General features: G+C 70.5%; 55 protein-coding genes (1 of these 55 cut by a window edge). 11 read left to right on the plus strand and 44 right to left on the minus strand.

The genetic code is table 11. The annotated features are described in order from the left end of the window. Positions 1–1,560, minus strand: partial view of a primosomal protein N' gene (locus ABD235_RS12485; RefSeq protein WP_344173338.1) — the 5' portion only. The gene continues 474 nt to the left of window position 1, outside the view; 1,560 of the gene's 2,034 nt are visible here — the first part of the coding sequence; it begins with the start codon at positions 1,558–1,560; its stop codon lies off the left edge, out of view. Between the two features lie 138 nt (positions 1,561–1,698). On the opposite strand from ABD235_RS12485, the gene ABD235_RS12490 reads away from it, so the two are divergent. Beyond that, positions 1,699–2,265 (plus strand): dihydrofolate reductase family protein, encoded by a 567-nt coding sequence (locus ABD235_RS12490; protein WP_344173341.1) that lies wholly within the window; start codon positions 1,699–1,701, stop codon positions 2,263–2,265. Here ABD235_RS12490 and ABD235_RS12495 read toward each other — a convergent pair. The 3 genes from ABD235_RS12495 to ABD235_RS12505 form a co-directional block, all read right to left on the minus strand. Continuing rightward, positions 2,248–3,174, minus strand: coding sequence for an RNA polymerase subunit sigma-70 (locus ABD235_RS12495; protein ID WP_344173343.1), 927 nt, complete (start codon positions 3,172–3,174; stop codon positions 2,248–2,250). The two genes, ABD235_RS12490 and ABD235_RS12495, sit on opposite strands and share 18 nt — an antisense overlap. A gap of 77 nt (positions 3,175–3,251) precedes the next feature. Beyond that, a complete protein-coding gene (gene metK, locus ABD235_RS12500) occupies positions 3,252–4,445 on the minus strand; it encodes a methionine adenosyltransferase (protein WP_344173345.1) in 1,194 nt (397 codons plus the stop codon). Positions 4,446–4,648: 203 nt separating this feature from the next. Then, a complete protein-coding gene (locus ABD235_RS12505; protein ID WP_344173347.1) occupies positions 4,649–4,987 on the minus strand; it encodes a winged helix-turn-helix transcriptional regulator in 339 nt (112 codons plus the stop codon). 91 nt (positions 4,988–5,078) lie between these two features. Here ABD235_RS12505 and ABD235_RS12510 point away from each other — a divergent pair, with 91 nt between their 5' ends. Continuing rightward, entirely contained in the window at positions 5,079–5,639 is a 561-nt protein-coding gene (locus tag ABD235_RS12510; RefSeq protein WP_344173349.1) for a carboxymuconolactone decarboxylase family protein, read from the plus strand. On the opposite strand, the gene ABD235_RS12515 is transcribed toward ABD235_RS12510, so the two are convergent. From ABD235_RS12515 to ABD235_RS12525, 3 genes are read right to left on the minus strand one after another with little or no spacing between them, the layout of a single operon-like run. Beyond that, on the minus strand, positions 5,617–6,879 hold the full coding sequence (locus tag ABD235_RS12515) for a winged helix DNA-binding domain-containing protein (RefSeq protein WP_344173351.1): 1,263 nt from the start codon (positions 6,877–6,879) through the stop codon (positions 5,617–5,619). The genes ABD235_RS12510 and ABD235_RS12515 overlap by 23 nt on opposite strands. 37 nt (positions 6,880–6,916) lie before the next feature. Further along, on the minus strand, positions 6,917–7,924 hold the full coding sequence (locus tag ABD235_RS12520) for a 1-aminocyclopropane-1-carboxylate deaminase (protein ID WP_344173353.1): 1,008 nt from the start codon (positions 7,922–7,924) through the stop codon (positions 6,917–6,919). A 42-nt stretch (positions 7,925–7,966) separates the two neighbouring features. Next, on the minus strand, positions 7,967–8,887 hold the full coding sequence (locus tag ABD235_RS12525) for a helix-turn-helix transcriptional regulator (RefSeq protein WP_344173355.1): 921 nt from the start codon (positions 8,885–8,887) through the stop codon (positions 7,967–7,969). 63 nt (positions 8,888–8,950) lie between these two features. Here ABD235_RS12525 and ABD235_RS12530 point away from each other — a divergent pair, with 63 nt between their 5' ends. Genes ABD235_RS12530 through ABD235_RS12540 form a run of 3 tightly spaced genes read left to right on the plus strand, consistent with a single transcriptional unit; the run spans position 8,951 to position 11,465 of the window. Beyond that, entirely contained in the window at positions 8,951–9,931 is a 981-nt protein-coding gene (locus ABD235_RS12530; RefSeq protein ID WP_344173357.1) for an ABC transporter ATP-binding protein, read from the plus strand. Further along, a complete protein-coding gene (locus ABD235_RS12535; RefSeq protein ID WP_344173359.1) occupies positions 9,928–10,692 on the plus strand; it encodes an ABC transporter permease in 765 nt (254 codons plus the stop codon). Before ABD235_RS12530 ends, ABD235_RS12535 begins: the two co-directional genes overlap by 4 nt. Beyond that, entirely contained in the window at positions 10,689–11,465 is a 777-nt protein-coding gene (locus tag ABD235_RS12540; RefSeq protein WP_344173361.1) for an ABC transporter permease, read from the plus strand. Before ABD235_RS12535 ends, ABD235_RS12540 begins: the two co-directional genes overlap by 4 nt. Here ABD235_RS12540 and ABD235_RS12545 read toward each other — a convergent pair. Together ABD235_RS12545 and ABD235_RS12550 are read right to left on the minus strand one after the other, a co-directional pair. Further along, a complete protein-coding gene (locus ABD235_RS12545) occupies positions 11,462–12,409 on the minus strand; it encodes a hypothetical protein (RefSeq protein ID WP_344173363.1) in 948 nt (315 codons plus the stop codon). The two genes, ABD235_RS12540 and ABD235_RS12545, sit on opposite strands and share 4 nt — an antisense overlap. Positions 12,410–12,533: 124 nt before the next feature. Then, entirely contained in the window at positions 12,534–13,538 is a 1,005-nt protein-coding gene (locus ABD235_RS12550; RefSeq protein WP_344173365.1) for a helix-turn-helix transcriptional regulator, read from the minus strand. 84 nt (positions 13,539–13,622) lie between these two features. Here ABD235_RS12550 and ABD235_RS12555 point away from each other — a divergent pair, with 84 nt between their 5' ends. Further along, the gene (locus tag ABD235_RS12555; RefSeq protein WP_344173366.1) at positions 13,623–14,036 is read left to right on the plus strand and encodes a VOC family protein; all 414 of its coding nucleotides are present in this window, start codon (positions 13,623–13,625) and stop codon (positions 14,034–14,036) included. 247 nt (positions 14,037–14,283) lie between these two features. Here the strand turns inward: ABD235_RS12555 and coaBC are convergent, their stop codons facing one another. The 15 genes from coaBC to pyrR all read right to left on the minus strand — a co-directional run bounded on the left by coaBC (position 14,284) and on the right by pyrR (position 28,336). After that, entirely contained in the window at positions 14,284–15,501 is a 1,218-nt protein-coding gene (gene coaBC, locus ABD235_RS12560; RefSeq protein ID WP_344173368.1) for a bifunctional phosphopantothenoylcysteine decarboxylase/phosphopantothenate--cysteine ligase CoaBC, read from the minus strand. Between the two features lie 184 nt (positions 15,502–15,685). Then, on the minus strand, positions 15,686–16,000 hold the full coding sequence (gene rpoZ / locus ABD235_RS12565; RefSeq protein ID WP_344173371.1) for a DNA-directed RNA polymerase subunit omega: 315 nt from the start codon (positions 15,998–16,000) through the stop codon (positions 15,686–15,688). Positions 16,001–16,002: 2 nt separating this feature from the next. After that, a complete protein-coding gene (gmk, locus tag ABD235_RS12570; RefSeq protein ID WP_184806067.1) occupies positions 16,003–16,563 on the minus strand; it encodes a guanylate kinase in 561 nt (186 codons plus the stop codon). Positions 16,564–16,808: 245 nt separating this feature from the next. Then, positions 16,809–17,123, minus strand: a complete 315-nt coding sequence (gene mihF / locus ABD235_RS12575; RefSeq protein WP_184795637.1) for an integration host factor, actinobacterial type — start codon at positions 17,121–17,123, stop codon at positions 16,809–16,811. 59 nt (positions 17,124–17,182) lie between these two features. Then, positions 17,183–17,554, minus strand: coding sequence for a hypothetical protein (locus tag ABD235_RS12580; protein WP_344173375.1), 372 nt, complete (start codon positions 17,552–17,554; stop codon positions 17,183–17,185). 130 nt (positions 17,555–17,684) lie between these two features. After that, complete coding sequence (locus tag ABD235_RS12585; RefSeq protein ID WP_344173377.1) at positions 17,685–18,053, minus strand: hypothetical protein; 369 nt, start codon at positions 18,051–18,053, stop codon at positions 17,685–17,687. A gap of 140 nt (positions 18,054–18,193) precedes the next feature. Next, positions 18,194–18,613, minus strand: a complete 420-nt coding sequence (locus ABD235_RS12590; RefSeq protein WP_344173379.1) for a hypothetical protein — start codon at positions 18,611–18,613, stop codon at positions 18,194–18,196. Further along, on the minus strand, positions 18,613–19,449 hold the full coding sequence (gene pyrF, locus ABD235_RS12595; protein WP_344173382.1) for an orotidine-5'-phosphate decarboxylase: 837 nt from the start codon (positions 19,447–19,449) through the stop codon (positions 18,613–18,615). The genes ABD235_RS12590 and pyrF overlap by 1 nt, the downstream gene beginning before the upstream one ends. A 17-nt stretch (positions 19,450–19,466) precedes the next feature. Beyond that, entirely contained in the window at positions 19,467–20,543 is a 1,077-nt protein-coding gene (locus ABD235_RS12600; RefSeq protein ID WP_344173384.1) for a quinone-dependent dihydroorotate dehydrogenase, read from the minus strand. Positions 20,544–20,547: 4 nt separating this feature from the next. Further along, a complete protein-coding gene (carB, locus tag ABD235_RS12605; RefSeq protein WP_344173387.1) occupies positions 20,548–23,871 on the minus strand; it encodes a carbamoyl-phosphate synthase large subunit in 3,324 nt (1,107 codons plus the stop codon). Continuing rightward, positions 23,871–24,992 carry a glutamine-hydrolyzing carbamoyl-phosphate synthase small subunit gene (carA, locus tag ABD235_RS12610; RefSeq protein WP_344173389.1) on the minus strand — a complete coding sequence of 374 codons (1,122 nt, stop codon included), beginning with the start codon at positions 24,990–24,992 and terminating at the stop codon, positions 23,871–23,873. The genes carB and carA overlap by 1 nt, the downstream gene beginning before the upstream one ends. After that, positions 24,989–25,480, minus strand: coding sequence for a PH-like domain-containing protein (locus tag ABD235_RS12615; RefSeq protein ID WP_344173391.1), 492 nt, complete (start codon positions 25,478–25,480; stop codon positions 24,989–24,991). Before ABD235_RS12615 ends, carA begins: the two co-directional genes overlap by 4 nt. Continuing rightward, a complete protein-coding gene (locus tag ABD235_RS12620; RefSeq protein WP_344173393.1) occupies positions 25,477–26,769 on the minus strand; it encodes a dihydroorotase in 1,293 nt (430 codons plus the stop codon). The genes ABD235_RS12615 and ABD235_RS12620 overlap by 4 nt, the downstream gene beginning before the upstream one ends. Then, positions 26,766–27,707 carry an aspartate carbamoyltransferase catalytic subunit gene (locus tag ABD235_RS12625; protein WP_344173395.1) on the minus strand — a complete coding sequence of 314 codons (942 nt, stop codon included), beginning with the start codon at positions 27,705–27,707 and terminating at the stop codon, positions 26,766–26,768. Before ABD235_RS12625 ends, ABD235_RS12620 begins: the two co-directional genes overlap by 4 nt. Beyond that, positions 27,707–28,336, minus strand: coding sequence for a bifunctional pyr operon transcriptional regulator/uracil phosphoribosyltransferase PyrR (pyrR, locus tag ABD235_RS12630; protein WP_344173397.1), 630 nt, complete (start codon positions 28,334–28,336; stop codon positions 27,707–27,709). Before pyrR ends, ABD235_RS12625 begins: the two co-directional genes overlap by 1 nt. A 215-nt stretch (positions 28,337–28,551) precedes the next feature. Between pyrR and bldD the strand changes: the two genes are divergently transcribed. Next, positions 28,552–29,067 carry a transcriptional regulator BldD gene (gene bldD / locus ABD235_RS12635; protein WP_344173399.1) on the plus strand — a complete coding sequence of 172 codons (516 nt, stop codon included), beginning with the start codon at positions 28,552–28,554 and terminating at the stop codon, positions 29,065–29,067. A 493-nt stretch (positions 29,068–29,560) separates the two neighbouring features. On the opposite strand, the gene nusB is transcribed toward bldD, so the two are convergent. Beyond that, on the minus strand, positions 29,561–29,971 hold the full coding sequence (gene nusB / locus ABD235_RS12640) for a transcription antitermination factor NusB (RefSeq protein WP_344173401.1): 411 nt from the start codon (positions 29,969–29,971) through the stop codon (positions 29,561–29,563). Positions 29,972–30,004: 33 nt separating this feature from the next. Further along, positions 30,005–30,568 (minus strand): elongation factor P, encoded by a 564-nt coding sequence (efp, locus tag ABD235_RS12645; protein WP_344173404.1) that lies wholly within the window; start codon positions 30,566–30,568, stop codon positions 30,005–30,007. A 146-nt stretch (positions 30,569–30,714) separates the two neighbouring features. Between efp and ABD235_RS12650 the strand changes: the two genes are divergently transcribed. After that, a complete protein-coding gene (locus tag ABD235_RS12650) occupies positions 30,715–31,548 on the plus strand; it encodes a hypothetical protein (RefSeq protein ID WP_344173406.1) in 834 nt (277 codons plus the stop codon). 108 nt (positions 31,549–31,656) lie between these two features. On the opposite strand, the gene ABD235_RS12655 is transcribed toward ABD235_RS12650, so the two are convergent. After that, positions 31,657–32,091 carry a VOC family protein gene (locus ABD235_RS12655; RefSeq protein WP_344173409.1) on the minus strand — a complete coding sequence of 145 codons (435 nt, stop codon included), beginning with the start codon at positions 32,089–32,091 and terminating at the stop codon, positions 31,657–31,659. Between the two features lie 9 nt (positions 32,092–32,100). Continuing rightward, entirely contained in the window at positions 32,101–33,303 is a 1,203-nt protein-coding gene (gene fxlM / locus ABD235_RS12660) for a methyltransferase, FxLD system (RefSeq protein ID WP_344173411.1), read from the minus strand. A 339-nt stretch (positions 33,304–33,642) separates the two neighbouring features. Here fxlM and ABD235_RS12665 point away from each other — a divergent pair, with 339 nt between their 5' ends. Beyond that, entirely contained in the window at positions 33,643–36,588 is a 2,946-nt protein-coding gene (locus ABD235_RS12665) for an ATP-binding protein (protein WP_344173413.1), read from the plus strand. Between the two features lie 425 nt (positions 36,589–37,013). Here ABD235_RS12665 and ABD235_RS12670 read toward each other — a convergent pair whose 3' ends face one another. The 5 genes from ABD235_RS12670 to aroC all read right to left on the minus strand — a co-directional run bounded on the left by ABD235_RS12670 (position 37,014) and on the right by aroC (position 43,405). Next, complete coding sequence (locus tag ABD235_RS12670; protein WP_344173415.1) at positions 37,014–37,682, minus strand: LuxR C-terminal-related transcriptional regulator; 669 nt, start codon at positions 37,680–37,682, stop codon at positions 37,014–37,016. A 1,229-nt stretch (positions 37,683–38,911) separates the two neighbouring features. After that, entirely contained in the window at positions 38,912–39,352 is a 441-nt protein-coding gene (gene aroQ / locus ABD235_RS12675; RefSeq protein ID WP_344173417.1) for a type II 3-dehydroquinate dehydratase, read from the minus strand. Positions 39,353–40,332: 980 nt separating this feature from the next. Beyond that, on the minus strand, positions 40,333–41,466 hold the full coding sequence (gene aroB / locus ABD235_RS12680; RefSeq protein ID WP_344173420.1) for a 3-dehydroquinate synthase: 1,134 nt from the start codon (positions 41,464–41,466) through the stop codon (positions 40,333–40,335). After that, positions 41,463–42,203, minus strand: a complete 741-nt coding sequence (locus tag ABD235_RS12685; protein WP_344173421.1) for a shikimate kinase — start codon at positions 42,201–42,203, stop codon at positions 41,463–41,465. Before ABD235_RS12685 ends, aroB begins: the two co-directional genes overlap by 4 nt. Further along, positions 42,200–43,405: a chorismate synthase gene (gene aroC, locus ABD235_RS12690; protein ID WP_344173423.1), complete on the minus strand. Its 1,206-nt coding sequence runs from the start codon at positions 43,403–43,405 to the stop codon at positions 42,200–42,202. The genes ABD235_RS12685 and aroC overlap by 4 nt, the downstream gene beginning before the upstream one ends. Before the next feature lie 108 nt (positions 43,406–43,513). On the opposite strand from aroC, the gene ABD235_RS12695 reads away from it, so the two are divergent. Further along, complete coding sequence (locus ABD235_RS12695) at positions 43,514–44,620, plus strand: ADP-ribosylglycohydrolase family protein (RefSeq protein WP_344173425.1); 1,107 nt, start codon at positions 43,514–43,516, stop codon at positions 44,618–44,620. Between the two features lie 189 nt (positions 44,621–44,809). Here the strand turns inward: ABD235_RS12695 and ABD235_RS12700 are convergent, their stop codons facing one another. The 10 genes from ABD235_RS12700 to ABD235_RS12745 all read right to left on the minus strand — a co-directional run bounded on the left by ABD235_RS12700 (position 44,810) and on the right by ABD235_RS12745 (position 54,586). Then, positions 44,810–45,508, minus strand: a complete 699-nt coding sequence (locus tag ABD235_RS12700; protein WP_344173428.1) for a prepilin peptidase — start codon at positions 45,506–45,508, stop codon at positions 44,810–44,812. Between the two features lie 55 nt (positions 45,509–45,563). Continuing rightward, a complete protein-coding gene (locus ABD235_RS12705; protein ID WP_344173431.1) occupies positions 45,564–46,586 on the minus strand; it encodes a DUF2330 domain-containing protein in 1,023 nt (340 codons plus the stop codon). Positions 46,587–46,600: 14 nt separating this feature from the next. Continuing rightward, positions 46,601–48,064 carry an FAD-binding oxidoreductase gene (locus ABD235_RS12710; RefSeq protein WP_344173433.1) on the minus strand — a complete coding sequence of 488 codons (1,464 nt, stop codon included), beginning with the start codon at positions 48,062–48,064 and terminating at the stop codon, positions 46,601–46,603. Then, complete coding sequence (locus tag ABD235_RS12715) at positions 48,051–48,878, minus strand: shikimate dehydrogenase (RefSeq protein WP_344173435.1); 828 nt, start codon at positions 48,876–48,878, stop codon at positions 48,051–48,053. Before ABD235_RS12715 ends, ABD235_RS12710 begins: the two co-directional genes overlap by 14 nt. Beyond that, on the minus strand, positions 48,878–50,068 hold the full coding sequence (gene mltG / locus ABD235_RS12720; RefSeq protein WP_344173438.1) for an endolytic transglycosylase MltG: 1,191 nt from the start codon (positions 50,066–50,068) through the stop codon (positions 48,878–48,880). The genes ABD235_RS12715 and mltG overlap by 1 nt, the downstream gene beginning before the upstream one ends. A gap of 22 nt (positions 50,069–50,090) precedes the next feature. Then, positions 50,091–50,585: a Holliday junction resolvase RuvX gene (gene ruvX / locus ABD235_RS12725; RefSeq protein ID WP_344173440.1), complete on the minus strand. Its 495-nt coding sequence runs from the start codon at positions 50,583–50,585 to the stop codon at positions 50,091–50,093. Between the two features lie 169 nt (positions 50,586–50,754). After that, the gene (alaS, locus tag ABD235_RS12730) at positions 50,755–53,424 is read right to left on the minus strand and encodes an alanine--tRNA ligase (protein WP_344173442.1); all 2,670 of its coding nucleotides are present in this window, start codon (positions 53,422–53,424) and stop codon (positions 50,755–50,757) included. Positions 53,425–53,429: 5 nt separating this feature from the next. Further along, positions 53,430–53,672, minus strand: coding sequence for a DUF6167 family protein (locus ABD235_RS12735; RefSeq protein WP_344173444.1), 243 nt, complete (start codon positions 53,670–53,672; stop codon positions 53,430–53,432). Continuing rightward, positions 53,669–54,088 carry a DUF948 domain-containing protein gene (locus ABD235_RS12740; RefSeq protein WP_344173446.1) on the minus strand — a complete coding sequence of 140 codons (420 nt, stop codon included), beginning with the start codon at positions 54,086–54,088 and terminating at the stop codon, positions 53,669–53,671. The genes ABD235_RS12735 and ABD235_RS12740 overlap by 4 nt, the downstream gene beginning before the upstream one ends. A gap of 168 nt (positions 54,089–54,256) precedes the next feature. Then, positions 54,257–54,586: a nuclear transport factor 2 family protein gene (locus ABD235_RS12745; RefSeq protein ID WP_344173448.1), complete on the minus strand. Its 330-nt coding sequence runs from the start codon at positions 54,584–54,586 to the stop codon at positions 54,257–54,259. Positions 54,587–54,639: 53 nt separating this feature from the next. Between ABD235_RS12745 and ABD235_RS12750 the strand changes: the two genes are divergently transcribed. Continuing rightward, entirely contained in the window at positions 54,640–55,077 is a 438-nt protein-coding gene (locus ABD235_RS12750; protein ID WP_344173450.1) for a SitI3 family protein, read from the plus strand. On the opposite strand, the gene ABD235_RS12755 is transcribed toward ABD235_RS12750, so the two are convergent. Continuing rightward, positions 55,074–56,474, minus strand: coding sequence for a replication-associated recombination protein A (locus ABD235_RS12755; RefSeq protein WP_344173452.1), 1,401 nt, complete (start codon positions 56,472–56,474; stop codon positions 55,074–55,076). The two genes, ABD235_RS12750 and ABD235_RS12755, sit on opposite strands and share 4 nt — an antisense overlap. Positions 56,475–56,651: the final 177 nt, after the last annotated feature.

The following is a 56,651-nucleotide window of genomic DNA, read 5'->3' on the forward strand; positions in this document are numbered from 1 at the left end:
CCAGGTGTCGAGGAGAAGCGCGGCGGCGTACCCGTTCTCCGCGATCGGTTCGGCGCCTGGGGTCGTGACGATCAGGGCGGGTTCGTCCGGGATCTCGTCAAGCATGTGGTCGCCGCCCGACGTCCGGACGACGACTCCCGGGAACGCCCGGCCCAACTCTTCCGCCGTACGCCGTGCGCCGACGACGGCCGCGCGCATCCTCGTGTCGCCGCACTCGGGACACCGGTGGTCGGTCGCCGGCCGGCCGCAGACGGTGCAACTCGCCGGCCCGGACGAGCCCGTGCGCCGAAGCGAGCCGCCGCACGTCGTACAGCGCGACGGCGTCCGGCAGGTCTGGCACACCAAGCTCGGCAGATACCCGGCGCGCGGCACCTGCACGAGGACGGGCCCAGTCTTGAGCCCTTCGCGCGCGACCTCGAACGCCTGATGCGGCAAGCGCGCGGCGCGAGCGCCAGGATCCCGGGCGAGGTCGCGGTCCGACTCCCCTGCGATGTGGACCGCGGGCGCGGCGGCGCGAGTCACCGCGCGGTCGGCGATCAGCTCGTTCGCCCAGCCGGTCTCGAGCAGCGCGGCGGTCTCGGCGGAGCGCGCGAATCCGCCGAGCAGCGCGGCGCACTGCTGCCGGTAGGCCCGCAGCAGCAGGACCTCGCGGGCGTGCGGGTACGGCGCGCGGGGCTCGGCGTACGAGTCGTCGCCGTCGTCCCACAACGCGACGAGGCCGAGGTCGGTGACCGGCGCGAACGCGGCGGCGCGGGTGCCGATCACGACGCGCGTGCAGCCGCGGAGCGCGGAGATGAAGGCGCGGTAGCGCGCGGTCGGGCCGAGGTCGGCCGAGAGCGTGACGAAGCCGTCGGCGCCGAGCACCGTCGTACAGGCCTTGGCCAGGCGTTCCAGGTCGCGCGCGTCGGGGGCGAGCAGGAGCGCGCCGCGGCCGGTCGACGCGCAGACCGCGGCGGCCTGGGCGAAGGCGAGCGCCCAGTCGGCGCCGGGCACGGCGGTCCAGATCGCGCGCGGAGCCTCGGTACGGCGTACGGCGTCGAGGAAGCCTTCGGCGTGCGGGTACGGCGCCCACTCGGAGATCGAGGTGGACTCGACCGGACGCGTCGGCTGGTTGCAGCGGAGTACTTCGGCCTCCACCTTCGCCAGTCGCGGCGGCACGGCGAGGCGCGTGACGTCGGCGAGGACACCGGCGTACCGGTCGGCGACCGCGCGGCAGAGGTCCGCGACCTCGGGGGTGAGGACCTGCTCGGGCGACACCACCTTGCGCAGGCGCGCGAGCTTGCCGTCGTGCTCCGAGGTTTCGAGCCGCTCGAGCACGAACCCGTCGAGGTCCTTCCCCGCGAACCGCACCTTCACCCGCGCCCCCGGCTGCGCCGCCGCGGCGAGGTCGTCGGGAACGAGGTAGTCGAACGGGCGATCCAGGTGCGGCAGCGACACGTCGACCGCGACCCGGGCGACCGGCAGGGTCGAGGTGATGTCGGCCGGCGCCTTCGTGCGCGAGCGCCGGACGGTCTCACGCAGCAGCGTCAGCTGCTCAGGAGATTCCCCGTTCGGTGCCACTCGGGAACTCTAGTCCGATCCCCCGACAACCCGCCGGAGGCCTGTGGACAACACGAAAGTTCGTGACCGACCGATGAATCGGCGCTCCGTCGCCAGTAGGTACCGGTGACCGTTCGTTCACACCTCAGGGAGCACGCCATGGGCCACGTCATCGTCAACCAGTTCGTCAGCCTCGACGGCATCGTCACCGACCCCGACGGTTCGGCCGGTACGCCGGGCGGGGGCTGGGCGTTCCGGCACGGGCCGGCGCCGGTCTCCGGCGACAAGTTCCGGCTCGGGCAGATCCTGCGGAACGGAGTCATGTTGTACGGGCGGACCACTTGGGAGCTGCTCGGCGGCCTGCTGTCCCGGCGTTCCGACGACTTCTCCGTCGCGATGACCCAGATGGACAAGGTCGTCCTGTCGACCACGCTCACCGACGTGTCCGGCTGGGCGAACTCACGTCTGGCCGACCGAACGGTCGCCGAGCTGGTCGAGGCAGAGCGCCGCGACGTCGTGGTGGTCGGAAGCCTGAGCGTCGTCCGGGCGTTGCAGGCGGCGGACCTCGTCGACGAGTACCGGCTGATGGTCTTCCCGACGGTCGTCGGCTCCGGCGAGCGCCTGTTCCCCGCCGACGGGCCCACGGTCGAGTTCGGCCTGACTTCGGTGGATCAGGTCGGGCCTGCCGTGCTTTCGACGTACCGGCGGTCAGAGGCTGCGGGCTAAGCCGAACGCCGCGAACACCTGGTCGTCCTGGAAGACCCGGTTGTGGCTGATCCCGGCCGTGGTGACGGTGAAGGCGTGCAGCGTGTGCAGCTGGTACGCGCCGGCACCGTCGCCGCGGTAGACCGCGGCCCCCGGCTGCCCGTTGGCGCAGATCGGGACCACGCGCCAGTCGCTGCCCCGGCGCTCGAACACCCCGGCCACGAACCGCAGGTGGTTCTCACGCCCGGAGAACCAGTTGGCGAACGGCGGCATCTCCAGTACGACGTCCGCCGTCAGCAACTCGGCGAACGCCGCGGCGTCGGCCTTCTCGAACGCGGCGACGAACTTCGCCACCGTCTCCCGGCAGCGCGGATCGTCCGGCTCGAGCACGTCGTCCTCCGCGAGCCCGACCTCGGCCAGCTTCGCCCGGGCGCGCTGCAGTGCGCTGTTGACCGCGGCCGGGCTGAGCTCCAGCGCGGCCGCGATCTCGGCCGACGACCAGTCCAGCACGTCCTTCAGGATCAGCGCCGCCCGCTGCCTGGCCGGCAGGAACTGCAGCGCGGCGATCAGCGCGAGCCGCAGGCTGCCGCGCTGCCCGACCACCGCAGCCGGGTCGGCGGGGAAAGGCTGCAACCACAGGACCTCGTCGGCCCGAATCAGCGGGCCGGACGGGTCGCCTTCCGCGACCAGCCCGGACGGCAACGGCCGGCGACCGCGGCCTTCCAGCTCGGTCAGGCAGGTGGTGGTGGCGATCCGGTACAGCCAGGTCCGCAGCGACGCGCGGCTCTCGTCGTACCGGTCGAACGCCCGCCAGGCCCGCACCAGCGTCTCCTGCAGGAGGTCTTCGGCGTCGTGCACCGAACCGGCCATCCGGTAGCAGTGCTGCAGCAGTTCGTGCCGGTACGGCGCGGTCCTCACCTCGAACGTCACCCCGGCAGTGTGCCCCAGCCGGGACGACGAACGCCCGCACCCCCGGTCAGGGGTGCGGGCGTTCGTACGGCGTACTGCTACTTCGCGGCGGCGGCCTTGAGGGCGTCGACGCGGTCGAGCTTCTCCCAGGTGAAGTCGTCGCCGCTGCGGCCGAAGTGGCCGTTGGCGGCGGTCTGGGTGTAGATCGGGCGGAGCAGGTCCAGGTCGCGGATGATCGCGGCCGGGCGCAGGTCGAAGACCTCGAGGACGGCGTCGGTGATCTTGTCGACCGGCACGGTCTCGGTGCCGAAGGTGTCGACGTAGAAGCCGACCGGGGCGGCCTTGCCGATCGCGTACGCGACCTGGCACTCGGCGCGCGCGGCCAGGCCGGCGGCGACGATGTGCTTGGCGACCCAGCGCATCGCGTACGCCGCGGAGCGGTCGACCTTCGACGGGTCCTTGCCGGAGAACGCGCCGCCACCGTGACGGGCCATGCCGCCGTAGGTGTCGATGATGATCTTGCGGCCGGTCAGGCCGGCGTCGCCCATCGGGCCGCCGATCTCGAAGCGGCCGGTCGGGTTGACCAGCAGCTTGTAGTCCGACGAGTCGATCTCGAACTGCTCGAGGATCGGGTCGACGACGTGCTTCTTCACGTCCGGGGTCAGCATCTCGTCGAGGCTGATGTCGGCCGCGTGCTGGCTGGAGACCACGACGGTGTCGATCCGGACCGCCTTGTCACCGTCGTACTCGACCGTGACCTGGGTCTTGCCGTCGGGACGCAGGTAGGCCATCGTGCCGTCCTTGCGGACCTCGGACAGCCGCTCGGACAGCCGGTGCGCGATGGTGATCGGCAGTGGCATCAGCTCGGGCGTCTCGTTCGACGCGTAGCCGAACATCAGGCCCTGGTCGCCGGCGCCCTGCAGGTCGAGCGCGTCCTGCGAGGAGTCCGCGCGGGTCTCGTACGCCGTGTTGACGCCCTGCGCGATGTCGGGCGACTGGCTGCCGATCGCGACCTGCACGCCGCAGGACGCGCCGTCGAAGCCCTTCAGCGACGAGTCGTAGCCGATCTCGAGGATCCGGTTCCGGACGATGCCCGGGATGTCCACGTACGCCGACGTGGTGACCTCGCCGGCCACGACGACGAGGCCGGTCGTGATCAGGGTCTCCACCGCGACGCGGCTCTTCGGGTCCTCGGCCAGAAGGGCGTCGAGGATGGAGTCGCTGATCTGGTCAGCGATCTTGTCCGGGTGACCTTCCGTCACCGACTCGGACGTGAAAAGGCGCCGTGCCACGGTTCTCCCTCAGGGTTGCTTGGTGTCCACACGACGAGGCCTGGGCCCCGCCCCCACACGCACCGCCTCCGGCGATGCTTCTCGGCAGTATGCCAGCAGTTCGGGCCCGGGGAGGAGCCGGACGCCGGTTTCGCCCACTTTGTGGGACACGCATCTCACATCGCGGGCAGGCCCGCCTGCGTGAGCGTGCCGGAGCGAACGTTTCACCGAGGCGTCTCGGCCGCCCAGCGCTCGGACCAGGCCAGCAACGGCTTGAGTGAACGGGACAGATCGCGGCCGGTCGCGGTTAGCTGGTGGGCCTTCGACTCGTCCTGCCAGAGCAGTCCGGCTTCCCTCAGCTCGGCCAGTCGTGCGCTCAGCACCGTCGGCGAGACGTCGTCGCACCGTTCCTGCAGGGCGCGGAACCCGACCGGACCGTCCCGCAACTCCCAGAGCACGCGCAACGCCCAGCGTCGCCCGAGCAGGTCGAACGCAGCCATGATCGGCCGGCCGCTCTGCGAACCGCGAACCGGTCGCCCTGGAACCGGCGTACCAGCGGCCATCGTCGACCTCCTTGACCTGCAGGGATCTTGCGCTATCGAATCAGTAGCAGGATAGTGCTACGTATTCTGTAGCACCAGCCAGGGAGGTCGCGTGTCAGCACGTCTGCAACCGGTGGAACCGCCGTACCCGGAACGGATCGAGACGCTGCTCGGCAAGCTGATGCCGCCTGATTCGCCGTACGAGCCTCTGTTGTTGTTTCGGATGCTCGCGCTGCATCCCGAGCTGGCAGACCGGGCTCGACCGCTGGCTTCAGGCCTGCTGAACAAGGGGTTGCTGCCGGCTCGCGACCGGGAGCTCGTGATCTCGCGGAGCACGGCGCGCGCCGGCGCGGAGTACGAGTGGGGTGTGCACGTGGTCATCTTCGGTCCCGTGGTCGGACTGGATCGGGAGGTCTTCGATGCCGTGGCTTCAGGTGCGGTGTGGCCTGATCCGGTGCTCATGCGCGCGGTCGACGAGCTGCACGACCAGGCGACGTGGAGTACGGCGACATGGTCGGCGGTGCGCGAGCGGTACGACGACGCGCAGGTGGTCGAGCTGCTGCTTCTGGCCGGGTGGTACCGGACGTTGTCGACGGTGATCAACGCGTTGGAGATCCCGTTGGAGAACTGGGGAGCGCGCTCTCCCGCGTTCAGGCGTGCGGACCCACGGTGATCTTGTCCAGGGCGAGGGTCGCGCGAGCGCCGACGATCTCGGCCAGGCGGTCGACTTCGTTGTCCAGGGCACGCAGTTGGGCGGGCTTCAGGGTCCGCAGGGGTTCGACGGTGACGTGGAACTTGCGGCCGGACAGGCGTTGGTGCCACACCCCCGCGACGACACCGTCGACCAGGAGGACGGGATAGTTGCCGGCCTGACCGCCGGCGAGTGCGCGGGTCGAGGCCTCGCCGGGGAAGACGAGGTCGCGCGGATGGCTTCCGACGGCGTACGCGTCGAAGTACGGGAGCAGTCGGACGCCGCGGATCCGGTCGTCGGGGAAGTCGGTGTCGCCCTCGATCAGCCAGGCGGGTTGGCCGTCGAGCTCGACCTGCTGCAGGTTGTCCTGCTGCTCGAAGAGTTTGGTGATGAAGGCGGGCGACGTACTGAGCCATTTCGCGAAGTGCTGCGGGGTCGCCGGGCCGTAGGCGTGGAGGTAGCGGCGGAGAAGTTCGGGGAGCGCTTTCTCGCCGTTCTCGGGCTGGAACGGCGGGGCGAAGCGGTGCGGGTTCGTGTACGTCGTCTTGCGGCCGCGGTTCGGGCCGTAGCAGAGCACGCCCGCGGTCGCGGCCGCTGGAATCACCTGACGCCAGCGCGGCCAGTACTCCTGGAACGCCGGCATCACGAGTTCCCCCGCCCAAGGACCGGTCCGCGCGACAACCTCGTCGGTCAGCTCGTCGACGGTGAGATCATCCTCGGAGAGCGCTCCCCCGACGGCCTCGATCACCTCGGCGATCTGCTCCGGGGTCATCCGCATCTCCGGCGTCGCGGCGCTGCCCGATCGCGGCAGCGCGGACAGTGCTCCGGTCCACAGCGGCAGGTCGTCGGTCGGCAGGAGGTGGACGGTTCCGCGCGGGCCGAAGGTCTTGACCAGGGAGCGCTCTACCCAGAGCGCCCGCTGGACGTCGGCGCGGGTCGCCTTCTCGAGGCGAAGCGCGACGGAGATCTCGGCGGCGGACAGGACCTGCGCGTGAGCGCCTGACATCGCCCGTACGACGTCCGCCGGGCCTGGCGCCGACCAGCCAGCGCCGCCGCCCCCGCCGCCCGCCGGGCCCGCGCCGCCGCCCCCGGGGCCAGCGCCGCCGCCCCCGCCGCCCGCCGGGCCCGGGCTGACCGCCGGGTCCGGGCTGACCGCCGTACCGGCGTGCAGGTGGTGCCGTCGCATCCGTCGCGCGACCACGGCGGGCCAGGAGAGCTTCATGCCGTCAGGCTATGAGTCGTAGCGGTCAGGTTCTGACCTACTGGAACAGCCCGCTGTACGCGTTGAGCGCCGGCTGCCCGCCGAGGTGGGCGTACAGAACGTTCGAGTCCTTCGGGATCTCGCCCGAGCGGACCAGATCGATCAGGCCGGCCATCGACTTCCCCTCGTACACCGGATCGATGATCATGGCCTCCAGCCGCCCGCTCAGCCGGATCGCGTCCATCGTCGACTCGACCGGGATCCCGTACTTCTCCCCCGCCCAGCCCTCCAGCACCGTGATCTCGTCGTCCCGCAACTCGCGCCCGAGCCCGATCAGCTCGGCGGTCGCGTGCGCGATCTTCGCCACCTGCGCCCGCGTCTCGTCGAGCTTGGCCGAGGCGTCGATCCCGAGCACCCGCCGCGGCCGGTCCTGCCCGGCGAATCCGGCGATCATCCCCGCGTGCGTGCTGCCGGTCACGCTGCACACGACGATCGTGTCGAAGAAGACGCCGAGCTCACGCTCCTGCGCCGCGACCTCGTCGGCCCAGTTCGCGAACCCGAGCCCACCGAGCCGGTGATCCGAAGCACCGGCCGGAATCGCGTACGGCGTACCGCCGGCCGCGCGAACGTCGTCCAGCGCCTGCTGCCAGCTCTCCTTGAACCCGATCCCGAACCCGGCCCGAACCAGCCGCACGTCGGCACCCATGATCCGCGACAGCAGGATGTTGCCCACCTTGTCGTTGACCGGGTCCGGCCAGTCCACCCAGCTCTCCTGCACCAGCACCGCCTTCAGCCCCGCCTTCGCAGCCGCCGCCGCGACCTGGCGCGTGTGGTTGGACTGGATGCCACCGATACTCACCAACGTGTCGGCGCCTTGAGAGAGAGCTTCCGGCAGCAGGTACTCGAGCTTGCGCGTCTTGTTCCCGCCGTACGCCAGCCCGCTGTTGACGTCCTCGCGCTTGGCCCAGATCCGCGCTCCCCCGAGGTGCGCGGTGAGCCGGTCGAGCGGGTGCACCGGACTCGGACCGAAGAGCAACGGGTACCGCTCGAAGTCGCTGATTGGCATGCAATATATTGCACACTGCAAACCCCGTGCTGTCCAGTCCTGTCAGGTGTGAGCTGCAGCAACCCGATCCGCAGCCTGGCGTACGTCGGCCGCCAGCTCCGCCGGCGCGAGCACCACCGCATCGCCGCCCTGGGCAAGCACGGCCGCACACGCTTCCGCGGCGTTCTCCAGGTCGAGCTCGACCACACTCCACCCGTCCACCAGAGGACCCGTCGCCCCGAACCGCCGCACAGCGTTCCCCCGCACCCGCAGCACAATCGGATACGACGGCCGGCTGGCCCGGAACTGCACCTGCGCCTCGGCCCAGTACGCCGTCAACTCGAACCCGCCCGGCCGCGGGAACGCGTGGCCGGTTATCGCCGCCGAGCTGATCCGACTCAGCCGGTACGTCCGAACAGAGCCGTCCGCCCGGGCGGCCACCAAGTACCAGGTCCTGCTCTTCGCCACCAACCCGAGCGGCGCGACCGCAAAAGCCTCCCCCGGGTTCCGGTAGGTGATCTCGAGCAGCCGTTCCTCCCAGATCGCCTGCCGGCAGACATCGAGCCACCGCGGCGTCTCGCGCCGGTCGTCCCACCCGGCATGGTCGATCAGCAGCCGCTGCCGAGCGAACTCGGCGTCCTTGCGCGCCGGCTCCGGCAACGCCGCGATCAGCTTCGCGATCGCCTGGTCGCTCGACGCATCGACGCCCAGATCCGCCAGCACATGCGCCGTCGCCCCCACGAACACCGACATGACCTCGGACGGCGTGAGCCCGGTCAGCCGCGTCCGGTAGTCCGGCAGCAAAGCCCATCCGCCGCCGCGCCCCCGTACCGAGTACACCGGAACTCCCGCGAGGCTGAGCGCATCGAGATCCCGCTGAACAGTCCGCGGCGACACCTCCAGGTGCTGCGCGAGTTGCGCCACGGTCGACTGACCGCGCGTCTGCAGGCGCAGCAGGAGTCGCAGCAACCGTTCCGCACGCATGCCCAGCACTATTCCAGCAAAACAAGCCAACCGGTGGCGTCTTTTCTTCCTACGGTCCTCCCCATGACAGCTGTCGTGGTGGAAGACCTCTGCATGACCTACCGGGCGCCGGTCCGCGGATCCGGCTGGCGAGCGACCCTCGGCTCGGTGTTCAACCGCCAGTTTAAGGAGGTCTCCGCCGTCCAGAACATCTCCTTCGAGCTGAGCCCCGGCGAGGTGGTCGGTTTCATCGGCCCGAACGGCGCCGGGAAGACGACGACGATGAAGATCCTCTCCGGCCTGCTGCACGCGACGTCCGGCCAGGTCCGCGTGCTCGGCCACTCCCCCTGGCAACGCCGGACCGACTTCCTTCGCCGGATCGCGTTCATCCGCGGCAGCCAACCGGTCGGCGGGCCGCAGGAACTCACCGTCCTCGACACCCTCCAGTACCAACGTCTGCTCTACGAGGTGCCTCTGGTGCAGTACGAGCGGAACCTCGTCGAACTCACCACGACGCTCGAGCTCGGCAATCTCCTCGAGCGCCAGCTCAGAGCGCTGAGCCTCGGCGAGAAGATGCGCGCCGGCCTCGCGCTCTCCCTGCTCTACCGCCCGGAGCTGATGTTCCTCGACGAGCCGACCCTCGGCCTGGACGTCACCGGCGCGACCACGATGCGCCGCTTCGTCGCCCAGTACGCCGAACAGACCGGCGCGACGGTCCTGCTGACCAGCCACTACATGGCCGACGTCGCCACACTGTGCCCGCGCCTCGTCCTGATCGACCAGGGCACGATCCGGTACGACGGCAAGCTCGACGAGCTCGCCGCCAAGCTCTCGCCGTACAAGCTGCTCCGGATCACCGCGGCCGGCGCCGACGAGCAACGCCTGCGCGAGGCCGGCGAACTGGTCGAGCACTCGGACGGCACGTGGGTGATCCGCGTCCCGCGCGCGGACGTCGCCCGGACGACCGCTTCCTTGCTCACCGACCTCGAGGTCGCGGACTTGTCGGTCGAAGAGGCACCGCTCGAGGTCGTCATCGACCAGGCCTACCGGGAGGGTGTCGAGTGAAGCGGCTGCTGTTCCTGATCGCCCTCCGGATCCGCCGCGAGGTGCTCGAGTGGTCGGGCACGTGGTGGTTCCTGCTCACGCTGGTGATCCAGGCCGCGGTCGGCCCGCTGATCGGCATGTTCGTCTGGTCGGCGGTCTACCCGGCCGATCCGTACGTCGCGACGTACTACGTGGCGCTGCTGCTGGTCACGGTGATGACCGAGTCGTTCGAGCAGCACACGTTCTCCGAGAAGCTGTACGACGGGACGATCAGCCACGACCTGCTGCGGCCGCAGCCTGTGGTCGTCGACGTGATCGGCGCCAACCTTGCGATCCGGATCTGGTTGACCGTGATGGGGATTCCGCTCGCGCTGCTGGCAGGCCTCGCGTTCGGTGTTTCGCTGAGCTGGGTCGCAGTACTGGCGGCTGTGCCGGTGCTGGTGCTCGCCGCGGTGCTTAGGTTCTGCTGGGTGTTCCTGCTGTCCATGGCCGCGTTCTGGACCGAACGGGTGCACGCGATCGCTGGGTTCGGGTGGACCTTGACCTCGTTGCTCGGCGGGACGATCGCGCCGCTGGCGTTCCTGCCCGGGCCGTTGCGCGAGGTCGGTCAGGTGCTCCCGTTCTACGGGATGCTCGGGCTGCCGGCGGACATTGTTGCCGGACGCACCGATGGGCTGCTCTCCGGGATCGGATACCAGGTGGTGTGGATCACGGCGTTCGCCGGTCTCGGCGTACTGCTGTGGCGGGCCGGGATCCGGCGCTACACGGTGGTGGGCGCATGAAGCTGCTCCGACTCTCCGCCGCCGGCTTCGCGCGGTCACTGCAGGCGACGCTGACGTTTCGGGTCAACCTGCTGTTCGACGTCGGCCTGTCGATCGTCGGCATGGTCGCGAGTCTGGCGACCGTCTTCATCGTGTACGCACGAACGGACTCGCTGGCCGGCTGGACCGAGTCCGAGACGTACGTGCTGATCGGGACCTTCCAGGTGCTGAGCAGTCTCAAGAGCACGTTCATCGATCCGAACCTGGCGTGGTTCCCGGACAACGGCATCCGCCGAGGGATGCTCGACACTTTCCTGCTGCAGCCTGCGCCGACGCTCTACCTGGCCAGTCTGGGCAAGTCGACTCCCCTGTCGCTGGTCCACCTTGTGCTCGGGCTCGGCGTTGTAGCGTTCGGCCTGGCCGAGCTTCCTGCACCGGCGGCGATCGTCGCCTGGCTTGTAACTCTCACCGCCGCGCTGACGGTGACCTGGGCGATGGGGGTGCTGCTCGCCTGCCTCGCGTTCTGGGCCCCGCGTCTGCAGCTCGAGGTGTTCTACAGCTCGGCCTGGCAGCTCGGGGGCTACCCGACCGACATCTACCGGCGACCGCTCCGGCTGGTGCTCACATACTTGTTGCCTCTGACACTCATCGCCACCGTCCCGACCAGCACCCTGCTGGACGGGCCGCGGCTCCTCGTCCTGGCGTCGACAGTCGCCGGAGCCGCTTTCAGTTGCCTGCTCGCCGTCACCTGCTGGCGGCTGGGACTTCGCCGCTACACGGGTGCGACGTCCTAGCGATGCACGGCGAGCTTGAACTCCGCGCTGTACGGCTGGATGCCCATGCGGCCCTCTGGTTCCGTGCCGTCGTTCCAGACCCTCAGCTGCTGGACTCCACGGGTGGTCGCGCGGTAGGTCAGTCGGTAGTAGCCGTTGGCGGTTGCGGTGACGGTGGGGCTTACCTTCACCCACTCCTCGCCGACGAGGCGCTCGAGCCAGACCGGTACGGCGCCTGGTGCGACCTTGCCGGTGACGACGATGCGCTGACCGACGCCTGGCGTGCGGTCGCTCACGTCGGCGCTCACCAAACCGTGGACCTGGACCTGGCTGTAGCTGTAACTGCGCAACCACTGGTCGGTCCCGGCGTACATGGCACCGCCGGCCCAGCTGTTGTAGACCCGCACGCTCAACCGGTACGCACCGGAGGCGTCCGTGACCGTCGGCACCGGCGGATGCCCGTCGCTGCCGTTGCCGGTCGCGATGGACAGATCTCGCCCGGGCATGCGTCGCCAGCCGTCGGCGGCGGTCCAGCCCTCCAGGTAGCCGGAGACGGTGACGCGGTCGCCGTACCCGACGTACGACGCGGGCTCGGTCGAGGTGATGCGGGTCGGGTCGAGCACTCGGATCAGGTACGGCGCGGTCGGCTGGAAGGTTCGGGTTTCCTCCGGTGTACCGGTGTTGACGTCCCAGACGGTCAACGACGACAGGTACCAGTCACCGGACTCGGTGCCGAGTGGGATCTCGAAAGAGCCGTAGCTGAAGGAGATCTGCTCGCCGCTGTCGATCGACGTGAGAGTTCCGTCGGACGGACAGTGCGCTGCGGGATCGACGCGGCCGGTCAGCATCGTCGCCTCAGGCGTCTGCTGGTACGCGTACACATCTGCGATGGCGGGGAACGGACAGGTCGGGTCGGCGGCCGCAGGTAGTGCTGGTACGAGCACCGCGGCCAGTGGGAGTAGCACGGCAAGGAGCCGTGGTCGAAAAGAACATCTCATGATGGGACCTCCTGGTCTCACCACGCACGATGCGGTCCTGCGACGCGATGTTGCGGCGGGCGGTTGGCGGGTCAGTGCCAGCGGAAGGGGTTCAAACGTTCGCCCACGTGGCCAGCTTGTCGGCCAGGTCGGCGACGTGTTGCCGCAGCTCGGCGGGCTGTTCGATCACGAACGGCCGATCGAGCCCGGCGAGCAGAGCGGGCACCCAGTCGAGCCGCTCGGCGCGGAACTCGACGCGCACCTCGGCAGGTTCGGCGGAGGCCGAGCGAACGTCCGCCGCCCGCGCAACGCCGGAGTCCGGGACGATCGGGCTTGGGATTACGGGTGTGACGACCGCTAGGCCGAGTGGGAGGCGGCGCTCTACGTCGTCGACGGTGCCCGCGACGCGGACCGCCACCCGGTGGGTCCACGGTGTCGAGGCGAGTGACCGGAGTACTGCGCTTGCCGGATCCTCGGCGGGCGGCTCACCAGTTGTTGCTGTCAGCAACGATGCGGCGATGATGCGGTCGAGGCGGAAGGTTCGGTCGGCGGTCGCGACGTACCAGCGGCCGGCGTGCGCGACCACGCCGTACGGGAAGATCGTGCGGCTGCTGGTGCGGCCGTGGCGGTCGGTGTAGGCGAGCTCGACGGCCCTGCGGTCTCGGGCGGCTTCGGCGAGGGTGAGCAGTACGCCGGTGTCGGTGGGGAGCGTCGGGCGTGGCGGCGCGGTGAAGGACGAGGTCGTGAGCAGGGCGCCGAGGCGATCGGCCAGCCGGGTCGGGAGGACTCGGCGGAGCTTGGCCAGCGCACTCTCGGAGGCTGCGGACTCCGGGACGAGCCCGGCGCGGCGGCCGACGACCAGACCGATCGCCAGGGCGACGGCTTCGTCGTCGGTGAGCATGAGCGGCGGCATCCGGTAGCCGGGCGCGAGCCGGTAGCCGCCGTACCGGCCGCGGATCGAGCGGACCGGGATGTCGAGGTCGATCAGGTGCTCGGCGTACCGGCGTACGGTCCGTTCGTCGACTCCGAGCCGCTCGGCGAGATCCGCGACGCGACGCGTGCCGCCGCCCTGCAGCAGCTCCAGTAGAGCGAAGACGCGGGAAGTCGGCCTGGTCACAGTTGGAGAATACCGGGCGGATGCTGTCCGGTATTGGTTCTAACGTCGGGAGCGACTACGCATCGACCCCAAGGAGCATCACCCATGACGACCTTCGCTTCCGTCCGGATCGTGACCGACGACGTCGAGCGGCTGACTGCGTTCTACGAGCACGTCACCGGGCTCATCGCCAGCCGTCCTGCGCCGGTCTTCGCCGAGTTCCGCACGAGCGCCGGCACCCTCGCGATCTCCAGCAGCCAACTGACCGAATCCCTGTACGGCGAAGGCGTCGTCCGGGCCGCGGCCAATCGGACGGTCTTCCTCGAGTTCCAGGTGCCGGATGTCGACGCCGAGTACGACCGGCTGCGCGAGCTGGAGTTCGTCCAGCAACCGACCACGATGCCGTGGGGCAACCGCTCGGCGGTCCTTCGCGACCCGGACGGCAACCTGGTCAACCTGTTCGCCCCGGCAACGGCCGAAGCCGCAGCCCGTCTCGCCGAGCAGTCGCCAGCTCGCTGACCCGTCCACAGACCGCCCGATGCGAAGCGCGAGGTCAACCGAGCGTGGCCGTCCAATTTCGCGTGAGTGGCACGCGCATGCTGTCGACGTCCAGCACTGATCAACCCCCTGAAGAAGCCCCGTTGCGGCGGACGCTGAGCGTGAGTGGCGCTTGGCGCGCCGGGTTGATCAGTGGTGGGCGGCGGGACCGGAGGCGAAAGCTCCGGGAGGGCAGCTGCTGGATCGCGTTTGCTGAGCTAGGAGGCGGTCAGTGCCAGTGGGTGGCGACCAGGTTCCAGATGACGCCGGCGAGGGCGTCCTTGCTGCCGGACGGGACGGGCAGCGCGCCGCCGTCGCGGTCGAGGATGACCGCCTCGTTGATGTCGCTGCCGAAGACCTTGCCGCCGGAGACGTCGTTGACGACGAGCAGGTCGCAGCCCTTGCGCTCGAGCTTGGCGCGGCCGAGGTCGAGGACGGAGTGCTGCGCGTCGCCGGTCTCGGCGGCGAAGCCGACGATGACCTGGTCGTCGCGTTGGCGGTCGTGGGCGACGGTGGCGAGGATGTCCGGGTTCTGCACCAGACTGACCGCCGGTACGGCGCCGTCGTCGGTCTTCTTGATCTTGTGCTCGGCGAACTCCGCCGGGCGGAAGTCGGCGGGGGCGGCGGCCATCACGATCGCGTCGGCGTCGGCGGCGCGGCCGGTGATCTCGTCGTACAGGTCGCGGGTCGACGTCACCGGTACGACGTGGACGCCGGCCGGGTCGGGGAGCTCGGAGTTGGCGGCGACCAGCGTGACCTTGGCGCCGCGGGCGGCGGCGATGCGGGCGAGGGCGTAGCCCTGCTTGCCGGACGAGGAGTTGCCCAGGTACCGGACCGGGTCGAGGTGTTCGCGGGTGCCGCCGGCGCTGACCAGGACGTGCTTGCCGGTCAGGTCCGCGACGCGCTCACCGGCCGCGCGGGCGGCGGAGTCGGCGAGCATCAGCTGGCTGATCGCGAAGATCTCGGACGGCTCGGGCAGGCGGCCGCGGCCGGTGTCGGCGCCGGTGAGGCGGCCGACGGCGGGGTCGAGCACGGTGATGCCGCGCGAGCGCAGGGTCGCGACGTTCGCCTGGGTGGCCGGGTGCTCCCACATCTCGGTGTGCATCGCGGCGGCGAAGAGGATCGGGCAGCGCGCGGTGAGCAGCGTGTTGGTGAGCAGGTCGTCGGCCAGGCCGTGCGCGGCCTTGGCGATCAGGTTGGCCGTCGCGGGGGCGACGACGACGAGGTCGGCGCCCTTCCCGATCCGGACGTGCGGCACTTCCTGCACGTTGTCGAACGGGTCAGCGGTCACCGGCTGCCCGGACAACGCCGCCCAGGTCGCCGCCCCGACGAAGTCGAGCGCGGCCGCGGTCGGTACGACGCGCACGCTGTGCCCCGACTCGGTCAGCCGGCGGAGCAGATCGCACACCTTGTACGCCGCGATGCCGCCGCCGACACCGAGCACCACGGAAGGGCGCTTCGGCGCACTCCCCGAACCACCAGCGACTGGGGACGAGATGGGCTCGCCCGCAGCCTCCGCCTGGGAGGTGCGTCCGGGAACACCAGAAGCCCCGGTGACGCCTTCTGCCTGTTGGGGCGTGGGGTCACCAGGGCCGTGGGGAGTGTCCCCGGGCGCGCTCATCGACGCGGGACTACTCGGTGCCGGACTTCTCCGCGGCGGCGGCAGCGGCCTCCGCCTCGGCTTCGGGGTCGATGTCGGTGCAGGTCAGCACGCCGTCGTTGATCTCGCGCATCGCGATCGACAGCGGCTTCTCCTGGACGTGGGTCTCGACCAGCGGACCGACGTACTCCAGCAGGCCTTCGCCGAGCTGGGAGTAGTAGGCGTTGATCTGCCGCGCACGCTTGGCCGAGTACAGCACGAGCTTGTACTTGGAGTCGGTGTGGGTGAGCAGGTCGTCGATCGGCGGGGAGGTGATGCCGATGGCGACAGGCTGGTTGCCAGACAAGGTCAGCTCTTTCCAGAGATGTTGGGTGATCGAATCAACTTTACCAACTGATCGGCCGCCTCCCGAACCGAGGCGTTCACGATCGTCACGTCGAACTCCTTCTCGGCGGCCAGCTCGAGCACCGCGGTCTCCAGCCTACGCTCCCGCTCCTCGGCGGTTTCGGTACCGCGACCGACCAGCCGGCGGACCAGTTCGTCCCAGCTCGGCGGGGCCAGGAAGACGAAGTGCGCCTCCGGCATCGTCTCGCGGACCTGGCGGGCGCCCTGCAGGTCGATCTCCAGCAGCGCCGGGCGGCCGTCGGCCAGCTTGTCGAGCACCGGCTGCTTCGGCGTCCCGTAGCGGGCGGCCTTGTGGACGACGGCCCACTCGAGCAGCTCGCCGTCGGCGATCATCCGGTCGAACTCCTCGTCGGAGACGAACAGGTAGTGCACGCCGTGCTGCTCACCGGGCCGCGCCTTGCGAGTGGTCGCCGAGACCGAGATCCAGACGTCCGGGAACCGCTCGCGGATCTCCGCCGCCACCGTCCCCTTGCCGACCGCCGTCGGCCCGGCGAGCACCGTCAGCCGAGCCTCCCCCGGCGCCTCACCACTACCCGTCGGGGCAGCACCACTGCCCTGCTGGGCAGCCGAGGAGGAAGAGGAGGTCTCGCGCGCGCCCGGCTCGGCGGCTTCGCCGCGAGCGAACCCGTCCACGACGGTCGCCGCCGCGTCAGCGGCGCGCGGCTCGTCGGCAGCGGGGATGTCGCTGGGCCTGTCCATGGTCATCTTCACACCAGTGTCCAACGAAGCAGCGAGGATTTCGGTCCGGCTCACTCGGCGAATTCGCGCATCAGCGCGGCGATCTGGTTCGAACCGAGGCCGCGGACCCGGCGGGTCTCGGAGATCCCGGCCCGTTCCATGATCTGCTGCGCCCGCACCTTGCCGACGCCGGGAACGCACTGCAGCAGCGCGCTCACCCGCATCTTGCCGATCACCTCGTTGGTCTGCCCCTCGTGCAGCACCTCGGTGGGAGACGCTCCGGAGTGCCGGATCCGGTTCTTGATCTCCGCACGCTCACGCCGTGCGGCCGCGGCCTTGTCCAGGGCAGCCGCGCGCTGCTCCGGGGTCAAAGAAGGAAGTGGCACCGTTTCACCTGTCCCGTTGTGTGGCTTCGCAGGTGAACCTAACACGGCACCAGGCAGGCTCAACCCAGTGCCGGGACGTCGACTTTGCACGAGTCCTTGGCGTGTGCCGCGATCGCGGAGTACGCCGTGGTGACCGAGCCGGTCTCCTTGCTCAGCCGAGCCAGCTCGACACGATCCGTACCGGCCTTCTGCGCCTTCTCGGCGAACGCGATCACCACGGCCCAGTCGTCCTTGACGTCGGCCGGCGCGCTCTCGCGCAGCTTCTTGGCGTCGCCCAGGATCTTCGCGTAGTCGGCCACGTTGGCCGGGTCGACCTGGGCCGCAGAGGCGACGTACCCGGCCAGGTCGACGCAGTAGGCCTGCTCCTCGGTGCAGGCGGTCAGGCCGGCGGCCGCGGCGAGCATCGTCGCGGTCATCACTGCGGTGCGCATCGTTTCGTCCTCGGGGCTCGGGAGGGCTGTTGGCGACGACGCTACCGGCCGTGACCAAACCATCGGGAACAGATACTTTTCACCCGCTGGTACGCCGTACCAGCGGGTGAAAGTCGACGACTCAGAGCGATCAGCCCTCGATGTTCACCTTGCAGGTGTCCTTGGCCTGCTTGGCGATCGCCTGCGACGCGGCGGCGATCTTGGTGCCGTCGGCCTTGGCGAGCTCCTGCAGCTTGGCCGTGTCGCCCTTGGCGTCCTTGGCCTTGTCGGCGTAGTCGAGCACGGTCTTCCAGTCGTCCTTGAGGTCGTCCGGCGCCGACTTCGACAGCTTCTTCGCCTCACCCTGCATCTTGTCCACCGCGTCGGCGTCCTTGACGTCGAGGTTCTTCACGGCCTCGGCGTAGTTCTGCAGTTCGCTGCAGTAGTCGCCGCCCGAACACGCCGTCAGTACCCCGGCGCTCATCGTCACCACGGCCACCAGGGCTGCCACCTTGCGCATTGCGTTCCTAACTGTCGCTCGCGGGCGGCCCCTCGCCGCCCGTCGACGCAACAGTTCCGAATCCGGGGGTCAACAGCGGTCACGGCACGCCGTGAACAACGTCGCACCCCCGGACCGGAACCAGGTCGTGACGTGACGCGTCAGGCAGTTTCGCCGGACGTGGGGCAGTTCTGCTGACCGTCCGCCGGGATCGCCTGCAGCGCCTGGCCGACGGCGGGGTCGATCGCGGAGTTGAGCTGCTGGAGCTTGGCCCGGTCGCCGCCGGTGGCCTTGATCTGCTCCAGGTACCTGACCAGCAACCCCCAGTCGTCACTCAGCTCGTCGGGCGCCGACTTCGACAAGTTGTTGCCGTCCGAGATCAGCCGATCCAGCTGCGCGGCGTCGCTCGGGTCCTGAAACGCGTTGAGCTGGACGATGAACGCCTGCAGTCCGGTGCAGTACGTCTCCCTGCTGCTCGGCGTACCGGCCACCGGCCCGATCAACGCGGTCACGCCCATCGCGAGAGCGACCACCAGTGCCACGCCGGCCGCGACCTTGCGGGTCCGGCCCGAGGCGGCCATCAGTAGCCCAGGACGGTGCGGTAGGCGTCGTTGGCGCGGGCGGCGGCGTCCTGCAGCGAGACGGCGTCAGGACCGGCTCCCAGGATCTCCCGGGAGCTCGACGGTACGACGTTGCGCACCGCCGGCCCGAAGACGTCAGCGAGGCTCTCAGCGGTCGCGCCCTGGGCCCCGAGCCCCGGCGCCAGCAGCGGCCCCCGGATGTCGAGGTTCTCGGTGGTCTTCGCGATCGTCGCCCCGACCACCGCCCCGAACGACCCCAGGTCCTCCGCGTCGGCGTTCAGCGCCCGCAGGCCGTCCAGTACGGCGCCCGCCACGGTCGACCCGTCAGCAGTCCGCGCGGCCTGGAACTGCGGGCCCTCCGGGTTCGACGTCAGCGCGAGCACGAACAGCCCGGCACCCGACGCGCGCGCCTCGTCGACAGCCGGCTGCAGCGAGCCGAACCCGAGGTACGGGCTCACGGTCAGCGCGTCGCACGCCAGCGGCGCCTTCTCCGACAGGTACGCCGCGGCGTACCCGGCCATCGTCGTCCCGATGTCGCCGCGCTTGGCGTCGATGATCACCACGGCACCGGCCTCCCGCAGCCGCGCGGTGGCCTGCTCCAGGACGGCGATGCCGGCCGAGCCGAAGCGCTCGAAGAACGCCGACTGCGGCTTGAACACGCCGACCCGGTCACCGAGCGCGTCGACCACGCCGTACGTGAACGACGCCAGGCCCTCGGGCGTGTCCGGCAGGTCCCACGCGTCGAGCAGGTGCGCGTGCGGGTCGATCCCCACACAGAGCGGGCCGCGCTCGTTCATCACCGCGCGCAGGCGCGTCCCGAAGGGCTGGTTGCTCATCGCAAGATCACGCTCTCTCATGAAGGATCACCCGTTCTCGCCGGGTGGGAGTCGGAGGCCGCGGCCAGGCGCCGGTTGGTCGCCCGGACCAGGCCAGGCCCGCGGTAGATCAGCCCGGTGTAGAGCTGCACCAGGCTAGCCCCGGCGTCGAGGAGCCGGGTCGCGTCGTCCGGGTCGAGCACGCCGCCGACCCCGATGATCGGCAGCGCTCCCCCGGTTTCGGCGTGGATGTGCGCGACGGTCTTCGCCGAGATCTCGGCCAGCGGCCGGCCCGAGAGCCCGCCGGTCTCGGCGGCGAGCGCCTGGTCGGCCGGGGCGAGCCCCGGCCGGCCGATGGTCGTGTTGGTGGCGATGATCCCGGCGACGCCGACATCGGTGCAGACGCCGAGCAGCTCGTCGATCGCCGCCTCGGTGAGGTCGGGAGCGATCTTCACCAGAATCGGTTTCGGATCGCCCAATGATGCCGCTTCTTCATGCAGCGCGGTCAGCAACTCCCGCAGGTGCCCGGCGTCCTGCAACTCACGCAGCCCCGGCGTGTTCGGCGAGCTGACGTTCACCGCGAAGTAGTCGCCGTACCGGTACAGCCGCCGCAGCGAGGTCACGTAGTCCTCGACCGCCTCCTCCAGCGGCGTGACCTTCGACTTCCCGATCGAGATCCCGAGCGGGTACCCGAGGTCGCCGTACGCCGCCAGCCGCTCGGCCAGCGCGGCCGAGCCGAGGTTGTTGAACCCCATCCGGTTGATCACGGCCTCGCTGTCGACCAGCCGGAACAGCCGCGGCTTCTCGTTGCCCGGCTGCGGCTGCGCCGTCACCGTGCCGACCTCGACGAACCCGAACCCGAGCGCCCGCCACGCCGGCAGCGCGATCCCGTTCTTGTCCATCCCGGCCGCCAGGCCGACCGGGCTCGGGAACCGCACCCCGAACACGGTCCGGTCCACACCGGCCGGGAGCGCGCCGTACGTCGACGCCAGCACCGGCACGGCACCCGGCACCCGGGACAGCCGCCGCAACCCGTGCAGCGTCTGCTCGTGCGCCACCTCGGCGTCTCCGCGACCCAGCCGGTACAGCACCGGGCGGATCACCTTGCGGTACACGCGCTCAGTCCTCCGCCGGAGCAGCCGCACCCCGGATCCGCGGCACCCAGTCCTGCAGGGACCGGACGCCGATGTCGCCGGCCCGCTGGGCCTCGATCCCCTGGACCGCGGCCGCGAGCCCCTGCACGGTGGTGATGCACGGGATGTTCCGCGCCACCGCCGCGCTGCGGATCTCGTACCCGTCGATCCGCGGCGACCCGCCCTGGGTGATCCCGATCGGCGTGTTGACGATCAGGTTGAGCTCGCCGTCCTGGACCATCTGGACGATCGTCGGCTCGCCGTTCGGGCCGGGGCCCTGCGAGCTCTTGCGGACCGTGACCGCCTCGACCCCGTTGCGCCGCAGGACGTCGGCCGTCCCCTCGGTCGCGTAGATCTGGAAGCCCAGGTCGGCCAGCCGCTTGACCGGGAAGATCATGTGCCGCTTGTCGCGGTTCGCGACCGACACGAAGACCTTGCCCTCCCCCGGCAGCGGCTGCGAAGCCCCGGCCTGGGACTTGGCGAACGCCGTACCGAAGGTGTCGTCGATGCCCATCACCTCGCCGGTCGAGCGCATCTCGGGCCCGAGCAGCGTGTCGACCGAACCACCGTCGATGGTCCGGAACCGGTTGAACGGCATCACCGCTTCCTTGACCGCGATCGGCGTCGAGGGCGGCAGCGTGCCGCCGTCACCGGAGGCCGGGAGCATGCCCTCGGCCCGCAGGTCGGCGATCGTGGCGCCGAGCATCACCCGTGCAGCCGCCTTGGCCAGCGGGGTCGCGGTCGCCTTTGACACGAACGGCACGGTCCGCGACGCGCGCGGGTTGGCCTCCAGGACGTAGAGCACGTCCCCGGCCAGCGCGTACTGGACGTTCAGCAGGCCGCGGACGCCGACGCCGCGCGCGATCGCCTCGGTGGACTGCCGGATCTTCTCGATGTCGGCGTTCCCGAGCGTGATCGGCGGCAGCGCGCAGGACGAGTCGCCGGAGTGCACGCCGGCCTCCTCGATGTGCTCCATCACGCCGCCGAGGAACAGCTCCTCGCCGTCGAACAGGCCGTCGACGTCGATCTCCACCGCGTCGTCGAGGAACCGGTCGATCAGGACGGGGTGCTCCCAGGTGCCGAGCCCGCCGCTGAGCCGGCCCAGCGCCGCGGTCAGTTCCGCCTCGCTGTAGACGATCTCCATGCCGCGACCACCGAGCACGTACGACGGGCGGACCAGGACCGGGAAGCCGATCTCCTCGGCGATCCGCAGTGCCTCGTCGGCCGACATCGCCGTCCCGTGCTTCGGCGCGGGCAGCCCGGCCTCGGCCAGCACCTTGCCGAACGCGCCGCGCTCCTCGGCCAGGTGGATCGCGGCCGGCGACGTCCCGACGATCGGTACGCCGGCGTCCGCGAGCCGCTGGGCCAGGCCGAGCGGCGTCTGGCCACCGAGCTGCACGATGACTCCGGCGACCGGGCCGGCCTGCATCTCGGCGTACACGATCTCGAGCACGTCCTCGGCGGTGAGCGGCTCGAAGTACAGCCGGTCCGAGGTGTCGTAGTCGGTGGAGACCGTCTCGGGGTTGCAGTTCACCATCACGGTGCAGTAGCCGGCCTCGCGCAGCGCCATCGACGCGTGCACGCAGGAGTAGTCGAACTCGATGCCCTGGCCGATCCGGTTCGGGCCGGAGCCCAGGATCAGGACGGCCGGCTCGGTGCGCGGCGCGACCTCGGTCTCCTCGTCGTACGACGAGTAGTGGTACGGCGTGGTCGCCGCGAACTCGGCGGCACAGGTGTCGACGGTCTTGTAGACCGGCCGGATCCCGAGCGCCTGCCGGACCCCGCGGACAACGTCCTCGGTGAGGTCCCGGATCTCGGCCAGCTGCAGGTCCGAGAAGCCGTGCCGCTTGGCCAGCTTCAGCACGTCCGGCGTGAGCCGCGGCGCGGCCGCGACCTGCAGCGCGGTCTCGTGGATCAGGTACAGCTGGTCGACGAACCACGGGTCGATCTTGGTCGCGTCGAAGATCTGCTCCGGCGTCGCGCCGGCCCGGATCGCGTCCATGATCGTGCGCAGCCGGCCGTCGTGCGGCGTCCTGATCCGCTCGAGCAGCGGCTCCAGTTCGGTCGCGGGCGAGCCGGCCCAGGAGAACCGAGCCTCCGGCTTCTCCAGCGAGCGCAGCGCCTTCTGCAGGGCCTCGGTGTAGTTGCGGCCGATCGCCATCGCCTCACCGACGCTCTTCATGTGCGTGGTCAGCGTCGCGTCGGCGGCCGGGAACTTCTCGAACGCGAACCGCGGGACCTTCACCACGACGTAGTCCAGCGTCGGCTCGAAGCTGGCCGGCGTCTGCTTCGTGATGTCGTTCGGGATCTCGTCCAGGGTGTAGCCGATCGCCACCTTGGCCGCGATCTTGGCGATCGGGAAGCCGGTCGCCTTCGAGGCCAGCGCGGACGAGCGCGACACCCGCGGGTTCATCTCGATCACGATCAGCCGGCCGTCGGCCGGGTTGACCGCGAACTGGATGTTGCAGCCGCCGGTGTCGACGCCGACCTCGCGGATGATGCCGATCGCGAGGTCCCGCATGGTCTGGTACTCGCGGTCGGTCAGCGTCATCGCCGGGGCCACGGTGACCGAGTCACCGGTGTGCACACCCATCGGGTCGACGTTCTCGATCGAGCAGATGATCACGACGTTGTCGGCCTTGTCACGCATCACCTCCAGCTCGTACTCCTTCCAGCCCACGATGGACTCCTCGATGAGGACCTCCGTGGTCGGGCTGGCGGTCAGGCCGGCGCCGGCGATCCGGCGCAGGTCGGCCTCGTCGTACGCCATGCCGGAGCCGACCCCGCCCATCGTGAACGACGGCCGGACGACCAGCGGGTAGCCGAGCTCGCCGGCCGCACCGAGCACGTCGTCCATCGTGTGGCAGATCACCGAGCGGGCCACCTCGGCGCCGAGCTTCTCGACGATGCCCTTGAACGACTGCCGGTTCTCACCGCGCTGGATGGCGTCCACGGAGGCGCCGATCAGCTCGACGCCGTACTTCTCCAGGACGCCGTTCTCGTGCAGGGCGATCGCCGCGTTGAGCGCGGTCTGGCCGCCCAGGGTGGCGAGCAGGACGTTCGGGCGCTCCTTCTCGATCACCTTCTCGACGAACTCCGGGGTGATCGGCTCGACGTAGGTCGCGTCGGCGAACTCCGGATCCGTCATGATCGTGGCCGGGTTGGAGTTGACCAGGACGACCCGGAACCCCTCCTCCTTGAGCACCCGGCAGGCCTGGGTCCCGGAGTAGTCGAACTCGCAGGCCTGGCCGATCACGATCGGGCCGGAGCCGATCACCAGCACCGAGTCGATGTCTGTACGGCGTGGCATCAGTTGCGCCCTTCCATGAGTTCAACGAAACGGTCGAAGAGGTACGCGGAGTCGTGCGGGCCGGCCGCTGCCTCCGGGTGGTACTGCACGGAGAACGCCAGTACCCGTCCGTCCGTACCGGTCAACCTCAGACCCTCGACCACGTTGTCGTTGAGCGAGACGTGACTGACCTCGGCGGTCCCGTACGGCGTCTGGACGGTCTCCTCGATCGGAGCGTCGACCGCGAAGCCGTGGTTCTGCGAGGTGATCTCGACCTTGCCGGTGGCCCGGTCGAGCACCGGCTGGTTGATGCCGCGGTGGCCGTACTTGAGCTTGAACGTGCCCAGCCCGAGCGCCCGGCCGAACACCTGGTTGCCGAAGCAGATCCCGAAGTACGGCTTGTTCTGCGCCAGCAAAGCTTTCAGCAGCTCGGTCGGGTGCTCGGTGGTCTCCGGGTCACCCGGGCCGTTGCTCATGAAGATGCCGTCGGGATCGACCGCCAGCACCTCCTCCAGCGTCGTGGTGGCCGGCATCACGTGCACCTCGATGCCGCGCTCGGCCATCCGCTTCGGCGTCATCGTCTTGATCCCGAGGTCGAGCGCGACGACGGTGAAGCGCTTCTCGCCCTCGGCCGGTACGACGTACGGCTCGAAGGTGGTGACCTCGGAGGCCAGGTCCGCACCGGCCATCGCCGGCTGCTCGAGCACCTTGGCCAGCAGTTGCTGCGGGTCGAGGATCTCGGTCGAGATCCCGGCGCGCATCGCGCCGCGCTCGCGCAGGTGGCGGGTCAGCGCCCGGGTGTCGATCCCGGAGATGCCGACGATGCCCTGGGCCTTCAGCTGCTCGTCGAGCGAGCGGGTCGCGCGCCAGTTCGACGACACCCGGGCGGGGTCGCGCACGACGTACCCGGCGACCCAGATCTTCTGCGACTCGTCGTCCTCGTCGTTGACGCCGGTGTTGCCGATGTGCGGCGCGGTCTGGGTGACGATCTGGCGGTGGTACGACGGGTCGGTGAGCGTCTCCTGGTACCCGGTCATCCCGGTGGTGAAGACGGCCTCGCCGAAGGTCTCACCGGTCGCTCCGTACGACGTCCCCGCGAACGCGCGGCCGTCCTCGAGGACCAGCAGTGCGTTCTGGCTCATTTCTCGGCTCCGATCAGGGTGGTGATGGATGCGGTCAGGGCGGCGGTGTCGGCCTTGTGCCGGGGCCGGAACCCGGTGTCCAGGTCCCGGCCGTCGTGCTGCCACGTGACGACGAGCAGTCCGGAGCGGTCGGCGGTGACCTTCCCGGCGATGCCCTTGTCGGTCCGTACGTCGGTCAGTTGGCCGACGGGGATGAACACGTCCGCCGCGCCCTGGCGGTGGAAGATCAGGCCGGCCGGTGACACGGCGAGGTCCGCGTTGCTGCGGACGCCCAGCTCATGCACCGCGATCCGGTCCATCCAGTCGCCCGCGGTGGTCGTGGCGACGTACACGCCTTCGACGCCCTCGGTCTTGTCGTCGGCCGGCACCGCAGGCAGCGGCGCGAGATCCGCCTGGCGGAACTTGCGGTTCCGCCAGCCGCGCAGCATGCCGTAGTACGCGGCGGCGATCACCAGCAGCGTGCCGGCGATGCCCAGAACGGTCTTCACTTGACCGGCTTCCCGTCGAGGACGGTCGGGGTCCCGCGCAGGAAGGTCGCGACCACCCGCCCCGGCAGGTTCATCCCCTCGAACGGCGTGTTCCGCGACAGCGACGTGCTCTCGGCCGGTACGACGGTGCGCTGCGCGGCCGGGTCGACCAGGGTCAGGTTCGCCGCGGCGCCGGCCTCGAGCGGCTGCCCGTGGTCGCTGATCTGCCCGATCGCGGCCGGCCGGTAGCTCATCCGGTCGGCGAGGTCGGCCCAGGTCAGCAGCTTGGTGTCGACCATCGCGTGCTGGACGACGCTCAGCGCGGTCTCCAGCCCGGTCATGCCGAACGCGGCCGCGCTCCACTCGCAGTCCTTGTCCTCGACCGGGTGCGGCGCGTGGTCGGTGGCGACGATGTCGATCGTGCCGTCGGCCAGGCCCTCGCGGACCGCCTCGACGTCGGCCTTGGTGCGCAGCGGCGGGTTCACCTTGTAGACCGGGTTGTACGACGCCGCCAGGTCCTCGGTGAGCAGCAGGTGGTGCGGCGTGACTTCCGCCGTCACCTCCAGCCCGCGCTTCTTCGCGGCCCGGACGATCTCGACCGAGCCCTTGGTGGACAGGTGGCAGATGTGCAGCTTCGACCCGACGTGCGCGTTGAGCAGGATGTCGCGGGCGATGATCGACTCCTCGGCCACGCTCGGCCAGCCGGTCAGGCCGAGGACGCCGGACAGGGCGCCCTCGTTCATCTGCGCGCCCTTGGTCAGCCGCGGCTCCTGCGCGTGCTGCGCGATCGTGCCGCCGAAGGCCTTCACGTACTCCAGCGCGCGCCGCATCAGCGCCGCGTCCCAGACGCAGTCGCCGTCGTCGGAGAACACCCGGACCCGGGCGGCCGAGTCGGCCATCGCGCCCAGCTCGGCGAGCTGCGTGCCCTGCCGGCCGACCGTGACGGCGCCGATCGGGAAGACGTCGGCGTACCCGGCCTCGCGACCCAGGCGCCAGACCTGCTCGACGACACCCGCGGTGTCGGCGACCGGGTCGGTGTTGGCCATCGCGAACACGGCGGTGAACCCGCCGACGGCCGCGGCCCGGGTGCCGGTGAGCACGGTCTCGGCGTCCTCGCGGCCCGGCTCGCGCAGGTGGGTGTGCAGGTCGACCAGACCGGGAAGGGCGATGAGGCCTCGGGCGTCGATCGTCTCGGCGCCCTCGGGCTTGTCGAGGTTGTTGCCGATGGCCACGATCTCGCCGTTGTCGAGGAGGATGTCCGCGACCTCACCGCCGACGATCTTGGCTCCGGTGATCAGGAAGGCGGTCATGCGGTGGGCTCCTCGGTGGTTTCGTTGGTTCCTGACAGCAGCAGGTAGAGCACGGCCATGCGGATCGCCACGCCGTTCGTGACCTGTTCGACGATCACCGAGCGGGTCGAGTCGGCGACCTCGGCGCTGATCTCCATGCCGCGGTTCATCGGGCCGGGGTGCAGCACGATCGCCTCGTCGGGCAGCTGCGCCATCCGGTGCACGTCGAGGCCGTAGCGCCGCGTGTACTCACGGGCGCTCGGGAAGAACGCGTCGCCCATCCGCTCGCGCTGGACCCGCAGCATCATCACCGCGTCGCTCTTCGGCAGCGTGGCGTCCAGGTCGTACGACGTCGCACAGGGCCAGCTCGTCATGTCGACCGGCAGCAGCGTCGGCGGCGCGACCACCGTGACGTCGGCGCCGAGCGTCGACAGCAGCAGCACGTTGGACCGGGCGACCCGGGAGTGCAGGACGTCGCCGACGATCGTGATCCGGCGGCCTTCCAGCGACCCGAGGTGGCGGCGCATCGTGAACGCGTCGAGCAGCGCCTGCGTCGGGTGCTCGTGCGTGCCGTCGCCGGCGTTCACGACCGAGCCGTTCAGCCAGCCGGACGTCGCCAGCAGGTGCGGCGCACCGGAGGACCCGTGCCGGCACACGACGCCGTCAGCGCCCATCGCCTGCAGGGTCAGCGCGGTGTCCTTCAGGCTCTCGCCCTTGCTGACGCTCGACCCCTTGGCGGAGAAGTTGATCACGTCCGCCGACAACCGCTTGGCCGCCGCCTCGAACGAGATCCTGGTCCGGGTGGAGTCCTCGAAGAACAGGTTCACCACCGTGCGCCCGCGCAGAGCCGGCAGCTTCTTGATCGGCCGGTCCGCGAGCGACCGCATCTCCTCAGCGGTGTCCAGAATCAGGTGCGCGTCGTCGCGGGAGAGGTCGCCCGCACTCAGTAGGTGACGCATCAGACGTTCGCTCCTGTCGCGTCGGCGGACTTACGAAGGGTTTTGTCGGCGGCCGGCTTGTCGGCGATGACGACCGCGTCTGCCTCGTCGTACTCGCTCAGGTGGACTGTGACGCGTTCCACCAGCGAGGTCGGCAGGTTCTTGCCGACGTAGTCGGCGCGGATCGGCAGTTCGCGGTGGCCGCGGTCGACCAGGACCGCCAGCTGGACCGCCTTGGGCCGGCCGATGTCGCCGATCGCGTCGAGCGCGGCGCGGATCGTCCGGCCGGAGAACAGCACGTCGTCGACCAGGACGACGACCTTGCCGTCGATCCCGCCCGGCGGGATGTCGGTGTGCTCCAGCGCGCGGGCCGGCTTCAGGCCGATGTCGTCGCGGTACATCGTCACGTCGAGTGACCCCGTGGGCACGCTGCGGTCCTCGACCGCGGCGATACGGTCGCGGATGCGGGTCGCGAGACCCACTCCACGGGTGGGGATGCCGAGCAGGACGACCGGGTCGGCGCCCCGGTTGCGCTCGAGGATCTCGTGCGCGATCCGGGTCAGTGCCCGGGAAATGTCGGATGCATCAAGAACTGTGCGCGGCGCTGCGTGCGAGTCGGGCGACTCGTGCGTCGTCGGGGCAGGGTTCATCGCAACCGTTCCTCCTTTCCCGCCTCACCGGACGGGTCTTTAAAGGACGTTCGGACCACTTGACATGCTATCGGAAGTGACACGCCGTCTTGACGCTGGCCTCCGGCCCGGAATATTGTTACTCTGTGTAACCGTGGGGGGTTCGGCCAACGGCCCATACCTGGGGCCGTTGGTTTTCACCGCGAAATGACCACAAGTCGGAGGGAAGAACCAGCGTGCCTAGCGAATACGCGAAGACACTGGGTGGCAAGCTACGCGCCATCCGCCAGCAGCAAGGACTGTCGCTGCACGGCGTGGAAGAGAAGTCCAAGGGTCGCTGGAAGGCGGTCGTCGTCGGCTCGTACGAGCGTGGCGATCGGGCCGTCACGGTCCAGAAGCTCGCGGAGCTCGCCGATTTCTACGGCGTGCCGATCCGTGAGCTGCTGCCCGGATCAGCCAGCGCGGCCGCCGCGGCAGCCGCTCCGCCCAGGTTGATCCTGGACCTGGAGGCTCTGCAGCACCTCGACGCGAGCGAGGCCGGTCCGCTCACGCGGTACGCGGCCACGATCCAGGCTCAGCGTGGGGACTACAACGGAAAGGTGCTGTCGATCCGGCAGGACGACATGCGCACGCTCGCCGTGATCTACGACGAGTCGCCGACCACACTCACCGAGCGCTTCATCTCGTGGGGCGTGCTGAACCCGGAGGCGAAGGGCGACGTCGACGACGCGTCCGAGGCCGCCGGAGCCTGAGCAGTACGGCGTGACCAAGACGGTCGGGGCTCGTAGCAGCTTGCCCACGGCCGCCTGCCCGCCCCACTTCACTGTGGTGGGCCCACTGAACGATCTGCTGTCAGCAGCTGGACGTGCCCGTCGCTCGCCCAGCTGACCCGCAAGTCCTCGGCGCTCCACGGCCGGGGAACCACCTTCGTCGCACGCCAGGCGCACACCCTGAAACCGCGCCGCGATGGACGGGTCGCCGTTGACCGCAGGACCTAGTGAGGAAGAGCTGCACCCAAGCAGCACGAGCCGGCACCGTTCGCGGTGGCGACTCGATCAGGCCGGGGCCGTTCCCCCCGCGCCGCACACGGGGACGCAAGCGTCGGCCCGGCACCGCACCGAGGCGGTACCGGGCTCGATCCATCTCTGGACGCCGTACGCCGACCTGCGGCTGCCGGCGAGCCACGCTCGCCGACACCAAGTTGTCGCCACCCAACTCGTCGGGGCAGCGACCACCTTCAGGCGCTCAGACTCCCAGCGTCGGCTTCAGCTGCAGCAGACGCGCCAGCAGCCCGTTCACGAACGCGGGAGACTCGTCGGTCGACAGGTCGCGCGCGAGCGACACCGCCTCCGAGACCGCGACGACGTCCGGCACCTGCTCGTCGAAGAGCAGCTCGTACACGCCGATCCGCAGGATGTTGCGGTCGACGGCGGGCATCCGGTCCAGCGTCCAGCCGACCGAGTGCGTCCCGAGCAGGTCGTCGATCGCGTCGATGTGCTTCGCGACCCCCTCGACCAGCGCCACGGTGAACTCGTTCACCGGCGGGTCGTTGTCGGCCACGCGGTCGGCCAGCGTGCCGCCGACCGGCAGGCCACGCACCTCCGACTCGTACAGCACGTCCAGCGCGCGCTTGCGGGCCTTGCTACGGGCAGACATGTTCGGTTGTCAGCTCCAGCCGATGACGGGCGGTCAGGACGTGACGCGGCCGAGGTAGTCCCCGGTCCGGGTGTCCACCTTGACCTTCTCGCCGGTGGTCAGGAACAGCGGGACGTTGATCGTGTACCCGGTCTCCAGCTTGGCGGGCTTGGTGCCGCCGGTGGAGCGGTCGCCCTGCAGGCCGGGCTCGGTGTACTCGACGGTCAGCTCGACCGAGGCCGGCAGCTCGACGTACAGCGGGAGCTCGTTGTGCACCGCGACGATGGCGTCCTGGTTCTCCAGCAGGAAGTGCGAGGCGTCGCCGACCGTGTCCGGCTGGATCGACAGCTGCTCGTAGGTCTGCTTGTCCATGAAGACGTACGCCGCGCCGTCGTTGTACAGGTAGGTCATGTCGCGCTTGTCGACGTTGGCCACCTCGACCTTGACGTCGGCGTTGAAGGTCTTGTCGACCACCTTGCCGGACAGGACGTTCTTCAGCTTGGTCCGCATCACGGCACCGCCCTTGCCGGGCTTGTGGTGCTGGAACCAGACGACGGACCACAGCTGCCCATCCAGGTTGAGCACCATGCCGTTCTTGAGGTCGTTCGTCGATGCCACGCGTGGGAACCCTTCGAAATCGATCAGCGGTACACGGAATTGTAGCGGTCGGGATGCCGATTCCCCGATTCGTGCGGACCCGGCGGGCCCTACGCTGGAGGCGGCAGGTCCGTCAGCACCGCCGAGAGAGGGTCCGCACGATGGTCATGGAGTTCTTGATCCCCGTTCTGGTGGTGATCGCGATCCTGTTCGGGAACCGGATCAACGCGCAGGCCAAGCGCGGCCGTCCGCCGGGCACCCTGAGCCCGCGGATGCAGCGGATGCTGGAGAAGATGCAGGCCCAGCAGGGCATCCAGCCACCGACGCCGCAGGGCCAGTACACGCAGCCGGCCGGCGGTCACGGCAGTCCGGGGCACGCGGGGACGGTCGTGCAGAGCTCGGCGCAGATGGCTGGTCAGCACAACACCCAGTACCACGGACCCGCGCCGTACGCGGGTGCTCCGACGCAGGCGATGCCGTTCGCGCAGCCGGGGCAGTTCCAGCCGCCGCAGATCCAGCAGACGCCGTTCCAGCAGGGGCAGTTCCAGGCGCCTTCGCTGTGGAACGCGCCGCCGCAGCAGGCGCGCGCGGTCCATCCCAAGCAGTCGCAGCGCGATCTGGACAGTCGGGTGCGCGAGATGATGAAGGCGGGCAACGAGGTCGGTGCGGTCCGGCTGCTGTGCGACGAGCAGGACCTCGGGATCATCGACGCGCAGAAGCGGGCGCGGTCGCTGGTCGCGCCGGCCGGCGGGAACGGCGGCGGGGCTGCGGAGGGAGAGCGGGCTTCGGGCTCCTCTGCCTCGTCCTTCTCTGACACACCCGAGCAGGAGACCCGGTACGTCGGCTCGGCGGCGTTCGCCGACTCGCTCTTCGACACCGACCGGGACGACCAGGCGAGCTGGGCCAGCGGCTGGGTCGACGTACCGGAAGCCGAGGACCGCTCCGACATGGACGAACTGTGGAAGACCGTCCGCGACCACGGCCGCCCGGGCCCCGGCTGAACCCGCTAGTGTCCGAAGAATCCGCATGTGTCCGAAGAACCCGAGGCTATAGGCCACGATCCTTCGGACGCATCGCCCTTCTTCGGACGCCAGGGCGGGCCGCAGGGCTCAGTCGAGGCAGAACTCGTTGCCTTCGACGTCCTGCATGACGATGCAGGACTCGTTGACGCCGTCGGCCTCCAGCAGCCGCTCGCGGACCGCGCCGAGCGCGACCAGCCGGGTGCACTCGGCCTCGAGCTTCGCGAGGCGCTCCGCGCCGACGAGCCCGGTGCCGACCCGTACGTCGAGGTGCACGCGATTCTTGACGACCTTGCTCTCGGGCACGCGCTGGAAGAACAGCCGCGGCCCCTCGCCGGTCGGATCGACGCACGCAAACGCTGAGCCCTGCGCCTCGGGCGGTAGCGAGGCGGCGAACTCGTCCCAGCTGGCGAAACCTTCCGGCGGCGGCGGTACGACGTACCCGAGCACCTCGCACCAGAAGCGGGCGACGCGCTCAGGATCGGCGCAGTCGAAGGTGACCTGGAACTTCCTGACCTCTGCCATCGGGCCAGCCTATGGCGTCCAGATCAGCGTGACGACGCTGTTCTTGGTCCGGAAGTGCGGGCCGGCCGGGAGGTCCGTCGTACCGGCCGGATGGACGAGGAAGACCGGGTCGGGCTTGCCGCGTCGTACGGCGTCCCAGACGCGGACCTGCTCGGCGACCTCCTCCGCGAGCAGCACGGCCGCCGGGCCGTGCGCGCGAACGCCGATCTCCATCAGGTTGCGCTTCGGCCCTGGCTGAGCGGTGAGGTAGGCGAGCGTCCCCTCGCGGACGACGGCCGCGCCACCCCAGCGCAGCGCCGGCCGGACGAGCCGCTTTCTCACGGCGGCACGACTGGCCCGCAGTACGCAGTACTCCTCGAACACCGACGCGAGCCACAGGTCGAGCTGGCAGTACGGCTCCTCGCGATCCATCAGCACGCGCGTCCACCGGACGAACCCGGCGCCGTCCAGCGCCGGCTGGTCGATCGCCTGGTCCGCGTCGATCCGCAGTACGACGTCCTCCCCCGCGACCCGCACCACGCGTTCGTGCGCGGCGCCGGCGCCCTGCAGCTCGACGAATCCGCAGATCACACTCGACCGGCTCCTCAGCGAACCGTCGGCCTGGAGGTCCAGCGCGAGCGAGCGGGTCTGGCCGCGGACGCGCAGCGGTACGACGATGCGGCCGTCGGTCGCCAACTGTTCCAGCCAGGCCGGGGTGAGGTCGTTGGCGGTCACCGTGACGATGATGCGGTCGTACGGCGCTCCGGGTTTCCAGCCTTCGATCCCGTCGGTCGTCGCGACCTTCACCTCGTCATACCCGGCGGCTTGCAGGGTTGCTGACGCTCGCGCGGTCACGTCGGGGTCGATGTCGATGGTGGTGACCTCGCCGCCGGGCTCGGCCAGCTCCCAGAGCAGCGCCGCGTTGTAGCCGCCGGAGCCGATCTCCAGCACTTTGTGGCCCGGTTCGATGCCGGCCTGCTGCAGCATCAGCGCTACGATCGACGGCTGCGACACCGAGCTGATCGCGACGCCGGCGTCGTTCTGCTTCATCAGGACCACGTCGTCGGCGTAGGCGGTCTCGACCGATACGTCCGGTACGAACACGTGCCGCGGTACGTGCTCGAACGCGGCGGCGACGCGGTCGTCGGAGAGCGCTCCCTGCTCTCTGAGGCGGACAACCAGGCCCGCGCGCAACGCCCCGGCGTACTCGGAGTCGTTGCCCACAGCATCCATCGCGCTCACCAGACCGGTTCGGGGAGGTCTCCACCCTAGTAGCAGCGCCGGGCGAGTCCACGCTCTCACGGCGTGCGACCGGCGTGCCGCATCCCGTGACGAAGGTGACGTGTTCACCCCTGCCTCCCCCGCCACTGCCGTGGGAGGATCTCCAGATGGCGGCCCGGCTAGGTGGTGAGAACAGTGCAACGAAGTAATCACCGACTCGAGTTCAGGGTCCTCGGGGCTGTTGAGATCACGATCGGCTCGCTCTCCGGAGGCGCCTCTGGTTCCCCCGCCCCCTCCGCTTCCTCCCCCGATGTCCCCGCTTCCCCCGCCATCGTCGTACGGCAGCCGCTGGTGCGGGCGCTGGCTGTCCGCCTCGCCTTGGCCCGCGGGGAAGCGGTCTCCGACGAGATCCTCGTCCGCGACCTCTGGGGCGACGAAGAACTCTCCCGCCCCTCGGCTCGTCTGCGCGTCCTCGCTTCCCGCCTCCGCGGCGCTCTCGGCGCAGAGAGCGCGACCTTGGAGAGAACCGCCGCCGGGTTCCGCCTCGACGCCTCCGCCGCCGACCTCACCGAGGTCGAGCGCCGCGTCGCCGAACTCGAATCGGCCCGCCGTACGAACCGCTGGCCCGACGTCCACACCGCGGCCGCCGCCGCCCTCGACTGCTGGCGCGGCGACCCCCTCGAAGACCTGCCCGACCTCCCCTTCGTCCTCGCCGAGCGCCAGCGCCTGGAGTCCCTCTGGGTCGAGCTCCGCCTCGACCGCGTCGAGAGCGGCCTCGAGGTCGGCGCGACCGGCATCGACGACGAGCTCGAACTGCTGATCGCCAAGTACCCGCTGCACGAGCGCCTGGTTCGCCTCGCCGCGACCGCCGCCGTCCGCGCCGGAGATCTCCAGGGAGCGCTCTCCCGCCTCTCCGACCTGCACGAACGTCTCGCCGACGAGCTCGGCATCGACCCCTCGCCGGAAACCGTTGCCCTGGAGAACCAACTCCGCCACCGCCCCGCCACCGCCCGAAGCCCCGAGCAACCACCGATCACCGTTTCGTTGCCCCAGGCCCACAAGGCGTTCGTCGGCCGCGACCTCGAGTACGCCGATCTGCTGGCGCAGGTCAGCGGCGAGACCCCGTACGCCGGGGTGGTGACCCTCACCGGCGGCGCCGGCGTCGGCAAGACCCGCCTCGCCCGCGAGGTCGCCTGGCGCGAGAGCGCGCGCGGCCGTCGCGTCGGTTGGGTCGACCTGGGCTCGCTCGGAGCCACCGACAGCCTGGTCGCCGTACTGGCCGCGATCCTCGGCGTCGACGGCAGCTCCGATGACCCGCTCGCACGATGCGCCGACGAGCTCGCCGGCGGGCTGCTCGTCCTCGACAACGCCGAGCACCTGGTCGAGAACACCGCCGCGCTGGTCGAGGCCCTGCTGAAGTACGGCGAGGGGACGTCGATCATCGTCACGTCCCAACGCCTGCTGCGCATCTCCGCCGAAGTCGAACGCCGCGTCGGCCCCTTGGAAGCAGCCGCAGCCGCCGAACTCTTCTGCGACCGAAGCGCCGCCGAACCAGGCCCCGAGGTCGACGCAATCTGCGCCGCCGTCGACCGCCTCCCGCTCGCGATCGAGCTGGCCGCCGGTCTCACCCGAACTCTCTCCGTCGCCCAGTTGGCCGAACGCATCGACAACCGCCTCCGCCTCCTCGTCCGAGGCCCCCGCGACACCGGCATTCGCCACACCAGCCTCCGCGCAGCCCTGGACTGGAGCCACGAACTCCTGGAGAGGCCCGAACGAGTAGCCCTCAGACGCCTGGCAGTCTTCGCCGGCGGCTTCACAGCAGAAGCCGCCCACGCAGTAATCGCCGATCCGTCCGGTGCCCAGGCTGCTTTCATTTCCACGAGGCCTGCCGCGACGACCTCCTCCAGGGAAAGCACGGCGAGCTCCTCCTCCGTGGGGACAGCCGCCGCCAGCGTCTCCTCCACCGGGACACGCGCCGCGAGCTCCTCCTCCGGAGGGGCAAGCACGGCAGGCACCACCTCCGCGGGCACACCCGCCGCGAACGCCTCCTCCACCGGCACGCCCGCAGCGAGTTCCTCCTCCACAAGGGGAGGTGCGACGAGCTCCGGCCCGAGCGAGAGCGCTCTCCCCGACGTACTGGCTCCGGAGGACATTGGCAGGATCCTGGCCGAGCTCGTCGAGCGGTGTGTGCTGACGGTCGAAGGCAGTGCCGAGGGGATCCGGTTCAGGTTGCTGGAGACCGTGCGCGACTACGCGCTCGAGCGGCTGCGTGAGGCCGGTGAGGAGGAGGCGCTGCGCGGGCGGCACGTCGATTGGTACGGGTACTTCGTCCGGCAGTACGAGGGCATGGGCGCGCGGAACAACACCGGCGTCGGCGCCGAGGAGGCCAACCTGCTCGCCGCCGTCGACTGGTGCCTGGGCGACGGCGGGCAAGCCGCGAAGGTCAGCGCGCTGGTCTCCCCCCTGTGGTGGTACTGGCCCGGCCGCGGACTGATGGTCGAAGCGTCCCAGTGGCTCGAGCGCTCGTTGGCCGAGCTGCCGGCGGACTCCGAGGAGTACGCAGCCGGACTGAGTACGCTCGCCAGCCTGACCCGCAACCGCGGCCTGATCCCCGAGGCGCGGACCATCGGAGAGCGCTCCCTGGCCGCGTTCCGCGCACTCGGCGACGAGGAACGCGTGACCATCGGCCTGATGTCCCTCACCCGAACCTGCTTGGCCCAGGGCGACATGGTCGCGACCCTCACCCACGCGGAGGAAGTCGAGCAACGCTGCCGAGCCGAGGAACGCGTCACCCGCCGAGCCCGCGCCTCGGCCCTCAACTACATGGGCCTGGCCCACCGCAACCTCCGCCACGCCCCTGAAGCAACCGCTCTCTTCGAGGCCGCCCGCGACCACTGGCAGGAGATCGAGGACTTCGGCGGCGTAGCCATCGCGATGGAGAACCTCGCCATCGTCGCCCGCCAGACCGGCCGGCACGACCTCGCCCGCACCTGGGCGATCGAGAGCCTCCGGAGAGCCCGAGAAAGCGCGTTCTCGATGGGCATGTGCGGCGCCCTCGAGTCCCTCGCCTGCCTGGCCGTAGCCGAAGGCCGCCCCGAGGAAGCCCTCCAACTCCTGACGGCCACCACCCACCACCGAGACAAGCTGGGCCTCCCCGTCCAGGTCCCCGACGAACTCGAAGACCTCGCCACAGCCCGCACCACCGCGTCTCAGGCCCTAGGCTCTGCTGCCTCCCGAATCGCCGAGGCGTCCCGAGACCTTCCCTTGAACACGCTCGCGGACCACTACCTCACCTGACTGCCCGCGGCCGTCCGTCCTCGCTCCCAGGCCGACAGCAGGTTGCTCGTCCAGCGACCTGCGTGCGTACGGCAGCGCGTGCTTCGCAGCGTGCTGACCTGCCCCTCCCGGCGGCACCCCTCCGGCACCGGGTGGAGCTGGTCACGCGGCCGCGACGCCAGGGGCTCGCGCGCAGCCCGCCGGTCGTCGGGGCTGTACACGGCCCACCCGACCCCGAGCGCCTTGTGCGCGGCCAACCGGCCCGGGAAGTGTGCGCGGCCCGGCGCCCGGCTCGCCGGCGTTCGGCTGCTGCTTGCCGCCCACACTCGCCCGGGTCACCTGCGTACGGCGTACTGGCTTGGCTGCAGCGCTGATCTGCTCCGCCCGGCGGCACCCTCCAGCGCCGGGAAGAGCGCAGCCGCCGGTGGTGGCCGGCGGCTGCGGGATCAGATCAGGCCTTCGCGCAGGGCGTAGGCGACCGCGTGCGAACGGTTGCGGAGCTGCAGTCGGCTGGTGACGTCGTGCAGGACATTCTTCACCGTGCGTTCGGAGTACGACAGCTCGCGGGCGATCTCCTGCGTGTCCTTGCCGTCGGCAACGAGTCGCAGGACCTGGGTCTCGCGGTCGGACAGCCCCGTCCGGGACAGGCCGCGCGGCGCCAGTACGTGGCGCTGCATGCGGGAGACCTGGCCGAGGAGCCGGCCGAGCAGGTCCGGCGGCAGGCTGCCGTCGCCCGCGGCGGCGGTCTGCAGCAGGTGGACGATCCGGTCGGCGGTCGCCTCGGCGCGCCGTAGTACGCCGGAGACGCCCAGCTCGACCGCGGTCATCAGCGCGTCGTCGTCGATGGTGCTGCTGATCAGCACCGTACGGCGGCAGCCGCGCTGCGTTGCCGAGCGCAGTACCTGGACCGCGACCGGGTCGAGCGAGTCGACGGCGATCAGCGCGACCACTGGCGGGGCGGGGCGCTGATCGTTCGGCTGCTGGATCCCGGGCAGGTCCGCGTCGCTCACGAGAGCGATCTCCGGCCGCGGCCTGAGCGCGTGCACCAGACCGAACTGCGAGAGCGGATCGGCCGCCTTCACCCAGACGGGTATCCGGCGCTGTTTCACAGGCATCACTCCCCCAGAGTGTTGAACGGAACGGATCGCATCCGCAGTCAAGGGAACCCCCAAGCTCGTCGATTCCGTCGTGGTCCCGAACACGCTGCCCGTTCAGGCAACTCCGATGCTCCCCGCCGGCCACCGCGGTCGTGCCCTGTGGTCCCCCGATGGACCTCCGCAAGGTTCGACCGCCGCGGCCGGCGGCTCGCGCCGTTCCCCCGGGACCCCGACCTGAAACAAACCCTGCCTGCTCCCCGTTTCACCGGCGTCTCACACCCGTTTCATGCCCTCCCGGACGCGGGGTCTGCCCGGGAGGTTTGCCCGCCGGGCCAGCCCATCGGGCAATCGGGCGGGCGGTGCAACCATCCGAAACACGCTTGCCGTCGCGACCCCGGTACGCCGCGTCTACGGGATCGTTCGATGGCGTCTCTGTGCTGACTGGCTCGTTGTTGGACGACTGACGCGATGTACCGGGTCAGTGGTGACACTCCGGATCAGTCGTCCAGCCGGCGCCAGTGGCCGGTGCCCGTGCGGCAGTCCGATGCCGAGATGACTGTGGGGTCGCCACGCGAGCCGGGTCGCCGACGGGAGCATCGGCTCCGTACAGCCGCCGACGCCCACCACCGTCCAAGGCGGCGATCGGCGCCGTGGCTTCGCTTGCAGACGTCTTCGGCCAGGTTGTCGGCCAGGCTTGGACGGTGGTGGACGGCGGCGGATCTTCTACCCAGCTGAGCGCGGGGATGCGGATCTGCACCACTCACCAAGGCCGCCCTGGATGGTCCGGCCCCGCCTGGAACCGGCCTGAGCAGCCCACGGCTGATGGTTGGTGAGTGGTGGATGTCCGGATCCGTCGTGTGGTGCGTGCCGACGCATCAGGCCGGCGCGGAAGGCCCGAGCACCAGGCCGCAGCTGTCGTTGTGCCGCGCACGTTCCTGACCACTGCCGACGACCTGGGCTCGGGGCAACTGGCCGACCCCTACCGCTGTCGCGACCTGGTCTCGCAGCACGTGGCCGACCGCTACCGCTGTCGACGATCTGGGCTCGGGGCACGTGGGGCCGACGGCCACCACTGATCAAGGCCGCAGCCGTCACCCCGGCCACGCCTACGCGCGCTTCGGTGTTGCTTGTCTGCGGTGGTTGGTCAGTGGTGGGCGGCGACGAACCATCAGCTACACCCGAGTGCGTCGTGCAGGCACCTGGCGGACGCGTCGGGCAGGCGCCGCGCGGACTGTCGGCGGTTGCGGTCAGTCCGTGAGGATGGTGAGCGCTTGCAGGGCCAGGCGGTACGAGTTGAGGCCGAAGCCGGCGATGGTTCCCGTGGCTACGGCGGCTACGACGCTGGTGTGGCGGAACTCCTCGCGCGCCGCCGGGTTGCTGATGTGGATCTCGATCAGCGGGGCGGTGCGTTGGGCGCAGGCGTCGCGGAGAGCGTACGAGTAGTGGGTGAACGCGGCCGGGTTGAGGACGACCGGGTACTTGTGGTCGGCGGCCTCGTGGAGCCAGCCGACGAGCTCGGACTCGTCGTCGGTCTGACGGACCTCCACGGTCAGGCCGAGGTCGGCGCCGGTCTTCTCGCAGTCGGCGACGAGGTCGGCGTACGTCGTCGCGCCGTACACGTCGGGCTCCCGGGAACCGAGGCGGCCGAGGTTGGGTCCGTTGAGTACTAGCACCTTGCGCGCGGTCACGGGCCAACCCTAGTGCCCGGGCCGGCAAGCGCCCGTGCCGCCTCGGCGACTCAGCGCGGTGAGCGCGCCGGCCCGGTGACGGAGCGCAAGTCCGACCGCCCGCTCGGCCTGGCGGATGCCCCTCGACGACCAGGCTCTCGCGGTGGGCCCTCTCCAGAGGAGGCCGCGTGTCAACGTCCTCGTCGGAGCAAGCCCGCACGCCCGGCCGCGTCCGCTGGAGCAGACGCGCTGTAGAACGCCTCCGGCGAACGCGAGGTGGATGCCCTTACCAAAGCAACCACCGTCACCTCGCAGCGCACCCCTGAGCTCAGCGTCGCCAGCGACGCGGCCACCCAGAAGCTCAAGTCGAAGGGCATCCCGGCGTCCACCACAACGGATGCGTCCGCCGGAGCAGGCTCTCGTGGCGGACGCCCCGCCGGGGCAAGCCTGCGCGGTGGACGTCCTCGTCGGAACAATCCCGAACCCCCGGACGCCTCCACCGGAGCTCACCCGCGGCGGACCCCCAGACGACGTGGGGATGGATGTCGCCACCGGAGCAGCGCCGGCGGCGGATGCATCGCCGGACTAGGCGCTCGCGGCGGACGCCTTTCCCGAGCAAGCCCGCGCGGTCGGGGGCCCGCCGGAGCAAGCCCGCACGGTCGGCGTCCTCGCTGGAGCAAGCGCGCACGCTCGGACGCCTCCGCCGGAGCACACCCGCCGCGGAACGCGTCCGGCCGGCGTGAGGATGCCCTCACTGGAGCAGACCGCGGCGGATGCTTGCGCCGGAGCAGGCTGCCGCGGCGGACGGCTCCGGCCGACGTGGGGTGGATGCCCCACCGAAGCAGCCCGGCGGCGGTGCTTGCGCCGGAGCAGGCTCTCGCGGTCGATGGCGTCAGCCGAAGGGCGCGGCTGACCGAGCCCTGTGCGACGCAGGTGGGGTCCCGGGGGACGGTCGCCTCGGGCTCGGCGTACTGCCGACGATCGTGTTCGAGTCGGACTGTTCAGCTGACTTCGGCGTACGCGGCGATCAGGAGGCTGGGGTCGGGGGCTTCGAGGATCGTCGGCTTGGCGAGGGCGTCGAGGATGACGAAGCGGAGGCGGTCGGCTCTGGTTTTCTTGTCGAGCTTCATCGCGTCCTGCAGGTGGGGCCAGGCGTCGGGGCGGTAGGTGACCGGCAGGCCGAGGGACTGCAGGACGTCGCGGTGGCGGTCGGCGGTCTCGTCGTCGAGGCGGCCGGCGGCGCGGGCGAGTTCGGCGACGAAGACCATGCCGATGCTGATCGCGGCGCCGTGGCGCCACTTGTACCGTTCGGTGCGCTCGATCGCGTGGCCGAGCGTGTGCCCGTAGTTGAGCGCCTCGCGGCCGATCGCTCCCCCGACGGTCGTCGTACGCTCGCGCAGGTCGGCTCCGACGCTGTCGGCCTTCACCTGGATCGAGCGGGCGATCAGTTCCTCGGTGTGCTCGTACGCCGGGCTGATCGCGCCCGCGGGATCCTTCTCGACCAGGTCGAGGATCACCGGGTCGGCGATGAACCCGCACTTCACGACCTCGGCCAGCCCGCTGACGTAGTCGTTCTTCGGCAGCGTCTCGAGCGCGGCGAGGTCGCACAGCACGCCGGCCGGCTCCCAGAACGCGCCGACCAGGTTCTTGCCCTCGGCGGTGTTGATGCCGGTCTTGCCGCCGACGGCTGCGTCGACCATGCCGAGCAGCGTCGTCGGGATGTGCACGACCTTCACGCCGCGCAGCCAGGTCGCCGCGACGAAGCCGGCCAGGTCGGTCGTCGTACCGCCGCCGATCGACACGACCGCGTCGGAGCGGGTGAACCCGGCCTGCCCGAGCACCGTCCAGCAGTACGCCAGCACCTCCGCGGACTTGGCCTCCTCGGCGTCCGGGATCTCGATCGCGTGCGCCGTGTACCCGGCAGAGACCAGGTCGTCGCGGATCGCGTCCCCGCTGGTCCGCAGCGCGCGCGGGTGGATCACCGCGACCCGCTGGACGCCCTCACCGAGCAGCCCGGGGAGCTCACCGAGCAGGTTGTTGCCGATCACAACGTCGTACGGCGCCGCCGCCGCGACCCGGATCCGCCGGGCGACACCGGATCCTGTGGAGGGGGAAGACGTCGGGCTGTCGGTCATCCGAGGTGCTCCACGATCTCGTTGGCGATCTCTTCCGGGGTACGGCCGTCGGTGGTCACCGTGTGCTTGGCGACCTCGGCGTACAGCGGGCGCCGGGCGTCCATCAGGTTCTTCAGCTGCGTGCGGACGTTGCCCAGCAGCAGCGGCCGGGCGACGCCCAGACCGACGCGCTTGGCGGCTTCGCCGACGGAGACGTCGAGGAAGACGACCGTGTGTCCGGCCAGGTCCGCGCGGGTGTCGGCGTCGAGGATCGCGCCGCCGCCTAGCGACAGCACGACGCCGTCGGCCTTCAGGGCGGCGACGATCGCCGCTCGCTCCAGCTCGCGGAAGACGGGCTCACCGGAGTCGACGAAGATGTCCGAGATCGGCTTGCCCGCGCCGGTCTCGACGTCCGTGTCGGTGTCGCGATGCACCGCGCCGAGCTTGGCCGCGAGCAGCTCGGCCACGGTCGACTTGCCGGACCCGGGCGGACCAACCAGTACGACGACAGGCCCGGCCGAGGCACCGGCGGAAGCCGCGGAGGCGGCGTCGGCCGAGGCGGGGGCACCGGCGGGAGCCGCCGAAACTGCGTCGGTCGCGGCAGTGTCAGCTGAGGCAGCCGACCCAGCGGCAGCACCAGCGGGAACCGCCGAGGCAGCGTCGGCCGAGGCGGGCGCAGCACCCGCGGCAGCCGCCGGGGCAGCGTCAGCGGGAGTCGCCTCGGCCGCGTCGGCCGATCCAACGCCCGGCTCGTTCACTCCGCACCCCACGCGCGCGGCTGGATCGTGCCGGGCAGACCGGCCAGGTACGCGGCGTGGTTGCGGGCGCTTTCCACAACCGAGTCGCCGCCGAACTTCTCCAGCGACACATCCGCCAGCACGAGCGCGACCATCGCCTCGGCGACGATTCCGGCGGCCGGCACCGCGCACACGTCCGAGCGCTGGTGGTGAGCCGCGGCGGCCTCGCCGGTGGCGGTGTCGATGGTTCGCAGCGCCCGCGGCACGGTCGCGATCGGCTTCATCGCGGCGCGGACGCGCAGCGTCTCGCCGGTGCTCATGCCGCCCTCGGTACCGCCCGAACGGCCGCTCGTACGCCGTACCGTCCCGTCCTCGGCGACGATCTCGTCGTGCGCCTTCGACCCCGGCGTGCGGGCCAGCTCGAACCCGTCGCCGAGCTCGACGCCCTTGATCGCCTGGATGCCCATCAGGGCGCCGGCCAGCTTGGAGTCCAGCCGGCGATCCCAGTGCACGTAGCTGCCGAGGCCCGGCGGGAGGCCGTCGACGACGACCTCGACCACGCCGCCGAGCGTGTCGCCGGCCTTCTGCGCGGCGTCGATCTCGGCGACCATCGCCTTGCTCGCGTCCGCGTCCAGGCAGCGCACCAGGTCGGCGTCCAGCTTCTCGACATCCGCGTACGACGGCAGCACGCCGTACGGCGCCTTGACCGTCCCGAGCTCGACCACGTGGCTGACGATCGTCACGCCGTACGCCTGCCGCAGGAACCGGGCCGCGACCTCGCCGAGCGCGACCCGCGCGGCGGTCTCCCGCGCGCTCGCCCGCTCCAGCACCGGCCGGGCCTCGTCGAACCCGTACTTCTGCATCCCGGCCAGGTCCGCGTGACCGGGCCGCGGCCGGGTCAGCGGCGCGTTGCGGGCCAGGTCGGCCAGCGTCTCCGGGTCGACCGGGTCGGCCGCCATCACCTGCTCCCACTTCGGCCACTCGGTGTTGCCGACCTGGATGGCGATCGGGCTGCCGAGCGACAGCCCGTGCCGGAATCCGCCCAGGAAGGTCACCTCGTCCCGCTCGAACTTCATCCGGGCGCCTCGGCCGTAGCCGAGCCGACGACGAGCCAGGGCGTCGGCCACGTGATCCGTGGTGACCTGAACGCCTGCGGGAAGACCTTCGAGTACGGCGACGAGCGCTTGTCCGTGCGACTCGCCGGCGGTGAGCCAGCGCAGCATGAGGCCGATTCTTTCACGGACCCGGTGACGGCCCGTCGCCAGTCTCACGCAGAGCGCCCGGACCGGGGTCCCGCGGCGTGCCCTCCTGGCCGAACTACAGTCGCGCTCATGGTCGAACGGCAGGTGGAAGAGGCGTACCGGGCGCGCGTTCGCGGGTGCTTGCTCGGTGGGGCGATCGGGGACGCGCTGGGTGGGCCGGTGGAGTTCCGGGACGGGCGGAGCATCGTCGCGGAGCATCCGGACGGCGTCCGGACGTTTCTTGCTGGAGGCAACGACTGGCCGCCGGGGACGGTGACCGACGACACGCAGATGACGTTGTTCGCGGTCGAGGGACTGATTCGGGCCGGTGTGCGGACCGATCGTGGGCTGGGGCTGACGGTGGCCGTCACGCAGCACGCGTTCGATCGGTGGTTGGACACGCAGCTGCTGCCCGGGCCCAGCGGCGAGCGGGACGGGTGGTTGCAGGGCGAGCAGTGGTTGTACGTACGGCGGGCGCCGGGGAACACGTGCTTGACGGCGCTCACCGAGGCTCGTCGGGGCGGGAAGTTCGGCGTACAGGCGGTGAACGACTCCAAGGGGTGCGGTGGGGTGATGCGGTCCGCGCCGTTCGGGCTGCTGCCGTACGCCGGGAACGCGGAGTGGGTGTTCGATGCCGCCGCGGAGTCGGCGGGGTACACGCACGGGCATCCGACGGGGAAGCTGGCGAGTGGGGCGTTGGCGGTGTTGATCCATCACATCGTCCAGGGGGCGGATCTCGATGGTGCATTGGATGCGACGCTGGAACTACTTGCCAAGAAGGAGCAGCACGAGGAGACCTCGCAGGCGTTGATCAGAGCCCGGGAGTTGGCGGCGGGGACTGCGCCCGCCCCGGCGACCGTCGAGCTGCTCGGCGGCGGGTGGATCGCCGAGGAAGCGCTGGCGATCGGCGTGTACGCCGCACTCGCGTGCCCCGGGCCCGAGCAGTTCCTCGACGCGCTCGCGCTCTCGGTCACGCACTCCGGCGACAGCGACTCGACCGGCGCGATCTGCGGCAACATCCTCGGCGCGCTGCACGGCGAGACCGCGCTCCCGGCGGAGCTCGTCTTCGCCGTCGAAGGTCGCGGGGTGATCCTGCAGCTTGCCGATGATCTGGTGCTCGAGTTCACCCGCGGCGAGCACCTGCACGGCGACCACGGCCCCGAGACCGCCTGGCGGAATCGCTATCCCGGTTGGTGAATCAGCCGGGCCGGGGCGTCCGGCCCGTCCCCCGAGGATCAGGCCCGGCGCCCCGGCCGGTCGGCGGGCCAACCCGTACGGCGGTCGGCCGCCCCGTCGACTCGCCGGTGGGATCAGCACCGGCGCGACGGGCCGGGACAGCTTCTCACTCGGCGGGTTCGATGGAAAGCCGGGGTCGTCAGGCCGGTTTCATCCGACGTACAAGCGTTCCAGCGGTCCACCGGCCAGTACGCCGGCCACCGCGCCGGCCAGCATGAACGGTCCGAACGGGAACATCTCCTTGCGCTGGAAGACCTTCGCGACGGTCAGCACGATCCCGAGCACCGCGCCGAGGAAGAACCCGCCGTACAGCCCGCTGACGAACTCGCCCCACCCGAGCCAGCCGAGCGCGACCGCGAGCAGCCCGGACAGCCGCACGTCGCCGAAGCCGACGCCGCGGGGGAACACGAACCACAGCAGGTAGAACACGCCGAAGCCGATCAGCCCCGCGATCGCGGCCCGCCGCAGCGACCCCCACTCGCCCGTCACCGCGGCCGCGCCGATGAGCAGCACCGAGACCACGCCGTACGTCGGCCAGATGATCGCGGACGGCAGGTACCGCGTGCGCGCGTCGATGTACCCGAGCACCGCGCCCGACACCGCCAGCGCGATCCACGCCGGGTAGCCGCTCGAGAACCCGATCCGCCAGCCGACCAGCCCGCCCGCGACTCCGGCGAGCGCGGCACACCACACGGCGGCCCGCGGCGTCGCGAGCTCGGCGTACAGGAGCTTGGTCTGTCGCTCGTCGAGGATCGGCTCGGGGATCCGGCGCAGCAGCCAGGGACCCAGTCCGTAGGCCGCGACGGCACAGATCAGCGCGGCGACGACTCCGGCGATCAGATCAGGCACGATGCCGCAGCCTAGACGATCCGGAAGCCCACACGGTGTGACCCTGTGGACAACGTCAGCGGGTCCGGCGGGCGACCACCGCGGCGCCGCCGCCCAGCAGGAGCAGCACTCCGACGACGACACCGATGGTGCTCCAGGAGCTGTCGTTGCGCGTCACGTACGTCGTTCGCTGGAAGACGTCGTCGGTGGCCGACCGGGTGAACGTGTAGTCGTCGGTGATGCGTCGCGGCTCGGCGAAGCGGGACGAGTAGGCGGTGAGGTAGTTCGTCGGCGCGGCCAGCTGTTCCGCCTCGGCGCCCTCGACCCGGCCGGCGTACAGGAGTTCCGGCGTGAGCGACGCGTCCGGGACGGTCGAGGCGTCGACCCGGTACGGCGCGGCGACGTACACCGTGACGGTCTGGCTGGTGGTGGCGCCCTTGCTCAGCCGCATCGGGTAGACGATCTTCTGCGAGGCGAACGTCAGCCGCAGCGGCGGCGTCTCCCCGCCGAGCGATCCGCTCGCCTCCTTCGGCGTCAGCTTGACCGCGACGATCTCCCACTTCTCCGCCAGGTACGGCGTGAGGTTCGCCGCCAGCGTCGCCGGTACGACGTACCCGTTGGTCCCCAGCCACGCGGTCACCTCGGCCGCGCTCGACCCACCGAGCCGCACGACCTCGAACGGGCCCAGCACCATCTGCTCGCGGACGTCGACCCCGGCGCCCGGCGCCTCGCCGGCGCCGTCACCGCGCCCGAAGATGCCTAGATCCCGGAACGGCCAGTAGGTCTTGCGCACCACGACCTTCGGCCGGGTGAGCTGCACGAGCTCGTTGAACGTCGACTGTTCCCCCAGCGACACCTTGGCGGCCGCCGGGACCGGCATGATCCAGGCCGCCTTCTTCGACGAGCCCTGGATCGCCATCGACAGCACGATCTCCTCGGTCGTGCCGTCGAAGCGCACCAGCGCGTTCTCGCCGTTGGCCCGGGCCTCCGACTCGGCGTCGGCCAGGTAGCCACCGCAGGCACAGGCCCACGCGGGCGACACTCCGACCAGCACGAGCCCGAAGGCGAGCATCGCCGCCACCACACGCCACAGTTTCATGGCGCAGACAGTACTCAGGCGAAGGTGTACGGAGCGTGGAAGAAGTTCGTCGGGTCGTACTTCTGCTTGATCGCGTGCAGCCGCGTCAGGCTGCCGCCGTAGTACGACGGGTTGGAGCGCCCGGCCTCCAGGTAGTTGATGTAGCCGCCGGCCGAGAACTTCGTCACCGCGTGGTGCCCGTTGGTCACGAAACCCTGAGCGGCACGCAGCTGCGCGGTCGTCGGGTGCGCCGGCAGCCCGGAGTACCACTGGATGACGCCGAGCGCCGACCGCCACGGCCAGGCCGAACCACCCGGCGGCTGCTTCGCCGCCTGCCCACCGAGCGGATCGAGAATCGCCGACGCCGCGACCTTGGCGCGAGCCGCGGCCTTGACCGCACCGAGCAGCCCGTTGATCGTCGCCGCGTCCATCGGCCCCCGCAGGACGTCGGACCCGGCCAGCCACCCCTGCCGCGGGCTCGTCGTCCCGCCGCCGAGGTACGTCACCGCCTGCATGTGCGTCTTCACCGAGATCGACCGGGTCGTACCCCTGGCGCCGATGAACGACTCCAGCTGCGCCGCCGCGGCCGTCGCCGACCCGGTGGTCGAGACGCCGACCACGTGGATCGACAGCGCGCCGGTGCTGGTCCCGGTGATGTGCAGGTTCGCCCACGAGGTCGACGGCGCTTCCCTCGCGAACCGCTGCCAGCCCTTCACGACGGCGGCCGCCTTCGACTCCGGCCAGGTCAGCCGGAAGAACCCGAGCTTGCCCGCGCCGATCGTCGCCAGCCGGAACGACGTGACGATGCCGAGGTTCCCGCCACCGCCGCCGCGCAGCGCCCAGTACAGGTCGGCGTTCTGCGTCGGGCTCGCCGTCCGTACGACGCCGTCGGCGGTGACCACCTGCAGCGAGAGCACACGGTCGCTGGTCAGCCCGTACGTCCGGGTGTGGATCCCCATCCCGCCGCCGAGCGCGAGGCCCGCGATGCCGACCGTCGGGCAGGTGCCCGTCGGCAGCGAGCGGGCGAACTTGTCGAGGTAGGCGTGCACGTCGTACAGGCGCGCGCCGGCGCCGATCTGGATCGCGTTGCTCGCGTAGGTGAGTCCGCGCAGCGGGCCGACGTCGACCATCAGCCCGTTGGCGATCGTGGAGGCGCCGACGTACGAGTGACCGCCGCCCTTGGGGACGCAGACCAGCTTGTTCTTCTTTGCGAACAGGATCGCCTGCCGGACGTCCTCGACGCTGCCGGCCCGGACGACGCCGGCCGGCTGGACCGAGTCGAAGCGCGGGTTGAACAGCTGGTGCGACGCGGCGTACCCGGTCTGCCCGGGGCGGAACAGTGCGCCCTTGAGCGCACGGTCGAGCGCGGCCCAGTCAGGCGCCGCCGTCGCGGCGTGCACGGCTTCCGCACCGGCGGTGGTGGCCAGGGCGCCCGCGGCGAGCAGGCCTCCGGCCTTCAGGACGGTACGGCGGTTCCAGAGATCCTCACTGCGGCTCACGATCGTCCAGCTCCTCACGCGCTGCGGCCCTCATCGCCGCCAGCGGCGCGGGTGACCTACCGGTCATCATCTCCACCTGCAAGGTCGCCTGGTGCACGAGCAGGTCAAGACCGTTCAACAGCTCTGTACCGATCCGGTGCGCGACGATCGCCAGCTGCGTCGGCCACGGGTGGTACGCGACGTCGAAGACCACCGGCGCGACCTGGGCGAAGTGCTCCGCCCACGGATCGACCGCGCCGCCGGGCAACGTCGAGATGCACAGGTCGAAGCCGCCGATCTGCTCGACCTGCTGGAAATCGGTCACCGACGTCTTCAGGTCGAGCGCGGCCGCCAGGTCGAGCAGGCGCTCGGCCTTCGCGGTGTCCCGGACGACCAGCGTCACCTCGCTGACCTTCAGCCCGCCACGCAGCGCCGCCAGCGTCGAGGCCGCCGTCGCGCCACCACCGAGGACGACGGCCGTGTCGGCGCCGGTGATCCCGCGCTCGGCGAACGCCGAGACCAGCCCCGGTACGTCGGTGTTGTGCACCGAGCGCGACCCGTCCGGCTCGAACAGCATCGTGTTCGCCGCGCCGATCAGCTCGGCGACCGGGTCGACGGTGTCCGCCAGCTCCAGCGCGACCCGCTTCAACGGCATCGTCAGCGAGAGCCCGCGCACGTCGTCACCGAGCGTGGACAGGAACCCACGCAGCTCGTCCTCGGCCACCTCGAACGCGTCGTACCGCCAGTCGAGCCCGAGCTCGGCGTACGCCGCCCGATGCATCGCCGGCGACAACGAGTGCGCGATCGGGCTGCCGAGCACAGCACAACGAACCATCAGCAGCGGCCCTTGTGGGCTTGGCACCACGCTTGCAGCTTGGCGACGTTCGCCTGGTGCTCGATGTCGGTGGTCGCGAACGCTGTCTCACCGGTGTCCAGGTTGACCAGCGTGAAGTACAGCCACGGCCCCGGCGTCGCGTTCAGCGCGGCCCGCAGGGTGTCCTTGCCGGGCGAGTTGATCGGCGTCGGCGGCAGCCCGCGGTACTTGTACGTGTTGTACGGCGAGTCGATGTCGCGTTCCTCGTCGGTCGTGTAGACGCCACCGCTGCGTCCGGCCACGTAGTGCACGGTCGAGTCCATCTGCAGCCGCATCTTGCGCTGCATGCGGTTGTAGATCACCCGGGCGACCTTGCCGTAGTCCTCGGAGCGGTTGGTCTCCGCGGCGACGATGCTGGCCACGATCACGGCCTGGTACGGGTCGATCTTCTTGCGCTGCGCGACCTGCGGCAGCTTCAGCTCGGCCTGCGTCTTGGCGAACTGCGCGGTCATCAGCCGCAGGATCGTGTACGCCGTCGCGTTCTTCGGGACGTCGTACGTGCCCGGGTAGAGGAAGCCCTCCGGGTTGTTCTTCGCGTACGACGGCAGCCCGAGCGACCACGGCTTGGCCAGCGCGGCGGCGACCGACCCCGGCGGCAGCTTGACCGTCTTGTTCTCCTGCAGCTTCTGCGCGACCTGATCCTTGGTCCAGCCGGAGTTCACCCCGACCCGGGTGACCCGGATCGACTTGGCCGGGTCGAGCATCAGCGCCAGCGCGGCCTTGGCCGACATCTTCTTGCGCAGCGTGAACGTCGCGGCCTGGATCTGGGTGCTGCGCGGGTCCTCGCGGGCGGCCCGCTCGAAGGCGCGGGCCGACTTCACCACGTCCTTCTTCTCCAGCGTGTCCGCGATCGCCTGCGAGCTCTGCCCCTTGGTCACCTCGACCTGGACCGAGCCGGTGCCCTCACCCTCGTAGTCGGGGGCGGCGAACATGCCTTCCAGGTAGTCGCGGCCCTTGCCGAAGCCGAACACGATGCCGCCGATCAGCCCGGCGACGACCACCAGCGACACGATGCCCGCGAAGCAGCCGAAGCCACGCCGGGCCCGCTGCTTCTTGCGGTTGGCCCGCCGCTCGGTCCGGCTCTCCGGGCGCAGGCCCAGATCGACGTCGAGGTCGTCGCCCTCGTCCACATCGCCGTACGTCCTGCTCATCCTTCGACCACCGCTGTTCCGTTCACAGGGGCCTCCCGGGTGGGTTGCCGGTCTCCCGCTCGAAGTCGAGCGCGTGTTGCAGAATCACGACCGCCGCGGCCTGGTCGACCACCGCGCGCCGCTTGGCGCCCTTCTTTCCCCGTTCCCGCAGCATCCGCTCGGCGGTGACCGTGGTGAACCGCTCGTCCACCATCCGCACCGTCGTCGTCCGCACCTGTTCCACTCCGTCCGTCGCGTTCGGGTTGTCCTGTCCGGCCGCCAGTTTCTGGCGGAGCAGCTCGGTGGTCTCCCGGATCTTGACCGCCGCGGGCCCTTCACCCCCGTTCAACGAACGAGGCAGGCCGACGACGACCTCGAACGCGTCGAGATCGTGTACGAGCGTAACGATCCGGTCAAGGTCCCCGGGACCCCGGCGTACGGTCTCCACCGGAGTGGCCAGGATCCCGTGCGGGTCGGAACTGGCGACGCCGATCCTGGCGTCTCCGATGTCGAGCGCGACCCGCACCCCCCGGCGCATCAGTGTGCCTCAGCCGGGGGGCAGGGCGAATCCCCGCCGGAACCCCGCACGGTGTTGCCCCGGCCGCTGGAATCCGGCGCGGTGATCTCCGAGCCGGCGGCGCGCGGCGTACGGCGTACGGGGGTCGCCGACCCGGGCGTGGCGGTCGACGACCTCCTCATCGTGCGTCCTAACCCGTGACCAGCTGGCCGACGGCGTGCTCGACCGCGGACAGCGCCTTGTCGGCACCGGCCGGGTCGGTCCCGCCACCCTGGGCGACGTCGTCCTTGCCGCCGCCACGGCCACCGAGCTGCTCGGCGGCGACCCGGACCAGGTCGCCGGCCTTGAGCCGCCACTCGCGGGCGACGTCGTTCAGCGCGACCACGACGGCCGGCTTCCCGTCGTTCACGCCGACCAGCGCGACCACGGCCGGCTTGTCGGCCGGCATCCGGCCGCGAACGTCCAGCGCCAGCTTGCGCAGGTCGCCACCGCCGACGCCGTCCGGCGTACGGGCTCCGACGAAGGCGACGCCGAAGACGTCCTTCGGGCTCTTCGCCAGGTCACCCGCGGCCGCCAGCACCTGACCGGCGCGGACCTTCTCCAGCTCCTTCTCCGCCGCCCGCAGCCGCTCGGCCAGGTCGGCGACCTTGGCCGGGAGCTCCTCGGGACGGGTCTTCAGGTTCTCGCTGAGCAGCCGGACCAGCGACCGCTCACGGCCCAGGTAGTGCAGCGCGTCCATGCCGACGAAGGCCTCGATCCGGCGCACCCCCGCACCGACCGACGACTCGCTCGTCACGGTCAGCGCGCCGACCTGCGAGGAGTGCTTCACGTGCGTGCCACCACAGAGCTCGCGCGACCAGGGGCCGCCGATCTCGACGACGCGCACCTGCTCGTCGTACGTCTCGCCGAACAGGGCCAGCGCGCCCCACTCGCGGGCCTCGGGGAGTGTCATGTACTGCGCGGAGACCGCGAGGTCCTGCCGAACCGCGAGGTTCGCGACCTCCTCGATCTCCGAGCGGGTCGCCTGGTCCAGCGCCGACGACCACGCGAAGTCGAGCCGCAGGTAGCCGGGCTTGTTGTACGAACCGCTCTGCAGCGCGTTCGGGCCGAGCACCTGCCGCAGGGCGGCGTGCACGACGTGCGTGCCCGAGTGCGCCTGGCAGGCCTGGATCCGCCAGTCGTGGTCGACCTGCGCGTGCACGTCCATGCCCGGCTGGAGGACACCTTCGAGCACCTCGACGCGGTGCACGATCAGGCCCTTCACCGGCCGCTGGACGTCGAGCACCTTCAGCTTCACGCCGTCGGCGACGATCAGGCCCTCGTCGGCGATCTGACCACCGGACTCGGCGTAGAACGGGGTCTTCTCCAGCACGACCTCGACGGTTTCGCCCTGCTCGGCCGCGTTCGCCACGACGCCTTCGCGCAGCAGTCCGCGAACCCGCGAGTCGGTCGCCAGCTCGGTGTAGCCGGTGAACTCGGTCGTCCCGGACTCGCGCAGCTCGCGGTAGCCCGAGGTGTCGGCGTGGCCGGCCTTCTTCGCCCGGGCGTCGGCCTTGGCCCGCTCGCGCTGCTCCTTCATCAGCGAGCGGAAGCCCTCGGTGTCGACGTTCAGGCCCTGCTCGGCGGCCATCTCGACGGTCAGGTCGATCGGGAAGCCGTACGTGTCGTGCAGCTGGAACGCCTTCGCGCCCTCGAGCTGGTGCGCGCCGCCGGCCTTGGTCTCGCGGACGGCGACGTCGAAGATCGTCGTACCGGCCGTGAGGGTCCGGCGGAACGCCTCCTCCTCGGCGTACGCGACCTGGCTGATCCGGCCGAAGTCGGCCTCCAGCTCGGGGTACGACTTCTTCATCTGCTGCAGGCTGACCGGGAGCAGCTCGACCAGGCTCGGGTCCTCGTAGCCCAGCAGGCGCATCGAACGGATCGCGCGGCGCAGCAGGCGGCGCAGGACGTAGCCGCCCTGCTCGTTGCCCGGGGTGACGCCGTCGCCGATCAGCATCAGCGCGCTGCGGACGTGGTCGGCAACCACGCGGAAGCGGACGTCGTCGACCTGCTCGGACCCGTACTTGCGGCCGCTCAGCTCCGACGCCTTCTCGATCACCGGGAAGATCTCGTCGATCTCGTACATGTTGTCGACGCCCTGCAGCAGGAACGCGACCCGCTCCAGGCCCAGGCCGGTGTCGATGTTCTTCTTCGGCAGCTCACCGAGGATCGGGTAACCGTCCTTGCCGCCGCCCTCGCCGCGGATGTTCTGCATGAAGACCAGGTTCCAGAACTCCAGGTAGCGGTCGCCCGCCTCCCAGTCCCGGTCGGCGCCGAACTGCGGGCCGCGGTCGATCAGGATCTCCGAGCACGGGCCGCACGGGCCCGGGATGCCCATCGACCAGAAGTTGTCCTTCATGCCGAGCCGGACGATCCGGTCGTCGGGCAGCCCGGCGACCCGCTTCCAGATGTCGATCGCCTCGTCGTCCTCGTAGTACACCGAGGCGTACAGGACCGACTCGTCGAAGCCGTAGCCGCCTTCGCTCTGCGGCTTGGTGACCAGCTCCCAGGCGAACTGGACGGCTTCTTCCTTGAAGTAGTCGCCGAAGGAGAAGTTGCCGTTCATCTGGAAGAACGTGCCGTGCCGGGTGGTCTTGCCGACCTCCTCGATGTCGAGGGTCCGGACACACTTCTGCACACTGGTCGCCCGCGCGTACGGCGGCGTCTGCTGGCCGACGAAGTACGGCACGAACTGGGCCATCCCGGCCACGTTGAACAGCAGGTTCGGGTCCGGGGACGGCAACGGCGCGCTCGGCACCACGGTGTGGCCCCGGTCCTCGAAGAACTGCAGGAACCGCCGCCTGATCTCACTGGTTTCCATGGGTGTTACCGGTCGCCCTCACGATCGTGTGCTGCTGTGTCGATACCGAGCGCGTCGCGCAGCTCGGTCTCCCGCTCGGCCATCCCGGCCCGGACCTCGTCGCCGAAGTGCCGGATCGCGCTGGCCATCTTGTCCGCCGAGGCCTGCAGGCTCTCCGGCGCGAGCACCTGGGCCCGCTTCTTCAGCCGGGTCACGGCGTAGACGCCGACGGCGGTGCCGATCACGAACCACAGGATCCGCTTGATCACAGGTCACCTCGCTTGCGCGCCTTGCGCTCGGCCTTCATGTCGTCCTTCACCCGGCGGGCCACGTCGCGGCGCTGGCTGTCGCCGAGCGCCTTGCGCACGCCGTACGTGAACGCGGCCGCCTTCACCAGCGGACCGCCGGCGGTCGCCGCGAACAACGACGTCAGCGCCGCCGCGTTGGTCGTCACGGTGGTCGCGTTGTCGGTGATCGTGTCCACCTTGGCCAGCTGCGCGTTGGTCGTCGCGACGGTCTCGGTGACCTCGCCGAGCAACGGGATGCTGGAGTCGGACACGCCCTTCACCATCAGCCGGGTCTCGTCGAGCACCTTGCCCAGCTTCAGGATCGGGTAGGCCAGCAGGCCGACCAGGACGAGCAGTGCGCAGGCTGCTATCAGCCCCGCGACTTCACCGACGCTCATTGGAAACGATCCACCTTCCCGTTGCGACCACGTGGACCGCCCGACCTTATCGCGCGGCCCTACCGCACTCCGCTCCAGGACACCATCCCCCAGATCACAGTCCCTCACCAACTCGGCTGTTCGCCTGCTGTGGACAACTGGCGGCGGTCGATCATCGCGTGGTGGGCCTCAGTCGAACGTGACGGTGAGCTGCCGGACCTTTCCCTCGGAATCCCAGGCGAACTGCATCGTGCCGGTCGCACCGGAAGCCCAGGCGAAACGGGCGGTGCCGTCGTCGTGCGTGGTGTCGAGCAGGCGCATGGTTTCGGTGGGCGGGTTCGTGCGGTAGCCCTCGGCGATCGCCTCGCGGCCGTGGAACGGACCGGCCGGAACGTTGGTGAACGCCATCGTCGCGTCGTCGGCGAAGCGGTGGGAGAAGGTCTCCCAGTCGCCGCTGGTGACGGCTTCGTTGAAGGCCTCGACGTGCTCGGCCACGCTCCGGCCTCGTGAGTTGTCCATGCCCCAGTGTGGACTTGATCGGCGTGGCCTGGGGGCGGCTTACAGTCGGTCGGGTGGCGATCGAGTACTACCTGCAGCTGTGCAGTACGACGGCCCCGGAAGCCATCGGCGCGCTGCTCGTTCCGCCACTGACGCGGGTCGCATGGGAGGCGCCGGTCTCGGCGTACAAGAGCGCCGGCGGGTTGTTGGTCACCGTGCGTTTCGACGGGAGGGCCGACCTCGTCCTGGAGGAGCCGGAGATCTCGGTCGGTTTCCGGTTCGACAAGTTCGCGGACTTCGAGGTCCAGAACGCCGAGATGGTGCGGCTCGTCGTCGTACTGCTCGCTGCGCAGACCGGGGACGCCGTCCTGCAGCAGGACTTCGAGCGGATCCTGCTGCTGCGCCGAGGCCGGGAGCTGACGGTCAGCGAGACGTTCTTCTGGACGCCTGAACTGCTGGCGCAGCTACCGTCGCCGTACGAGCGCCGCCCGATGCCCTACCCCGGGGACTAGCGGTCGCGGAGGATCTTGCGGATCGCGGCGACGCGGTCGGCGTACGCGGCTTCGCCGCCGCGGCGGGTGGGTTGGTAGTAGTCGACCTGGTCGACGACGTCCGGCGCGTACTGCTGCGGGACGACTCCGCGGGGGTCGTTGTGCGAGTACTTGTACGCCGAACCGTGGCCGAGCTTCTTCGCGCCGGCGTAGTGCGCGTCGCGCAGGTGAGGCGGGACCGGGCCGACCTTGCCGGCCTTCACGTCGGCGATCGCCGCGTCGATCGCCGTGATCACCGCGTTCGACTTCGGCGCGAGCGCGAGCGCGACGACGGCCTGCGCGAGGTTGATCCGCGCCTCCGGCATGCCGATCAGCTGCACCGCCTCGGCCGCCGCGATCGCGACCCCGAGCGCCGTCGGGTCGCCCATGCCGATGTCCTCGCTCGCCGAGATCACCAGGCGGCGGGCGATGAACCGCGGATCCTCGCCGGCCTCGACCATCCGCGCCAGGTAGTGCATCGCCGCGTCGACGTCCGAGCCCCGGATCGACTTGATCATCGCGGAGGTGACGTCGTAGTGCTGATCGCCGGCCCGGTCGTACCGCACGGCCGCCCGGTCGACGGCGGTCTCCAGGGTCTTCAGATCGATCAGTACGGCGGACGGCGTTGCGTCAGCATCTTCGCCTTCAGCTGAAGCCTTGGCCTTCGCTCCCCCGGCCGCCGCCTCCAAGTACGTCAACGCACGCCGCGCGTCCCCGCCGGCCATCCGCAGCAGGTGGTCCTTCGCGTCCGCGGCCAGCTCGAACTCGCCGTTCAGGCCGCGCTCGTCGACCAGCGCGCGATCGAGCAGTACGGCGATGTCGTCGTCGGTGAGCGACTCCAGCGTCAGCAGCAACGAGCGCGACAGCAGCGGCGAGATCACCGAGAAGAACGGGTTCTCCGTCGTGGCGGCGACCAGCGTGACCCACCGGTTCTCCACGCCCGGCAGCAACGCGTCCTGCTGGGCCTTCGTGAACCGGTGGACCTCGTCGATGAACAGCACGGTCTCGACCGCCCCACCCGGCCGCGACAACTCCCGCCGAGCGGCGTCGATCACCTGCCGGACGTCCTTCACCCCTGCCGTCACCGCCGACAGCTCGACGAACTTCCGGTTCGTCTGGTGCGAGACCACCGCGGCGATCGTCGTCTTGCCGGTCCCCGGCGGACCCCACAGCAGGAGGGACATCGGCTGGTCGCCCTCGACCAACCGCCGCAACGGCGACCCCGGCGCCAGCAGATGCTGCTGCCCGACCAGCTCGTCCAGACTCCGAGGCCGCATCCGCACCGCCAGCGGCGCCGACGTGTGATCGGCGTCCGCCAGACTCCCACCCCCACGCGCGGGAGCAGGAGCACCAGGAAGATCGAACAGGCCTTCGGTCACCCGTCGAGCCTACCTACGCCCACCGACACGCCGCCGTACCGGGCGCCGTCCCGAACCCGGCACCTTGAACACCAAACCGCGACCTCGGACAAGAAATAGCCTGTCCGAGGACCCGATTTCCTGTTCAAACCCCCACTCCGATGCCCAACCATCGGGGGCAGGAACGGCCAGTAGGCC

This window comes from Kribbella lupini (assembly GCF_039529595.1).
Lineage (GTDB): Bacteria > Actinomycetota > Actinomycetes > Propionibacteriales > Kribbellaceae > Kribbella > Kribbella lupini.

Bases quoted from the DNA above. Each gene is read 5' to 3' on its own strand.
- fxlM (WP_344173411.1), bottom strand. From the start codon at position 33,303: ATGGATGCTGTGGGCAACGACTCCGAGTACGCCGGGGCGTTGCGCGCG.
- ABD235_RS12590 (WP_344173379.1), bottom strand. From the start codon at position 18,613: ATGGCCGCCTCGGGCCGGACCCGCAAGGTCGCGGCCGGCGTGGCACTG.
- aroC (WP_344173423.1), bottom strand. From the start codon at position 43,405: ATGCTGCGCTGGCTCACCGCCGGCGAGTCGCACGGACAAGCGCTCGTC.
- ABD235_RS12530 (WP_344173357.1), top strand. From the start codon at position 8,951: ATGACAGCTGTCGTGGTGGAAGACCTCTGCATGACCTACCGGGCGCCG.
- ABD235_RS12655 (WP_344173409.1), bottom strand. From the start codon at position 32,091: ATGGCAGAGGTCAGGAAGTTCCAGGTCACCTTCGACTGCGCCGATCCT.
- ABD235_RS12580 (WP_344173375.1), bottom strand. From the start codon at position 17,554: ATGCGCACCGCAGTGATGACCGCGACGATGCTCGCCGCGGCCGCCGGC.
- ruvX (WP_344173440.1), bottom strand. From the start codon at position 50,585: ATGCGCCGGGGGGTGCGGGTCGCGCTCGACATCGGAGACGCCAGGATC.
- ABD235_RS12715 (WP_344173435.1), bottom strand. From the start codon at position 48,878: ATGGTTCGTTGTGCTGTGCTCGGCAGCCCGATCGCGCACTCGTTGTCG.
- mltG (WP_344173438.1), bottom strand. From the start codon at position 50,068: ATGAGCAGGACGTACGGCGATGTGGACGAGGGCGACGACCTCGACGTC.
- ABD235_RS12585 (WP_344173377.1), bottom strand. From the start codon at position 18,053: ATGCGCAAGGTGGCAGCCCTGGTGGCCGTGGTGACGATGAGCGCCGGG.
- ABD235_RS12525 (WP_344173355.1), bottom strand. From the start codon at position 8,887: ATGCGTGCGGAACGGTTGCTGCGACTCCTGCTGCGCCTGCAGACGCGC.
- ABD235_RS12670 (WP_344173415.1), bottom strand. From the start codon at position 37,682: ATGCCTGTGAAACAGCGCCGGATACCCGTCTGGGTGAAGGCGGCCGAT.
- ABD235_RS12540 (WP_344173361.1), top strand. From the start codon at position 10,689: ATGAAGCTGCTCCGACTCTCCGCCGCCGGCTTCGCGCGGTCACTGCAG.
- ABD235_RS12740 (WP_344173446.1), bottom strand. From the start codon at position 54,088: ATGAGCGTCGGTGAAGTCGCGGGGCTGATAGCAGCCTGCGCACTGCTC.
- nusB (WP_344173401.1), bottom strand. From the start codon at position 29,971: ATGTCTGCCCGTAGCAAGGCCCGCAAGCGCGCGCTGGACGTGCTGTAC.
- ABD235_RS12520 (WP_344173353.1), bottom strand. From the start codon at position 7,924: ATGCCAATCAGCGACTTCGAGCGGTACCCGTTGCTCTTCGGTCCGAGT.
- ABD235_RS12515 (WP_344173351.1), bottom strand. From the start codon at position 6,879: ATGAAGCTCTCCTGGCCCGCCGTGGTCGCGCGACGGATGCGACGGCAC.
- ABD235_RS12650 (WP_344173406.1), top strand. From the start codon at position 30,715: ATGGAGTTCTTGATCCCCGTTCTGGTGGTGATCGCGATCCTGTTCGGG.
- aroB (WP_344173420.1), bottom strand. From the start codon at position 41,466: ATGACCGACAGCCCGACGTCTTCCCCCTCCACAGGATCCGGTGTCGCC.
- alaS (WP_344173442.1), bottom strand. From the start codon at position 53,424: ATGGAAACCAGTGAGATCAGGCGGCGGTTCCTGCAGTTCTTCGAGGAC.
- ABD235_RS12505 (WP_344173347.1), bottom strand. From the start codon at position 4,987: ATGGCCGCTGGTACGCCGGTTCCAGGGCGACCGGTTCGCGGTTCGCAG.
- ABD235_RS12490 (WP_344173341.1), top strand. From the start codon at position 1,699: ATGGGCCACGTCATCGTCAACCAGTTCGTCAGCCTCGACGGCATCGTC.
- carA (WP_344173389.1), bottom strand. From the start codon at position 24,992: ATGAGCCAGAACGCACTGCTGGTCCTCGAGGACGGCCGCGCGTTCGCG.
- ABD235_RS12745 (WP_344173448.1), bottom strand. From the start codon at position 54,586: ATGGACAACTCACGAGGCCGGAGCGTGGCCGAGCACGTCGAGGCCTTC.
- pyrF (WP_344173382.1), bottom strand. From the start codon at position 19,449: ATGAGCAACCAGCCCTTCGGGACGCGCCTGCGCGCGGTGATGAACGAG.
- ABD235_RS12625 (WP_344173395.1), bottom strand. From the start codon at position 27,707: ATGCGTCACCTACTGAGTGCGGGCGACCTCTCCCGCGACGACGCGCAC.
- ABD235_RS12555 (WP_344173366.1), top strand. From the start codon at position 13,623: ATGACGACCTTCGCTTCCGTCCGGATCGTGACCGACGACGTCGAGCGG.
- ABD235_RS12695 (WP_344173425.1), top strand. From the start codon at position 43,514: ATGGTCGAACGGCAGGTGGAAGAGGCGTACCGGGCGCGCGTTCGCGGG.
- ABD235_RS12620 (WP_344173393.1), bottom strand. From the start codon at position 26,769: ATGACCGCCTTCCTGATCACCGGAGCCAAGATCGTCGGCGGTGAGGTC.
- pyrR (WP_344173397.1), bottom strand. From the start codon at position 28,336: ATGAACCCTGCCCCGACGACGCACGAGTCGCCCGACTCGCACGCAGCG.
- ABD235_RS12705 (WP_344173431.1), bottom strand. From the start codon at position 46,586: ATGAAACTGTGGCGTGTGGTGGCGGCGATGCTCGCCTTCGGGCTCGTG.
- carB (WP_344173387.1), bottom strand. From the start codon at position 23,871: ATGCCACGCCGTACAGACATCGACTCGGTGCTGGTGATCGGCTCCGGC.